Raw genomic sequence first — 54,006 nt, 5'->3', positions numbered from 1 at the left:
AGCCCACGAGTCTGGTTCAGCGCCATAAACAGGGAACATCCCCTTTTATGGAGCTATTAGATCATGCTCTCCTTGGTTTGTCGGCCATTTGCGCGTCCTGTCGACAATCGTCTTTCGATGCTCCAGATCGCATCGTCCACGGTGTCGCTGAGTCCGAGAACCCACCGGGCCGCCGACCGACCCTGATCGAACAGCGACTGCGCGACGGTGGTCAATCCGGCGTCGGCTGCGGCGGGGGAGTCGTCCCATCCGGTGACGGCCAATTGCTCCGGAACGTCGATTCCGGATGCGGCCGCGGCGTCGAGCACTCCGAGGGCAAGTTCGTCGCTCATCACGAGCAACGTGTCGATGGCATTGTCCTGCAACAACAGTCGCGCAGCTCGGTCGCCTTCTGCGCGGGCGTTGTCGGTGGTGAACAGTGTCGGAACCGTCGACCAGTCGAGTCCGAATTGCACACAGGCGTCCCGATAGCCTTCGAGACGTGCTCGGGTCACCGGCATCGAGATGTCCGACGCGTCCGCGCCACGCACGATCGTCGATTTGCGTCGGGTATCGGGCCGGAGAGCGACGATGGCAGGGCGAGATCGGCTGTTCAACGCGACGGTGGCAATGGTTTCGGCTGCCGCTCGGTCGTCGATGGTGATCCAGTTCAGGCCGGGATGGTCGGGCCCGCCCTGGATGCACGTCGGCCTGCCGGTGTCGACGAGCACGTCGAGCAGGGGGTCGTCCGTCTCGGTGGTCCACACGACGTACCCGTCGACCTGTGCGTCTCGGATGCGTGCATTGTCGGTGTCGCGGTGCAGGTTCGGCAGCATGACCAGCGCGGTGTCGGCGTCCAGACATGCTTCGGCGATACCGGACAGAAAACGTCGAGCCTGGGGATCCTCGAATGCATAGGTGAGCTTCTCGCCGAGGACGACGCCGATGCTGTTGTGCCTTCCGCTGCGCAGCGACCGGGCCGTGCGGTTGGGACCGGCGTATCCGAGGGTGGCGGCTGCCTCGTACACCCGATCGCGTGTGGCCGCCGATACCCGGCTCGGTCGGTTGTAGGTGTACGAGACGCTCATGGTGGACACGCCCGCGGACGCTGCGACGTCAGCCATGGTCACCCGAGTGTTCACCGGCCCACTGTAGCGCGCTGTAACGACTGTGTGTAACGATACACAGCATGTCGTCGCCGCTACCGAAACTGCTGGTGCTCGCCGCAGCCGCATTCATCTACGTCACTGCGGAAACACTGCCCGTGGGGTTGCTCCCCGAGATTTCCGGCGACCTCGGTGTCGGCGAATCCGCCGTGGGTCTCCTGCTGACCTTCTATGCGTACGGCGTTGCGGTGATGACGATGCCGTTGATCCGGTTCGTGCGCGAGTGGCCCCGACGGCGTCTCGTCGTCATCACTGTTGCCGCACTGGCACTCTCGCAACTCCTCTCGGCGGTATCGGTCGGATATCCGATGCTGGTGATCTCCCGAATGCTCTGCGCGGCAACGCACGGCGTCTTCTGGGCTGTCGTCGCGCCCGTCGCGGCCTCGCTTGCGCTACCGGGTAAGCAGGGCAAGGCCATCGCGACGGTGTACGCCGGTACCTCGCTGGCACTGGTTGCCGGCAACCCGCTCACTGCTGCCCTCGGCCAATGGTTCGGATGGCGCGCGGCCGCAACGATTCTCGGTGTGGTCGCCGCAGCAATCGCGGTTGCGCTGTACTTCGTCCTCCCGGCACTACCGGTCACCCGGGCGTCTTCGGAGACGAAAAAGACACCGCGGGTGCTCGACGGCACCCTGGCCGTTCTCTGTGGAGTGACGTTCCTGGCCGTCCTCGGTCATTTCGCCGCGTACACCTACTTCTCGGTGATCGTCGACCGTGCCATCGGGTCGGCCGGCACCACTCTGACTCTGATGTTGATGTTGTACGGACTGTTCGGAGTGATCGGAATCTGGGTGATCGGCAGAACCTACGACCGGTGGCCTCGGTACTCGACCATCGCCGCCCTGGGCGCAGTGACCGCTGCGGTTGCAGTTCTCTGGTGCACCGTGATCGGAGCGCCGGGCAGCTTGGCCGTGTTCGCCGTCGGCGCGATCGCCCTGTGGGGACTGGCCTTCACCACCCTCCCGGTGTGCATCCAATCGGCAGTGGTCAGAGCGGCGCCGGCCGATGCGGACAAGGCGTCGGCGATCTATGTCGTTGCCTTCCAGTTGGCGATCGCCACGGGAGCCCTGGTGGGCGGCGTGGTGATCGACCTCAGCGGCATCGTGGCCGTCACGGCTGCTGCGACGGTGCTCGTCGCCGCCGCGATGATCGTAGTCGTGTTGGCACGCACCACCTTTCCGCGCAGCTACGCCCAGGAGCCGGTGGGCGCAGCGACACGCTGACCGTCGAGGTCCCCCGCACGATAGGGTCAGCATGCGACGAACGAGGGAATCCGGTGCAATTCCGGAGCTGGCGCGCAACGGTGACGGGTGAGAGCTCGAAGTCCGAATGCTCGGACGTCGTGATTCACCTCCATCCGCGGCTCCGCGACACGAGCCCTCAGCAGGAAGCTCTTCACGATGCGCACCACTCTCGCCGTCCTAGGCGCTGTCTCGATCCTCGTTCTCGCCGGTTGTTCGTCCACTGCGACAACCGACGCGGCCACCCCGACCACCGGAAACTATCCGCTGACGATCGACAATTGCGGCCGCGACGTCGTCGTCGACGCCCCGCCTCAGCGTGCGGTGTCGTTGAACCAGGGTTCGACCGAAATTCTTCTTTCGCTCGGCCTCGCCGACCGGATGGTCGGCACCGCCACCTGGACCGACCCCGTCCGCGCAAACCTCCAATCCGAGAACGCGAAGGTGCCAAGGTTGGCGGACAACAAACCCTCGCTCGAGGTGGTGCTCGACGCCGAGCCCGACTTTGTGTCCGCGTCGTTCGGCGGCACTCTCGGGCCCGGAGGAGTAGCCGACAGGGACCAGTTCGAGCAGCTCGGTGTGCCGAGCTACCTCTCTCCCACCGACTGCAACGGCAAGACCGACGACAGTGTCAACTCCGACGGCGCGCGTACGACGCCGCTCGAGATCGAGACCGTCTACCAGGAGATTCGCGACCTCGCAGCCATCTTCGACGTGCGTGATCGCGGCGAACGCTTGGTCGGCGAGCTGCAGGATCGCTTCGCGAAAGCATCAGGAGCCGTCGACGCCTCGGGTGTGACGTTGGCGTACTGGTTCGCCGACACCGATACCCCGTACATGGCCGGATGCTGTGGGTCGTCGGGAATCATCACCGGATCCGTCGGTGCCCAGAACATCTACGCCGACACCACCGACGAATGGCCACAGGTCAATTGGGAGAGTGTCCTCGATCGCGATCCCACCGCGCTCGTTCTCGCCGACCTGAGCCGGCGGAGCATCGCCGGTGATGCTCTCGACAGCAAGATCGCCTTCCTGGAATCGAATTCCGTCACCAGTCGGCTCACCGCCGTCGAGGACAAGCGGTACATCGTCGTCAACGGTGCCGACCTCAACCCATCGATCCGCACGATCGACGGGGTCGAGAAAGTTGCAGCGGCTCTGCAGAACTGGGGCCTGACCACCCCATGAGCCGGACAGATCGCGGATTGCTGATCCCGCTTCTGCTCGGTGGCCTCGTGGTGTTGGTGCTCTCGATCGGCGTGGCCGTGACGATCGGTCCCGCCAGTGTGTCGGTATCCGATGTGTATCGAGTGATACTGGGGCACATCGGGATCGGCACGGCCGGAGTGAGCCGCATCGAGGACGGTATCGTCTGGCAGTTGAGGTTGCCCCGAACATTGCTCGCGGCCATCTGCGGCGCAGGCCTCGCGCTGTGCGGTGCCATCATGCAATCGCTGTTGCGCAACCCGTTGGCCGACCCGTTCGTATTGGGTATCTCGTCGGGCGCGTCCACCGGTGCCGTCGTCGTCGCAGTGCTCGGCGTAGGCGGCGGCGCACTGTCGCTGTCCACCGGGGCGTTCGCCGGAGCGCTGTTGTCTTTCGTCCTGGTGATGCTGCTCGCCGCAGGTGCGGGTGGAGGCAACGACCGCGTCGTACTCGCGGGAGTGGCCGGTACACAACTGTTCTCGGCTCTGACGTCGTTCATCGTCATATCCTCGGCCGATGCCGAACAAACGCGGGGAGTGCTGTTCTGGCTGCTCGGCTCGCTGAGCGGTGCCGACTGGACAGACGTGGCATTGTGCGGCGGTGTGGCACTGTTGGGAATGGTGGTGTGCCTGTTCAACACCTCTGCCCTCGATGCCTTCACTTTCGGGCACGACGCGGCCGCATCGCTCGGCGTTCCGGTGAGATATGTCCGAATTCTGTTGCTGGTCATCACCGCACTGATCACGGCCGCCCTCGTCAGTGCCGCCGGAGCCATCGGATTCGTAGGACTGGTGCTCCCGCATGCCGCCCGCTTCCTCGTCGGCGCGCGCCACCGAAGACTGCTCCCGACGACGGTGGTGATCGGCGCAATCTTCATGGTCTGGGTCGACACGATCGCCCGAACGGTGTTCGCGCCACAGGAAATTCCCGTCGGAGTGGTCACCGCACTCATCGGCGTCCCGGCCTTCGCGCTCATTCTCTTTCGGCTACGGAGGTCCCGATGACACTGCACGCCAAAGACCTTCGGTGGACCCGTGGTGGGCATCCGATTCTCGACGGGATCAGCTTCGCGCCGGAACCCGGCGAGACCATCGGTCTGATCGGCCCCAACGGCTCGGGCAAATCCTCACTGCTGCGCATTCTCGCCGGCATCGTCGCCCCCGACAGCGGCGACGTGCTGCTCGACGGAGACAACCTCCGAACACTGCGTCGACGACGCATCGCCAGACGCGTGGCAATGGTCGACCAACACTCCGACACCGACGTCGACATCAGCGTCCGCGACGTCGTCCGCTTAGGCCGCATCCCACATCACGGCATCCTCGGCGGCGACGCATCCGACGACGACGCCGCCATCGCACGAGCACTCACCGACACCGCCATGGCATCGAAAGCCACCCGACGATGGCACACCCTCTCCGGCGGCGAACGCCAACGAGTCCAGATCGCCCGCGCACTCGCCCAACAACCCACCGAACTACTGCTCGACGAGCCGACCAATCACCTCGACATCCAACACCAACTCGACATCCTCACCCTCGTCGCAGGCCTACCCCTGAGCAGCTACATCGCCCTCCACGACCTCAACCTCGCCGCCATGTTCTGCAACCGCATCATCGTCCTGAACAACGGTGCCATCGTGGCATCGGGAACCCCGAACGAAGTGATCACCGAACACCTGGTGCGCACGGTATACAACGTGCACGCCAGCGTCACGAATGCCGACAACTATCCACAAGTGACCTATCGCCGCCCCACCCCTTCCTCCCCTGGGGTCCACTCGATGTGACATTGACCCCCGAAAAGGCCACTGGATGTCACATCGAGTACCGGCGGAAGTGGTGCACCGAGCCGAATGCCGGGCAAATTTAGAGTTGCCGCAGTTTCTTCTCGAATTCGTCGAGGCGTGTGGTGTCCTCGAAGAAGTCTTCTTGCGAGATGATTTTTCCCCAGCTCGTGCGGACCAGCAGCACTGTGCGGTTGTTGTAGATCTGGGTGCCGTCGGCTGCGTGGGCCTGGTCGTCGAAGCGGGCGAGCAGGGTCATACGCCAGGGTGCGCCGCCGCTGTAGATTTCGGTGATCTGGCCTTTGATTCCGGCAGCGACGAAGTCCTGGAAGAATTTTTCGATGGCCGGGCGGCCGCGGTGTGTGCCCGACCAGCGGCTGTCACCATCGGCGAACTTCAGCACTGCGTCGCGATGGAAGGACGACAGCAGCGGGCGGTAGTTGCCGTTGTTCAGTGCTTCGATGTCTCGCTGCAGCTTGAGTGTCAGCGCTCGCATCAGCAGGAGCTTGAATGCGAAGGCCGTCGAGATGCCGGCCAGAAATCTCAGTTGCATGCCCATACGTTTGCCTACCGTTCACCGGCGTGTCAATCGAGATGGCGGTACGTTCGTTCGATGATTCACCACGTGCAAGTCGCTTGTCCGGCGGGCGGCGAAGACCGCGAGCGGGAGTTCTACTCGGGTGCTCTCGGCTGGCAAGAGATCGCGAAGCCGCCGCTGTTGGCGGTCCGCGGCGGCTGTTGGTTTTGCGTGCCGGGAGTGGGCGGCCCAGATGGCGAGGTACATGTCGGCATCGAGAACGACTTTCGCCCGGCGCTGAAGGCGCACCCGGCATTCGTCGTCGATGTCGATGCGACTGCTGCGGCGTTGACATCTGCCGGCTACCCAGTGAATTGGGCCGACCCTGAGGAGATCCCGGGCCGACGACGGTTCCATACCTGCGACGGCGTGGGCAATCGGATCGAATTCGTAGCCGCACAGTAATTCACAGACCTACCGAGATGGCTCCGGTCAGTATTGCGAAGCCGATATACATCAGCGACGCGGCCAGCACCCACAGGAATGCGAAGCGTTGGAAGTCGCCCAACGAGGCACGCACCAGGCCGAGCAGCACCCACAACGGTGCCGATGCGGGTCCGATCGAGTGGGCCATCTGGCCGATCACCGCAGCGCGAGCCATTTCCTCGGGTGGGATGGAATATTGCGCAGCCGATTCCGCGAGTACCGGCACGATCCCGAAGAAGTAGGCGTCGTTTGCCATGAAGAAGCTCAGCGGGATTCCGATCAGCGCGGCTGCGGCAGGGATCATGCCTTCGGAACCGTCCGGAATCAGTGAGATCAGCGCGTCGGCCATGGCGGTGGTCATACCGGTCTCGGTGAGGATGCCGGTGAATACGCCGGCACCGAGGACCAGTATGACGACGGGGACGGCGTTGGCAGCATGCGATCGGATCACGTCGCCCTGATCGGAGGGCTTGGGGTGGTTAACGATCAGCACGATGATGAAACCGAGCATGAAGAGCACCAGTAGGTCTGCCACTCCCAACACCAGCAGCACCAGCAGGGTGACCGTGAGTGCTGCATTCACCCAGGTTCGCCAGGTTGCCTTCGTCAGGAGCGTTCCATCCGAGCCCTCCTTGTGCGCGCCGGAGGACACATGCGCGGTGACTTCGGCGATGCGTTCCTGGGAAATCTTCTTGCGTGCGCTGCGGCCCAACAGATATGCAAGCCCGACGATAGCCGCTGACATCAGTAGCATTGCCGGCAACATGTGCACGAAGTAGTCGGTGGCGTCGATCTGCAATACGCTGATCGCCCGGGTCGCAGCCCCACCCCACGGGGTGGTGCCGGATATGGTCCCGAGAGCCATCGTCGCGATCGTGGCGATCACCAGCGGATTGATTCCGAGTTTTCGATAGATCGGGAGAAACGCAGAGCAAATGATCATGTACGACGTCGTGCCGTCACCGTCGAGTGCGACGAGAAGTGCGAGAACTGCTGTGCCGACGCAGATTTTGACGGGATCTCCACCGGACAATCGGATGATTCCGCGTGAAATGGGGTCGAACAGTTTGGCATCCATCATGATTCCGAAGTACAGAACCGCAAACAGTAGAAGAATTGCGGTGGGAGCGACGGTTTCGATGCCCTCCGCCACCATGTCCGGAAGTGCTGTCCCCTGTCCACTGATCAACAGGACCACGATGGGGATGGTGACGACGGCAACCAGGGCGGTCGCCCATTTCTTGATGACCACCAGCATGAAGGATGCAAGAGAGACGAATCCGAGAAGTGCCAACATGATTCAGCGCTCCCATTCGATGTGCTCGATCACCGCTTGCGTGAAACGCTGGGTGGTTGCGGACCCGTGCAAGTCCGCCGTGCGGGTCTCGGGACTGCCAACGGCGCTGTCGACGGCTCGATGAATGGATTGGCCTGCTGCGGTCAATCGTGCGTCGCCGCGGCGTTGTCCTATCCAGTTCAGAAGCATTGCGGCGGAGCCGATCAACGACGCCGGATTGGCAATGCCCTGGCCCGCAATGTCTGGAGCCGAGCCGTGTTGGGCTTGCGCGACGGCATGCGTGTCACCGACATTGAGTGATGCCGCCAGCCCCAAGCTGCCCGAGAGTTCGGTTGCCTCGTCGGACAGGATGTCCCCGAACATATTGGTGGTGGCGATGACGTCGAAGGACTCCGGTCGACGAATGAGCAGCGCGGCGACTGCATCGACCAGGAGCTCTTCGTAGTCGACGTCGGGGAAGTGCTGTCGGACGGCCCTGGCCGCCTCTAGGAACAGTCCGTCGCTCAGCCTGAGGACGTTGGCCTTGTGCACCACAGTGACTTTCGATCGACGAGTCCGTGCCAGCTCGAACGCTCGACGCACGATGCGTTCGGAACCGTGACGAGTCACCTTTCGTATGGCAAGCGCCAGGTCCGCGGTGGGCATGAACTCACCGCCACCAGCAAACATGGTGCGGTCGGCGTAGAAACCTTCGGTATTCTCCCGGGCGATCACCAGGTCGAAGCTCTTGCCGAGCGGATTCGGCAGGGCCGGGACGGTCCTGGCGGGACGAATGTTGGCGTAGAGATCCAACTTTCGCCTCAAAATTCCCGATGGGTTGACGCCACCCTCCGAAGTCGGTGGGTAGTCCAGGTGCGAGACAGGGCCGAGGATGACGCCGTCGGCTGCACGTGAGAGGTCGACGATGGCGTCGGGCATCGTTGTCCCCGATGCGTGAAGCGCGTCGAAACCGATGGTTCCGTCGGTGAAGCAGGCGGTGATCCCGTGTTGTCCGAGAGCTCTTTCGACAACCGAGGCCGTCGCCGCGCTGATTTCGGGACCGATGCCGTCGCCGGCGAGAACCACCAGTTCGACGGTGTTGTCAGGGTCGTGGGCTGGGTGTCCGGTAGTCACGATGTCTCCAGGTGTTCACGTCCGCACCGTTGCGGACTAGGCCACCGTTGTGACCTGTGGCATACCTTGCCGCTTGATCAGCGTGAAGACCAGAGATCATTTCTTACATAAGAATTAAGTAGAATTCACAGCTAAGAAGAGCGTGACGAGCACGGCTCGCATGGCATCCGATGCAGGGGACGGCGTCCGATGTCCGAGGCGGCACAGCAGGATTCGTCGCCGGGACAACTCGTTCAAGGCAATGGACTCGACGCCTTCGCGGAGGTATCGAGTGGTCATGGACGGTGCCACGGTGAGTCCCAGCCCTGCAGCAACCATTGCCTGAGATTCCATGTAGTCGTTGGACTCGACCAGTACCTTCGGCTCGAAACCAGCTTTGAGGCAGGCTGATCGGAACATCGTGGTGATGGAGTGCTGCGATGCGCGGACGATCCACTGTTCGTCTTCGAGTGATTCGAGGAGGAGCGGACCTCTGCGCGACCAACCCGCTGGAACCAGAAGGACGGTGGCGTCGTCGGCGATGACTTCGGTCTCGACATCGTCGACCACCATCGGCAATTCCGGGTAGTCCCATGCCAGGGACAGGTCGACTTCACGGCCCAGCAGCATGGCGTGCAGGTCGCGCAGCCTCGACGACCGTATTCGCAGGTCGATACCCGGGTGCGCCGAACGGAATGCGGCCATGACGTCCGGGAGGAGGGACGCAGCGAAGGAAGGGAAGACGCCGAGGGTGATGTTGCCACTGCGCGCATCGAGCAGATCGTCGAGATCGGCGCGCAGGGCCGACAATTGCGTGTCGATGGCCGCAGCTCGCCCGGCCACGAGACGACCGGCTTCGGTGAGTCGCACTCCACGCGCATGTCGCTCGAGGACGGGCGTGCCGACGACGGCCTCGAGTCGTTTGACCTGCTGGGACACCGCCGATGGGGTGTACGTGAGCCGTTCGGCCGCGGCCGTCATGGACCCGCAACGGTCGATCTCCACCAGTAGCTTGAGCAGTGACAGCTCCACATCCATCCGTCGAGACTAGGCCGGGTCTGCGACGATGGAGGGCGTGACGACAGCACCTGTTCGAGTAGGTACGGTGCACTCGACGAACGAGCTGCAGCAGCGGGACGCATCGTGGACCCGCTAGCGGCGTTCTGGCGCAACGCGGACGACTCCGATCCACTGCGGATGCGAATTCAGTTGGACCATCTGCTTGCGATCGCGTCGTACTCGGATGCTCGCGTGCTGTTCGAGCGTGCGTCGCTGGAGGACTTTCTGGGCGACGAAGAGGCGGCGGTGCCGTTGTACGAAGCGTCCCTGTCGGCCGGGCTGGATACAGACAGGGAGCACCAGGCTCGTATCCAACTTGCGAGCTCGTTGCGTAACGTCGGGCGTCCTCACGAAGCAGTGCAGGTGCTGCAGGATGCCGAGTTCTCGAACGAATACGTCGCTGCGCGTGACGCATTCATTGCCCTGGCATTCTGGGACCTGGGAGAACACGAACTCGCACTACGTAACGCGTTGCAGGCAGCGGAACCGGTGCTCGGCAAATATCGGCGAGCAGTCGGGGCTTACGCCGCCGACCTGTCCACTCGACCCGAGGAGAAGCCATGACCGCGAGCGCCTTCGACCCACACGACCTGCTCGAGCAGAGCCGCATCGGAGTGCTGGCCACCATCAAATCCAGCGGAATTCCGCAGCTGTCTCCGGTGACGCCGTTCTACGACCGGTCAGCCGGCACCATCACGATCTCGGTCACCGAAGGGCGAGCAAAGACGGCGAATCTACGTCGAGACCCCCGCGCCGCGCTCGAAGTGACCAGTGCCGACGGCACAGCATGGGCGACAGCGGAAGGAACCGTCACCCTCACCGGCCCGGGATCGACACCCGAGAGCCCCGAAGTCGATGCCCTGGTGGACTACTTCCGCGCCGCCGCCGGCGAGCACCCCGATTGGAACGAATACCGATCCGTCATGGTCGCCGACCGACGAGTACTGGTGACCATCTCGGTGACACACGTTTACGGCCAATCGATCGCCTGACACCTGATCCAGTCCACTCGATGTGACATTGACCCCCGAAAAGGCCACTGAATGTCACATCGAGTGGACATGGTGGGCCGCGACGAGAGGGGAGGAGTGAGTACGGCTATCGACTTCGTTGGACTGGAATCCAGAGTTCTCCCGCTCCCGAGGTCCAGTCGGGGGAGGTTTCCTTGACGGTCAGGATTTCCGGTCCCGGGATTGTTTCGTAGGGGTTGGAGGGGAACCATTCGCTGAAGGCGTCGGCCCAGAGTTGTTGGAGTGCGGGGGCGAGTGCGGTGTCGCTGCTCGTCTCGAATACCGCCCAGGTCGATGCGGTCACGGCGAGGGTGTCCCAGTCGGATGTTCCAGCCGAAGTGCTTGCAACGGCAAAGTAGTAGTCGAAGAGGCTGCCGTCTTCGCGTTCGGGCTCGAAGCCGTCGCTGACGAAGAGGATGTCAGGAAGTTCGGGCAGGTCTGCCAGTTCGAGTAGTTTTTCCCCGGTTCCAGGGGCGAGGCTCCGGTGGAATTCGGTCATTGCGGTGTTCTCGCCGCGGAACCGCAATGGGATTCGGGTGGATTTGCCGACGATGTGAAATGCCGGCAGTTCGGTGATGCGGTATCGCATGGTGCTTCGTCCTTCGATGGTCAGGTGAAATGTCACGGCTTGTCTGGAACGAAGGACGGCTCCGGGTCGGCGGGCCTGAGATGGCGTGATGCCGTGTAGGTCTCGGAAGGCGCGGGTGAATGCGTCTGCCGTGTAGCCGTATTTGGTCGCGACGTCGAGCACCGCTGTACCGTCGAGAATGTCTGCTGCTGCCGATGTCATGCGGCGTTGCCGGATGTAGTGCGACAGAGGCAATCCAGCCAGTGCCGAGAACACGCGTCTGAAGTGGTATTCGGATGTCAGCGTGATGCGAGCGAGCTCCCCCGCATCGATCTCGCGGTCGAGATTGTTCTCGATGTGGTCGAGTGCCGCGTTCCATCGTTCGAGCATGTGCCGGTGACCTTCCTTCGTTCTGTCCCAAACGATAGGAGCAGTGCATCACCGGAGTCTCGACTTCCCGTGCCGCGAAAGGTCGGATTCAGATGGTGCGAAGGTGCCGGTGCCGTTGACGAGAGCGCAGGCGGTCGAGTTCATCGATCGCAGACGCGTCATTCCCTGGGCACCGCTACGCGGTGGAGTGCTGACCGGCAAGTACACCGCGGCGGACCTCGCGGTGCCGGGTTCCGATGCGCCGGCGGGTACTCGACGCGATCATGCGAGGTCGAGCGGAAACGCTGACTGCGCGGGGGCTCGCGATCGCGGACACGGTTGTCGGGGTTCGCTCGCCAACTCGACGTGACTCCTGCTCAGATGGCGTTGGCGTGGACGCTTCGGCATCCGTCCGTCGTCAGCTCGTTGATCGGCGCACGTACTCCGGAACAGCTGCAGCAGAACATCTCTGCCCTCGACGTCACCTTCGACGAATACCAACTCGACACTCTGCAAGCAGCCAGCGCTGTCGACCTCGGGTTCCTGCACGAGTTCCTGATGCGACCCATGATGCGCGGCGTCACGACCGGCCGTACCACGGTGAGGCACCGTCCTATCAGGACCTGGTGACCCGAAATCACTGCCTCGGAGGAGACCGGAAGGTCATGGGATCACCGTCGTCGACCAGCTTGAACCCGGCGCGCTCGAGCACCCGACGCGAGGCGCTGTTCGCCCGGTGAACCTGCGCTGCCATCGGGAGACCATCCGTATGATCCTGCGCAAGAGCGATCAGTTCGCCTGCGTAGCCACGACCCCACTGGTCCGGATCCACCCAGTACCCGACCTCGAAGTGGTCGGACCGTCGAATCAGGCTGAGCAGACCGACGGGGTGCCGATCATCGTTGGTGCCGATGAACCATCTCTGTACGTCCGGCGTTCGGGCGTCCTTCGCGCTCAGGGCGCGCGAGAACCGCTCATCGAAATAGTCTCTATTCCAGGGGTTTCCGTCACCGACCCAACGGACGACGTCGGGGTTCGATGCCATCGAGAACAGGAAGTCGGCGTCGGATCCCACGGCGGGCCGCAACAGAATCCGCGTCACAACTCTCGGATCTGCGAGGTCAGGTCCCCGCCCGCATCGCCGGTGTTGACGGTGCCTGATCGCTCGAACAGAAGTGCAGAGACTTCTTCGACGGCTTTGGGGCAGTGTTCGACGCCCGCTGGGACCACAAAAACGTCACCGGGACCCAGAACGACATCGCGGTCGCGAAGCTGGATGGTGAGTTCTCCGCTGTGGACGAAGAACATCTCGTCGGTGTCGGGGTGTGTGTGCCAGACGAATTCGCCGAGCAGCTTCACCACCTTGACGTCGTAATCGCTGATGCTGACCAGTCGGTGAGGCTCCCAGGGCTTCTCGATCGTGTTCAGCGCTTCGGCGACGTTGCGCACCTCGTCGTCCCTGCCCATATTCATGGGTTCTGCCTTTCATCGTCAGCCGATCGACTGTCGCGATGAACTCTACCGTCGATCAGCTCGGATACAGGAACGATGTGAACAGCCCGATAGACTCTGTCGCGCAGTAGATTTGCTTCCCGGTCGGTCAGCGTCCGCATCGACAGCCGGACAGGCGAGTGCAGATGACGGGCAGTACGATGCTCATGACCTGCAGACGGTATCGGCACGAAGAATCGGCCGCCATCGAATTTCGCAAGGAGGCCCGGCCACATGAATCTCGCCGACTACGACGTGTTGAGCTTCGATTGCTACGGAACGCTGATCGATTGGGAAACCGGCATCCTCGAGGTGCTCAGGCCATGGGCACAGGAAGCCGGTTCGCCGTTGTCCGACGACGAGCTGCTTGCGGCCTACGGCATCAACGAATCTCAGGCACAGCGTGATTCACCCGCTGCTCTGTACCCCCGGATCCTTGCCGACGCCTTCATGCGGACCGGTGACATGCTGGGAATCCCTGTCTCGACCGAGTGGGCGGACAGGCTCGGGGGTTCCGTTCCGGACTGGCCGGCATTCGAGGACTCGGCCGACGCGTTGTCGTCCCTCGGCGAGAGCTACAAGCTCGTCATCCTGTCCAATGTGCATCGCGACGGCTTCGCAGGGAGCAACCGCCGCCTCGGCGTGCAGTTCGACGCCATCGTCACCGCCGAGGACGTCAAGGCCTACAAGCCGGCGGACAATCACTTCGACGCGCTCGACGGAGTTCTCGAGACGCTGGGTGTCCCACGATCACGACTGCTCCACGTCGCGCAGAGTCTGTTCCACGATCACGTGCCTGCCAAGCGCCACGGCATCCCGTCGGTGTGGATCGATCGGCGGCACGATCGCCCCGGATGGGGAGCAACGCCTGAGCCATCCGGGGAACACAGTGTCGACATGAAGTTCCCGAGTATGGCCGCTTTCGCAGCAGCGGCCCGCGAGGCTCGCTCGGATGCGTAAGGTCTCTACCTTCGTCGGCTTCTCACTAGGACTGATCGCGTCGATCGGTATCGTCCTGCGGGACGGCGCGCCGCGTCGAGTCAATTACGCATTCGTCGGCGGTGATTCGCAGTACTCGGAGTTCCTGGGTATGCCTGGGCAGTTGGCCACCCTCGTCGTCGGGTTGCCTGTTCTGGGCGCGGTACTCGGATTGGTTGTCGGCATCGTGATTTCAAGAGTGCGACGGATGCGCTGACCGGAGGATGTTGTAGGCGAACGGCATTCGTCCCTGACCGGTGTCGTCACCAATGCCAGGCGTCACCTCCGACGTTCTGGATTGTTCGCTGCAGCACTCGAATAGTGGTGACGTACTCGTCCTGTCCGATTCCCTGCATGCGTTCGTCCTGCAGCATCTGTTGAACGTCTGCGGCTCGCCGAAATTGTGCTTCACCTTTCGGGGTGAACGTCAGGCGCAAATTCGATTCGATGATCCAACCCTTGTCACGTGCAGACGCGATGGCCTCGACGATTGCTTCCGGCGTGTCGTTGTGCCCGATCTTCTCGACGGTCTCGGCGCGATCGGCCCCCGTGGGGTGCAGCGAGATCTGGTGCAGGAGCCACCATTCAGGTTGGCTGACACCGACTTCGGCCAGTGCTGCGCGGATCCGATTTCGAATGGCGTCGCCGGCGCGTGCGGTCCAGAATCCGATGGGCTGAAGTTCGGGTGGCTGCATGGGTCTCAGTGTGTTCATGAAAGCGACGATAGAACCTCGACAAAGCTTCAGGTCAAGTACTCGAATGGACCGGACAGGCCATGAGTAGAGTCCCGATCGTGGACAGGCCATCCGGTAAAGCGCTCGTCGCAGTGCTGGCCGCCGTCGGCGCGTCGATAGGCGCTGCGGCAGCGGTCGTCTGGCATGTCGCCGTAGCCGATGCGCAGGAACTCGGCGTGACCCACGCCCGCCCGAGTTGGTTTCCCGTGACGCTTTATCTCGTCGCAGCAGGAGTAGCAATCGGTCTCGTGGCTGCCTCGTTCCTCGTCGATTCGGGTCTGCGCATCGTTCAGGATCGGCAGTACAGCCGCGTACACCTGTTCGTGTTGTTGATCGTCGTGGGTGCGGCTCTGGGAGCGGGCAGTGCACTCGCCTGGACGCACTGGCCACCGCAACCAGCCGAAGCCGCGTGGGATTGGTCGTGGGAGCATCCGTGGAGTATCGAGATCAACTCGCCTCCTGCAGCTGACTTCGGCTGGACAGCGACGGACACCTACATGGCCGAAACGTATGTGACCGACGCAGTGTATGTGCCGTATCTCGGCGACGACCTTGTCACATCGACCTTCACTCCCACCATCGGCAATCCGTGGCTGGTGTTTCCGATCGGTGGAGTAGCGATTGCAGCGTTGGCGGCACTCACGCTGTCACTCAGAGATTTTCGCCTGACCGTGGTGTCGCGTTCGGATCAGGACGCTGTGTAGCGAGCCCTATTCGTCGGTGCGCAGTTCGTCGACCAAGGTGAACAGTCGTCCCAGGTAGTCGCTGTGAAAGACCTCGGTCGCACGGATCTTGGCGTCTCCGTCGAGGCCGAATTGAAGGTTGACGAGCTCGACCCCGATTGCGACGCGTCGAGCATCGAGTTGTTCGAGTTCGGCGGCGAGAGCGTCGACCTTGGCAACAGGCGACAGTTCTTCAGTCATCCCAGAATCGTAGGTCAGCCGACGGCTGCGAGGAATTCGCTGTAGAACAATCCGAGTCCCAGCGCCGACGCGATGGCCGCGAACAGCCACAGTCGGATGATGACCGTCGTCTCGGCCCAGCCGGCCAGTTCGAAGTGGTGGTGGATCGGGGCCATTCGGAACGGCCGCTTGCCGGTGCTCTTGAACGACGCGACCTGGATGACGACGGAGGCACTCTCGGCGACGAACAGCGCTCCGAAGACGAGGGCGATCAGTTCGGTCTTGCTCACGATCGACAGGCCGGCGAGGAGTCCGCCGAGGGCGAGTGAGCCGGTGTCGCCCATGAAGATCTTGGCCGGAGCCGCGTTCCACCAGAGGAATCCGATGCAGGCACCCGCGGCCGCAGCGCAGACGACGGCGAGGTCGAGCGGATCGCGTACCTCATAGCACCCAGCGACCGAATTGGTCGCGCAGGACTGCCGGTACTGCCAGAACGTCATCACCGTGTACGCGCCGAGAACGAGCGTCATCGACCCCGCCGCCAAACCGTCGAGCCCGTCGGTGAGATTGACCGCGTTGGACCACGCGACGACGAGGAAGACAACGAACAGGACGAAGACGATCGGGGCCATGGTGAAGAACGTGGATTGGCGTACCAGCGACAGCTCGACGTTGCCCGGAGTCAGCCCGTTCCCATTGCGGAACTGCAGCGCCAGTACCGCGAAGATCACCGCTGCACTGATCTGCCCGACGTACTTGCCGGTCGCCTTGAGTCCGAGGCTTCGTTTCATGCGGAGCTTGATGTAGTCGTCGAGGAATCCGACGACGCCGAGTGCCGTCGCGAGACCGAGAATCAACAGCGCCGACGCCGAGGGCCCGTCACCGCCCATTGCGACGAGGTGCGAGCCCAGGTAACCGGCCCACAAACCGACGATGATAGCGACGCCGCCCATCGTCGGCGTTCCGCGCTTGGCGTGGTGACTTGCCGGACCTTCGACGCGGATCTCCTGGCCGAAGCCCTGCCGGGTGAACAGTGCGATGAGAAATGGAATCAACAGAATCGAGACCGCCAACGCGATTCCACCGGCGACGAGAATGTTGATCATGCGTTGAAGCCCACTCTTCCTCTGTGCTGCTGTTCCCCACCACGATGCTTATCGGGCACCGCGAATACTGTGCCAAACGAATCGGCAAAAGTCGCATTGCGTGACGAAGGCGTTACTCACCGTTGGTAGGCGCTCGGCGGCATTCCGACCAATTCGGTGAACTCCCGAGTGAAGTGAGCCTGGTCGAACCACCCGTACCGTGCGGCCAAGTCTGCCAGCGGACCCGAGTAGCCGTTGTCGAGCTCGCTGAGGGCGTCGTGAATCCGATACCGCCCGAGTACCCACTTGGGCGTCGCGCCGACATAACGCTCGAACAGCCGCTGCAGTCGACGAGTGCCGACGCCACACCGCTGTTCCACCTGCGCGACGCGAATCAGCGCCCGATCTCCGAGCATGGTCGCAATGACGTCCAAGACCACCTCGTACTCCGGCTCGACGTCACGGGCGTAGGGCGTGAGAACCGCGTCGACGACGGTTCGGCAGTGGTCGGCATCGAAATGCCCATCCAGCTCGGCCAGTGCAGCGACGGTCTCGGACCGGAACGGGGTCGGTGGCGCTACCGGGACGTCGCGCAGGGTTTTCGCCACGGTTCCGGTGAAACTCGCGTAGCCGCCGGGCCGGAACTTGACGCCGAAGACCCACCCGGACTCGGCGAGGACGACGTCGAAGCGGCGCGTGAGGACCCCGGTCACGACCACCGGCTCGACAACGCCCTCGCGGGTCCAACCGTGTTCGACGCTCAACGTGCAGGCCGGGTGCGGGAGCGTCGAGCTGTGATGCGTTGTGCCGGGCGGCAGTTCCCACTGCAGCTGCCAGTAGTTCTCGACCCACGGTTCCAACGACTCCGAACACGGTAGCCGTACGAGGTCGACATGCTGCGCCAGCTGATCGGGCCGCAGGACGCCGGACTGGGTGGCTGTCGCGTTTTTCCTATCCGGCACGCGCGTCAGTGTAGGAGTCTGGTCCGACACGAGAAGGAGGAACACCATGACCGAGACACCCCTGGCCACGCTGAAGATGGTCACCCTGGACTGCACCGACCCTCGGGCCAGCGCGTCATTCTGGTCGTCGCTTCTGGGCTGGAACGTCGTGCATGCGGAGCAGGAGTACGCGATGCTGCAGGGGCCGAGCAGTGCGCTCGGATTCGGCCGCGTCGACGATTATCGACCGCCGCCGTGGCCGAATGCGAACGGCAGCAAGCAGTTTCATTTCGATCTTGCTGTCGACGATCTGGACGCCGCGGCGACGGCTGCCGTGGAATTGGGCGCGACGCTGCCCGAGAACCAGCCCGGTGAGACCTGGCGCGTACTCCTGGACCCGGCCGGGCATCCGTTCTGTCTGACGAATGCCGCGAACTGGGGCTGACGGTCTACTGTTTTCGTTGTGAAACCGCGCCTGGCAGGAATCGAAATCATCGTCGCCGACATGGCGTCGGCACTGGCGTTCTACCGCGTTCTCGGGCTGGATATTCCGGCCGAGGCCGACGGTGAGCAGCACGTGGAAGTCGACCTCGGCGGAGTTCGCCTGCTGTTCGATCTACCGTCGACCATCACCTCGTTCGATCCGTCGTGGACGCCGCCCAGCGGGGGCCATCGCGTAGCGCTCGCGTTCGATTGTGGGACGCCCGACGGGGTGGACGCGGCGTGGGCTGCGGTGACGAAAGCCGGGTACACCGGTCACCTGCAGCCGTGGGATGCGTTCTGGGGACAGCGTTATGCCGTCGTACACGATCCCGACGGCACCACCGTCGATCTGTACGCGAACGTCTGAGGCGTCAGTTCTCGGCTTCGCCGGTCGGCCCGCCGGCCAGTTCGACAGCGACGTCGAGGTGGCCGAGGTGACGGGCGTATTCCTGGAGTACATGGAAGCAGATCCAGATCAGCGTCGGCTGCTCGTCGCTGAATCGCCCACCGGGAGTAGCCAGTTCGTCCATTCGGTGTGATTTCAGTATCTCGTCGGTGAGGCGGGCGCCGTCGTCGAGCCTGCTCAGCAGTGCTTCGGCGTCCACATCTTCCGGTACGTGCCAGGAGCCGTCCTTCGCGTCTCCCCAGGGCGCGTCGACTGCGCGGCCGAGAAATCCCCAGACGAACCACCGCTGCTCCATGTGCACCAGATGGGTCAGCATCTGCAGGGGAGTCCACTCGGATGGGACGGCCGTGCTGGTCAGTGCATCGTCGCTCAGCGAAGTGATGCGCCGAACCAACTCGCCGCGATAGAAGCGCAGGTACTCGCGAAACAACTCGGCGGGATCGGAAAGGGCGGAGTTCGGCTCGGGAAACGTCGTCAGCTTCGCCATGGTCTCAGTCGTTTCTGCGCTGCTCGCGGGCGATGCGGCGCTGCTCCTCGGCCCGGGCGCGGCAACGGCGGAGGAATTCCTCGTCGCTCTCCTGCGATTGGGCAACGGCGCGTCCGGGTTTGGCGTCGTACTCGGGGTAGGCCGACGAGGTGCGTGGTGCGCCGCTGCCACCCCAGATGCCGCCGTTCTCGGGCCGGCCGACGACGAGCCACGCGATCGATCCGGCGAGCGGCAGAACGATGACGAGCAGCAGCCACACCATTTTCGGAAGGTGGCGGATGCCGGAATCGTCGGCGGTGATGACATCGATCAAGCAGAAGATGGACAGCAGCATGATCAGCAGGCCGAGGTACGGCACGGGAAATCCTCCAGGTTTGTCAGACCGCGCGGTCGGTCTTTCGCGACTATCAGATCACTCGTTGTACTGCGGATCAAGTATCCAGGTTCAGCCGAGCACCAGCAGTGCTGCGAGGGTCAGCATCATGATGCCGATGCCGAGGTCGAGTACTCGCCACGCCGACGGCCTCGCGAACAATGGACTGAGCACCCGCGATCCGTAGCCGAGCGCGGTGAACCACAGCACGCTGCCCAGCATCGCGCCGGCGGCGAACCACCATCGCAGTTCACCGGGCTGACGGTTTCCGATGGACCCCAGGAACACCACGGTGTCGAGGTAGACGTGAGGATTGAGCCAGGTCAGAGCCAGGCACGTGGCCACGGCGGCGATCAGCGAACCGCCTCCGTGCGCATCCGCGGTCATGGTGGACGGCGTCCGAGCACGGTTCAGTGCCATCAGGCCGTAGACGAGCAGAAACAGTGCACCGAGGACGGTCACGACGCGCAGAGCGACAGGAAACCGGTCGACGAGAATGCCGATTCCTGCCACCCCGGCCAGGATCAGAACCGCATCGGACAGTGCGCACACTGCCACCACCGGCAGTACATGGGCGCGCTGCAGGCCCTTACGCAGCACGAACGCGTTCTGCGCTCCGATGGCGACGATGAGGGAGAGTCCGACGCCCAATCCGGTGAGGGTCGATTGTGCGGCGGCGAGCGAGGTCATGACGGCAACGCTAGGAGCCGGTCATGATTAGGTCCAGCGAATGTATTTCAGTAATGATCAGCGTAGCTTCATATTATGGAGATCGAGCAGCTCAGAGCCTTGCGGGCCGTGGTCGACGGTGGAACGTTCGAGGCCGCTGCTCGCGCGCTGTACGTGACCCCGTCGGCGGTGAGTCAGCGCATCAAGTCGCTGGAGCAATCGCTCGGTCGGACTCTGGTTCAACGCAGCAAGCCGGTGGTGGCAACCCAGTCGGGTGTCGCGGTGCTTCGTCTGGCGCGTCAGATCGACACTCTCACCGAGCAGACTCGGGCAGAACTGAGTGACGACGGCGTCGCTGCGCCCATTTCGCTTGCCGTCAATGCGGATTCGTTGGCGACCTGGGTGCTGCCCGCGCTCGCACCACTGGCGCGCAACACCACCTTCGATCTGCATCGGCAGGACCAGGACCGGACCGCGCAGTTGCTGCACGACGGGATCGTCTCCGCTGCAATAACCTCCGTGGCCGATCCGGTTCGTGGCTGCACCGTTCGACGCCTCGGTGCGATGCGCTACCGGCCGTCGGCCACGCCGGAGTTCATCGATCGGTGGTTCGCTGCTGGAGTGACGGCGAAGGCTTTGCGCTGTGCTCCGGTGGTCGTCTTCGATGCAGACGACCGATTGCAGGACAATTACTTACAGCGCTTCGGTGTCGACCCACACGAGCCGCCGCGTCACCTGGTGCCGGCTTCTTCCGACTATGCGCGAGCTGTCGACCTCGGCTTCGGCTGGGGCATGATCCCTGATCTGCAGGCCCGTGACTCGCTGAAGTGCTTCGACGACAACGGGATCGACGACGTGCTGCTGTACTGGCAGCAGTGGTCGCTGTCGTCTGTCGCACTGCAGCGAGCGGCCGACGCCGTGGCGGCGGGTGCCGAGCGAATGCTGCTGTAATTCAGGCCGGACTGTCGTTCGGGACGACCTCGGGCAGTCCGTCGCCGACGGGATCGAGAATCGCCGCCGATCGGGTGCCCCATCGCTCGTGCGCAGATTGCCGCGACATTCCGACGGCCGTTCCGATCGTCGCCCACGTTGTGCCCTGAACTCGAAGCACCACAACGGTTTCGATGCCATCGAGGCCGGCTGCGAGTTGCACACGCAGGCTCAACAGATGCCACGCGACGCTTCGCCGTGCGGGCAGGTCGGTAGATTGCTCGGCCTCCCAGTCCGGTGTGCCCGGCAGGGGCCCTGTGCCGATGATCTCGTCGGCGATGCGACCGGCCTCGGTGGCTGCTGCCGTCACGACGGCCCGCGTCGCAGCAGTGATATCTGCCTCGGTTGCGAGGGTGATGGGATCCATGACCGACCTCCTGTGTCAGGAAAAGCCTGACAGCGGAAGGTCAGACTGTCAAGATTTACCTGACAGTGGAACGGAGAGGGCAAGGCGAAAATCGCTGTACTCGTCAAGTTGCCGTTGCTATTTTCGGCGGATGACCATTCGCTATCACGTGACCTCGGTGCTCAACCGTGACTCGATTCGGTGCCACGGACTCGACTGGCGTCGTATGGGTGCCGCTCGCGGTATTGCCGGTAGCAACCAGCCAGAGCAGGCGGGTTGTTTCCTGGCAGCCGATGCGTGGGAACGTGATTGGTTCGTGGGCATGAACAACACCGGTGGACCGGTCGATGTCTGGGAAGTCAGTGGAGTCGAAGAGGGTGACCTCGTGCAGTCGCCGGAGAACTTCTACTTTCGTCCCGGTGTCATTCCGACGTCACAGATTCGGTTGGTGCAGAGAGACATCCCTCCCGAGCGCTAGAGCATGCTCAGCACTCGGTCGATGGACTCGACTGCCTGGGTCAGTTCGGCTTCGGTGATGGTCAGTGCAGGGCGGAATCGCACTGCCGCGTCGCCGCAGCCGAGCGCCAGTACATGTTCCTCGGTACGCAACAGCTCGATCACTCGGTCGCGGGTGGAGGCGTCGGGCAGGGAGAAAGCGCACATCAGACCTCGTCCACGTACTTCGGATACCACTGTGTGTCGAGTTGCCAAGTCCTGCAACACTGTCAGCAGTACGGCTCCGAGCTCACCGGCACGAGGGATGAGCTTCTCGGATTCGACCACTTCCAGGATTCGACGCGAGCGCACCATGTCGGTGAGGTTGCCACCCCACGTCGAGTTGATGCGGGAGCTGACAGCGAAGACGTTGTCGTCGATGTCGTCGACGCGACCGCCGGCCATGACGCCGCAGACCTGAACCTTCTTGCCGAAGGCGACGACATCCGGCACGACGTCGAGCTGCTGGAATGCCCACGCGGTACCGGTCATTCCGGCTCCGGTCTGTACTTCGTCCATCACGAACAGTGCATCGAACTCGTGGCAGAGTTCCCGTAGCTTCTGCAGGAATCGGGGCCGGAAGTGGTGATCACCGCCCTCGCCCTGGATGGGTTCGATGATGGCGCAGGCGATGTCGTGCGGGTTGGCCTCGAAGGCCAACCGAGCCGCCGCCAACGATGCGTCCTCGAGTTCGTCCATGTTCGCGCCGGATCGGATGAACGGGGACGGGATTCGCGGCCAGTCGAACTTCGGGAAGCGCGCGACCTTGTTGGGGTCGGTGTTGGTGAGTGACATCGTGTAGCCCGAGCGTCCGTGGAACGCATGCTCGAAGTGCATCACCTGGGAGCCCAGTGACGGGTCCAGGCCATGACTTTCGTTCCATCGCGATTTCCAGTCGAATGCGACCTTCAACGCGTTCTCCACGGCCAGGGCACCGCCTTCGACGAAGAACAGGTGCGGCAGTCGATCGTCACCCAGGACCCGAGCGAACGTGTCGACGAATCGAGCCATGGGGACGGTGTAGATGTCGGAGTTGCTGGGCTTGTTCATCGCCGCCTGCATCAGATCGGCCCGGAAGTCCGGGTCGTCGATCAGCGCCGGATGGTTCATGCCCAGCGCGTTGGACGCGAAGAACGTGAACAGGTCCAGGTAGCGGGTGCCGTCCCTGGCGTCGACCAGCGTGGATCCGGTCGACGCATCGAGGTCGAGCACCAACTCGAAACCGTCGGCCAGCAGGTGTTCACCGATCACGTCGCGGACGTTGGCGGCATCGATGGTCACTCCAGTGCGCTGTAATACTTGCGTCATAAGGACGAAGATACGCGCTAATATTCCGTAAGCAAGTCCATATAACAGGAAAATATACGATTCGAGCCTCGATCGGTAGGCTCATCTCCGACGGTTCGGTTCTCTCCACGGAAGGTGTACGCGCATGTCTGCATCCATCACCCACGACGAGTTGAGTGTGCGCACTCGCGCGATCCTCGACCGGCTGGGTGCCACGATCGCGCTCGACGCCCCCGCGGGACCGGACTCGATCATCGCGCGCTCGCCCATCACCGGCGGAAACCTGGCGTCGCTGGCGTGTGCTTCGGCGGCCGATGTCGAGACCGTCGTCGCCGATGCGCGCACCGCGTTCGTGTCGTGGTCGCAGGTGCCTGCCCCCGTGCGTGGTCAGGTGATCCGGGAACTGGGCGAACTGCTGCGCGTACACAAGGAGGATCTGGGCGCGCTGGTGTCCATCGAGGCCGGGAAGATCGTCTCCGAGGGGCTCGGTGAGGTGCAGGAGATGATCGACATCTGCGATTTCGCCGTCGGACTCTCCCGTCAGTTGTACGGCAACACGATCGCCACCGAACGGCCCGGGCATCGCATGATGGAGCAGTGGCATCCGCTCGGCGTCGTCGGCGTCATCACCGCGTTCAATTTCCCTGTCGCGGTGTGGAGTTGGAACACCGCTCTCGCCCTCGTCGCGGGAGACACGGTCATCTGGAAGCCCTCGGAAAAGACTCCGCTGACGGCCGTCGGTGTACAGGCGCTGTTCGAGCGTGCCGCCGCCGCAGCCGGAGTGGACCCCAAGATCGCGCAACTGCTGATCGGTGACCGCGCGTCCGGCGAAGCGCTGGTGGACGATTCGCGGGTTGCGTTGGTCTCGGCAACCGGTTCGACGCGGATGGGCCGTGCTGTCGCGCCCCGTGTCGCCGAGCGATTCGGCCGAGTGTTGCTCGAACTCGGCGGAAACAATGCAGCGATCGTGACGCCGTCGGCCGATCTCGATCTGACGACGCGTGGGCTGGTGTTCTCGGCCGCCGGGACAGCAGGTCAGCGATGCACCTCGCTCCGACGCGTCATCGTGCATTCCTCGGTCGCGGACGAGTTGGTCCGCAGGCTGGCAGCGGCATACGAGACGCTGTCGATCGGATCTCCCTTGGCCACAGACACTCTGGTGGGTCCGCTGATCGATGCCACCGCATTCGCCGGTTACCAGAAGGCTCTCGAGGCGGCGGTGTCCGACGGCGGAACGGTCGTGGTCGGCGGCGAGCGAGTGAACGTGGTCGACGAGTACTCGTTCTATGTTCAGCCCGCGATCGTGACGATGCCCGCGCAGACCGACATCGTCAAGCACGAGACGTTCGCGCCCATCATGTACGTGTTGACGTACGACACCCTCGACGAGGCCATCGCATTGCACAACGATGTGCCTCAGGGCCTTTCGTCGTCGATCTTCACCACCGATCTGCGCGAGGCGGAGCGCTTCCTGTCCGCCGCGGGCTCGGACTGCGGCATCGCCAACGTCAACATCGGACCCTCCGGCGCAGAGATCGGCGGCGCCTTCGGCGGCGAGAAGGAAACCGGTGGCGGTCGCGAATCCGGTTCGGACGCATGGAAGGCCTACATGCGGCGAGCTACGAACACGGTCAACTACTCCAACGAACTGCCCCTGGCGCAGGGAGTGAAATTCGGCTGACGGCATGATCGGCAGTATGAAAGTACTGTCGATGCTCCTGGCCGGTCTTTCCGTTGGCTATTCGATCAGTGTTATGGCACTCCGAGAGCCGCTTCTGTACAACGATTTCGGCATCGGTTCGTCGGCAATTCTCGACGGTGTGGTCGTGCTCGCCATCGCAGCAGCAGTTACCGCAGTGGTGTTGGCACGCTCGGGCGGACGAGCCGCGCCCTGGATCGCGGTTGCCGCGCTGCTGGTGATCGTCTTCGAATCTCTCGGCATGGCTCCGGGTTTGCTGGGCGATTGGGCGGCGGCGCTCAGCGCTGGTGTGCTGCTCGGTACGTCGGCGATCCTTGCCGCATCTCATCGGGGTGCACAGGCCGCTCTCGCGGTCGGACTCCTCGCCGCCGCGCGGGTGGGTGCCGAGCTCGGAACGCTCCTCACCAGCTCGTCCGGCCGTCAGTTCGCCTGGGAGGTCGCCGGCCCCGAGGACGCGGTGGTGCCCCAGAGGGCAGCCATCGCGGTGATACTGGCTGTTCTCGCCGCGGTATTTCTCGTGGCCGGATATCGAACCTCGTCGGTTGCAACGTCGCAGGCGCGCACCCGAATGCTCGCGGTCGGTATCGCATTGCCTCTGGTGGCGGGCGGGTTCGGTTGGTGGGCCACCGAGTACCGCGACAGCACCCTCGTGTGGTTTCTCGCGCTCGCCGGGCTGACCGTAGCGGCGCTCGTCGCTGCTTGGCTCTTACCGAAGCGCGACGGCTCGCTGATCCTCGTGTTGTTCGCCTCGTGGGCGGCCGGAGTCTCGTCATTCGATTTTGCCGACAGGTCCTACTCCTCGGTCGGTCTGACGGTGTTCCTACTGGCCGCAGGCGGACTGATTGCCTGCCGCTTCCCGCAGATCTACCTCGGGCTTTTCGCGCTGCTGATGGTCGCGGCCGTGGATCTCGCGCAGAACATGGGCGTCGGTCTTCCCTTGTCCATCCAGCAGTGGGTGGTGCCCTTCATCGCGGCCTATGTGCTGGTGTCTGCATTGCCGACGGCACCGACCTCGTTGGCGATCGGTGTGACCGTTCCCTTCACTATGGTGTTGACGGTCACGATCTACGGGGGTAGTTACGGCCCGCTGGATTCGGCAGACGACTTCGAGTTCTTCGGTTCGTCGCAGCCGTCCGCAACCGCACTGTCGATCGGCGGTCTCGTCGTGCTCTCGGTCTGCGCGGCTGGGGTGTGGCTGCTGCGTCGCAGATAGCGGCACGCCCGAAACGCCCAACAGTTGCCGGTCACCTCATCGGCTTGACAGGTCTGAGCACCTCGGCCGTAGCGTGCATCTCATGTCCGATCACAGCCGGAACACAGATCTGCCCGACGCCGTCTCCGACGTGACTTTGGGTTTCTGCGTCGCCGTCGCGATGTTTCTGCCGTCGTATTTCGGCGCGACGCTCATCACCGACGCGTTGCTGGGCCGGGCAGGTCTGCCGCTGTCCCCGCTGCTGTGGCTGGTCGTGGCGGTACCTCTGGCGATTGTCATGGTGCGTGTGGAAGACCGGGTCCAGAGTCGTTCTGACTGGGACCGAATCGAGGGGTTCTGGTACACCGGCGGCGTCGGTGCACTGACTCTGCCGCCGCTGGGGCTGGCGCTGCTCGCACCGCTTCCGACGTTGACCGATCTCGACCGGGGCGGTCCGTCGATGGTGGTGTTCGTAGCAGTGGCGCTTCTGATCGTGGGCATCGTGGTCCGGGGGAAGCTGCGCGGCACGGCCTGAGTCACGGGCACTTCGATGTGACAGCAGACGAGCCCGCCCACCGAATGAAACAGGTGGACGGGCTCGTGAGCGTTCTGCACGCACTGAACTATGGCGCAGGTACAGCCTCGGTGGTCGTGGGAACCACGGTCTCGGTTGCTGTCTCGACAGCGGTTTCGGTCGCGGTGACGCAGACCGGCGGTGCGCCCTCGGCGGGTGTCTCGCCCTCGACTGCGACGGTGCACTCGGGGGTCGTTGCCGTCTCGGTGGCGGGGGCCGGAGCCGGTGCCGAACTTTCAGCGGCCGGTGCCGGCGCAGCCGGAGCTGCCGGGGTCACGACCGGGCTGGTGGTGACAGGTGCGGTCGTCGTGGCCTTGGGGGTTGCCGTTGCCGAGGTGGTCACCGGTGCGACGATGGTTTCCACCGCTGCTCGTCCCGCCTTCTCCTGGACCTCTTTGGTCTTCACCGGCTCGCCGCGGTTGGCTTCCTCGGCCAGTTCGGTCAGCCATGCCGCGGCGTACTGCACCGAGGTCAGCGGCTTGCCGTTGGCGGCATCGGCGTCGCGCCAGTAATCGAAGTGGTGTCCCGTCCCGGGTCCCAAGGTCAGGCCGTACGGATCGTTCATGATGACCGGAACGGTGTTCTGATTGGACGAGATGAATCCGGTGATCTCGCGGAAGATCTTCTGCGGCAGGTACACGAGGTCGATCATCTGACCGGTTTCGATCGGTTCCTGCTCGCCGTCGACCTTGGCCGAGACGGGAGTCGTGACCGTGCCGGGCTTGTAGCCGGGCTCGGACACCTTGATCAGCACGTCGAGGAATGTCTCGTCGCTCTGCATCCAGTTGGGTTGCGAGGCGATGTCGTTGAAGGCGTTGACTGCGATGCGTCCCAGGGCCAGTGCGAGATCTGCGCCGGTGGCGGGGGTGAGCTGTTCGTTCTGCAGTGCGTCGGCGTTGACCTGACGACCGACGTTGGCGGCCAGATGAATCAGTGACGTGTTCTCCGGCAGTGCGCAGGTGAGGTCGCCGTCGGAGCAGAAGGACGCCACTCGGCCGTCGAGCGCTCCGAATCCGCCGGACGTGCCGGGCAGTGCGCCCTGTCCGGGAACTGCGGTGTTGCCGTTCTGGTACTTGGTGTCGAAGCCGTCCGGGTTGCCGAACGGGTTCTCGGCACCGGGGAACGGTCCGTCTCCCGACACGCGGCCGGCGTCGGCGAAGATGACGACTCCGACGACCTGGTTGGGATCGACGATTCCGTACGTGCCGTCGGCCGATACGACCTGGTTGCCGACCTCCATCGCGGTGCGGCGGGCAACGTCTGCGCCCTCGCTGTAGCCGACGATGGCGAATCGGGTGTCGGGGCAGGACGCCGAGATCGTCCGTATGATGGTCTGTGAGTTGGTGACGCCGGTCTGCACGGCGTTCTCGTAGCTCGCCAGGTCTGCCGGGTACTCGACGTACACCGCGGCGTAGGAGTCGGGAACCACGTTGCCGTTGTTGGGGGCTCGCACGGCCTGGTCGATCCAGTCGCTGGAGTAGTCGCCGGACATCGCTGCGGGGAGCCGCTCGCCCTCGGGGGTGGTGAGCCACTTGACGCCCTCGCGCGGGGTGTCGCCGCGGCCGCCGATCGCGATGCTCACCATGTCGTAGCACGTGGCCGTCGACACCAGTTCGATGGATGCTTCGGTGGTCGTGGAGGGAGTCGACCAGGGTGCGGCCACAACTACTCCGGCACCGAGGGCTCCGATCGCGAACGCGCTCAACGCAACGCGCGCACGCTTCGACTTGCCAACATTCATGTTTTCGATCCCCATCATGTCCGCCCGAACTGATCCCGACTGCAGTTGCCAGTGGGTTACCCGGCATTTCGTCCTCGGGGTGGTTCGCGTTACAAAGTGGATGATTTACCGTCGTGCGCATGACAATTCACCCTCGAATTACATCGATGGAATTCGGCCTGTCCGACGGGTCGACGTGCGTTGTGCGTGAGGCGGTGGCGTCGGATCTGGAATCGATCGTGGCATTGCTGGTCGACGATCCGCTGGGTGTCTCGCGGGAATCCGCAGATGAGATGGATCGATATCGCGCAGCGTTCGAGGACATCTCCTCGGACCCGCGAAATCTGCAGGTCGTCGTGGTGCACGGTGACGCGGTGGTGGCAACGCTGCAACTGACCTTCATTCCCGGGCTCGCGCGCGGAGGCGCACTGCGGGCACAGATCGAAGCAGTTCGGGTAGACGCGCAGTGGCGCAGTCGCGGACTCGGCGGTGCGCTGATCAGGTGGGCGATCGACGAGGCCGAGCGCTGGGGATGCGCTCTGGTGCAGCTGACCTCCGACGCCAGTCGAACGGACGCTCATCGCTTCTACACCCGACTCGGCTTCGTCGACTCCCACGTCGGTTACAAGATGACCCTCGGAACTACCACTTAGATACCCTGGGGGGGTAGGGTAGTGCTGTGAACTCAGGACGGCAGGAACTCGACGCACCCACCAAGCTCGTCGGCTTTGTCGTCGGGATCGCGTTTCTGTTCCTGGCGGCGCTGTTCGTCGGGGACAAGATCGGACCCGACGCCCAGGCGACCGCAGCCGCGTCACACACCGGTCACGACGCGCACGACGAGCCGGCTGCCCCGGCCGCGATGCCTGCCGGGCTCCAGGCCACCCAGGACGGCTACACACTCGAGCTCGAGCGATCCGTCGTCGAGTCCGGACCGGAAGTACTGGTCACCTTCACGATCAGCGAACCGGATGGGTCTGCGCTGACCGACTACGACGTCATGCACACCGAGGAACTGCACCTCATCGTCGTTCGGCGCGATCTGACGGATTTTCAACACGTACATCCGACGCGTGACGCGTCGGGAACATGGTCGACGGCTCTCGATCTCACCCGGCCCGGGCCTTACCGTCTGTTCGCCGACTTCACCCCGGCCGGCGGCGAGAACATCACCTTGGGAGCGGAGCTGACCGTTCCCGGCGACTATCGACCGCAGCCCCTGAGTACGCAGCCCCTGAGTACGCGGCCCCCGAGTACACCGAATGTGACATCGAGGGTCGACGGTTACACCGTGACGCTCGCCGGTGCAGTGACTGCGGGCGAGGACTCGACCGTCTCTCTGACTATCGATCAGAACGGACGCGAGGTCACCGACCTGGAGCCGTACCTCGGTGCCTACGGACATCTGGTGGCTCTCCGCGCCGATGACCTCGCCTACCTGCACGTCCACCCCGAGGACGGGCCGCCGGGGCCGACGGTCGACTTCACCGTCGATGCGCCGACCGCGGGAACATATGCGCTCTATCTGGACTTCCAGCACCAGGGCGTCGTCCACACAGCCGAATTCACCATCGAGGCACAGGAGGGTGGGGCATGAGCCAGGAAACGGAACTTCTTCTCGGCGGTATGACGTGCGCGTCGTGCGCCAACCGCATCGAACGCAAGCTCAACAAACTCGACGGGGTATCGGCGACGGTCAACTACGCCACCGAGAAGGCCCGCGTCACCAGTGACGGCGTGGCCACCGAGGACCTGATCGCAGCCGTCGAAGCTGCCGGCTACACCGCATCGTTGCCGGCTGCCGAACCCGCGGACGAACCCCCGACCGATCCGCTGAAGCAGCGATTGATCGTCTCGGCAGTGCTCAGCGTGCCGGTGATCGCAATGGCGATGATTCCGGCGTTGCAGTTCACCAACTGGCAGTGGCTCTCGCTCACGCTGGCCGCCCCCGTCGTCGTATGGGGAGCCTGGCCCTTCCACCGCGCCGCCTGGACCAATCTGCGGCACGGCACCTCGACAATGGACACCCTCGTCAGCATGGGAACCCTTGCGGCCCTCGGATGGTCGCTGTACGCGCTGTTCTTCGGCACCGCAGGCACGCCCGGCATGACGCATCCGTTCGAGTTCACGATCGCTCGAACGGACGGGGCGAGCAACATCTACCTCGAGGCCGCGGCGGGCGTGACCACCTTCATCCTGGCCGGACGATGGTTCGAGAGCCGATCCAAGCGTCAGGCCGGGGCGGCATTGCGCGCCCTGATGGACCTCGGTGCCAAGACCGTTGCTGTATTGAAAGACAGTAAGGAACAGCAGATTCCGATCGAGCAGTTGGCCGTCGGCGATCTGTTCGTCGTTCGCCCGGGTGAGAAGATCGCCACCGACGGAACCGTCGAGAACGGTTCCTCGGCCGTCGATCGGTCGATGCTGACCGGTGAATCCGTGCCGGAGGAAGTCGGCGTCGGCGACGCGGTGGTCGGTGCAACGGTGAACGTCGGCGGCCGAATCACGGTGCGAGCGAGCAGAGTCGGTGCCGATACCCAGTTGGCGCAGATGGCGAAAGCAGTCGAGGACGCGCAGACCGGTAAGGCGCAGGCGCAGCGTTTGGCCGATCGTATCTCGGGCATCTTCGTGCCGATCGTCATTGCGATCTCGGTCGCGACGCTCGGATTCTGGCTCGGTGCAGGCAATTCCGCGGCGAGCGCGTTCACCGCTGCGGTCGCGGTGCTCATCATCGCGTGCCCGTGCGCGCTCGGCCTGGCCACACCCACCGCACTGATGGTCGGCACCGGACGGGCCGCGCAACTCGGAATTCTGATCAAGGGACCCGAGATCCTCGAATCCACCCGTCGCGTCGATACCGTCGTGCTGGACAAGACCGGAACCGTGACCACCGGTGAGATGACTCTGCAGTCGGTGCACGTGGCGGACGGCGAGGACGAGGACGTGGTCCGTGCCGTGGCGGCGGCGTTGGAAGCGGGTTCGGAGCACCCCATCGCCCGAGCCATCGCGAGTGCGACCCCATCGATGACCGTCGAGGAATTCACGAGCCTCGAGGGCCTCGGGGTGCAGGGTGTCGTGGACGGCCGCGCCGCAGTGATCGGCCGTCGCTCGCTGCTGGCCGACTGGTCGATGCCACTGCCGGCGGAGCTGGCCGAGGCCTTCGAGACCGCCGAGAATCAGGGACGCACCGCCGTCGCGCTCGGCTGGGACGGCAGGGCTCGCGGAGTGCTTGTGATCTCCGACTCGGTGAAGCCGACCTCGAAGCAGGCCGTCGCGGAACTACGGGCACTCGGCCTGACTCCCGTCATGCTGACCGGCGACAACGAAGCCGCCGCCCGCACGATCGCCGCCGAGGTGGGAATCGATCAGGTCATCGCCGGCGTCCTGCCGACGGGCAAGGTCGATGCCGTCCGAGAACTGCAGGCGTCGGGCAAGGTCGTGGCGATGGTCGGCGACGGTATCAACGACGCGGCCGCGCTGGCCACGGCCGATCTGGGACTTGCGATGGGTACCGGCACCGACGTGGCGATCGAGGCCAGCGACCTGACGCTCGTGCGCGGTGACCTGCGGGCCGTCGGTGATGCCATTCGGCTCTCCCGACGCACGCTGAGCACCATCAAGGGCAACCTGTTCTGGGCGTTCGCCTACAACGTCGCTGCAATTCCGCTCGCCGCTGCGGGCCTGCTCAACCCCATGCTCGCCGGTGCCGCGATGGCGTTGTCCTCGGTGTTCGTGGTGAGCAACAGTCTCCGATTGCGCAGGTTCCGCTTCGCGATGTGACTCGTTGGTAGCAGCGAACGGCGCGCTAGTACAGGATGGAGACATGTCCGACGCACACGATGTCCCCATTCGCGACGAATCGATCAGGCTGGGTCAGTTCCTCAAGCTCGCCAACCTCATCGAATCCGGTGCCGAGGCCAAGGGCGTCATCGCCGACGGTTTGGTGAGCGTCAACGGGGACGTGGATGTGCGGCGCGGACGGCAGTTGCAGCACGGTGATGTCGTATCGGTCCAGGGTGGGCCCTCGGCCCGCGTGAGCAAGGAAGAGGCACTGTGAAGGTCGGAAAGAGCGGACTGCCGCGAAACGAAGTTCCCGGGGCATTCGACGTCGGTGCAAAGGCGTACGACCGACTTGTCGGAGCGAACCCCGGTTACCACGAGCACCTGCTCAAGTCGGCCAAGCGGCTGCGGATCCCCGATCTCGGTGCCGGCCTGCGCTTGCTCGACATCGGTTGCGGTACCGGTGCATCCACTGCCGCGTTGCTCGAAGCCGCCCCGCACGCCGAGATCGTCGCCGCCGACGCATCCGCCGAAATGCTCGAGGTCGCTCGGAGCAAGGACTGGCCTTCGAACGTGACGTTCGTGCACTCACGCGTCGAGGATCTGGCGGTGAACGGGGTCGACGGTCCGTTCGACGCGATCCTGGCTGCATACCTCATCCGGAATGTCGACGAACCCGACACCGAGCTGAAATCGCTTCTGGCGCTGCTGCGTCCGGGCTCGACCATCGCGTTCCACGAGTACTCGGTACACGATTCGCTCCGCGCCAGGATCTCCTGGAACGTGGTGAGCTGGGGCATCATCATTCCGCTCGGCTGGCTCGCGACACGCGACGCCACCCTGTACCGACACCTGTGGCGCAGCGTCGTGACCTTCGACGGCGCGTCGGCCTTCATGCGGCGGATGCAGCGTGCGGGCTACACCGGCGTCGCGAGAGAAACGATGACCGGGTGGCAGAACGGTGTGGTGCACACGTTCCTCGGCTCTCGTCCCAGGGAGGAAGAGCGTTGACCGACTCCAAGAAGGTCACCCATGCTGCCGCGCAGGGATATTCGGATGCCGGTCAGCTGGCTGATGTCCCGCACGTGGTGGTGGTCGGCGGCGGTATCGCAGGCCTGAGCGCCGCGACAGCACTGGCCGAGCGTGGTGTGAAGGTGCACCTGGTCGAGCGCGAGAGCTACCTCGGTGGCCGCGTCGGCGGGTGGGACACGACGCTGGAGGACGGCTCGCCCGCGACCATGAGCCGCGGCTTCCATGCGTTCTTCCGGCAGTACTACAACCTGCGAAACCTGTTGCGCCGCACAGATCCAGGGTTGTCTCGGTTGCGTCCGGTCGACGACTACCCGCTGATCGACGGCGACGGCCGGATCGACGGCTTCAAAGGGTTGCCCGACACTCCACCACTCAACGCGTTCGCGTTCGTCAAGCGCAGTCCGACGTTCCGGTGGAAGGACCTCACCGACCTCAACGGCATCGCCGCCCTGCCGCTGATGACGGTGAGTGTGCCGAAGACCTTCGACGAGCTGGACACCACTCCGGCCGCAGAGTTCCTGCGCAACATCAACTTTCCCGAGGCAGCACGGCACCTGGCCTTCGGTGTGTTCTCCCGCAGCTTCTTCGCCGATCCCGAGAAGATGTCTGCTGCCGAGCTGGCGATGATGTTCCACATCTACTTCCTCGGCTCGTCCGAGGGCCTGATCTTCGACGTTCCCCGTGACCCGTATCCACAGGCGCTGTGGGACCCGCTGGGGGAGTACCTCACCGGACTCGGAGTCGACATCAGAACCTCCACACCGTGCGGTGAGATCACCCGCGGCGGCCTGCGAAAGTTCCGCGTCGACGCGGGCGGCATCATCGACGCCGACGCGGTGGTTCTCGCCACCGACATCGCCGGATTGCAGCGTGTGCTCGAGCAGTCATCCGAGCTCGGTACGCCCGATTGGCGCAAACAGGTTGCAGCCCTGCAGAACACACCGCCGTTCCTGGTGCACCGCGTGTGGTTGAGCAAGGCCGTCAACGCCGACCGTCCCGCCTTCATCGGCACCGGAGGCATGCCCCCGATCGACAACATCAGTGTCCTCGAACGCTTCGAGGACGAAGCGGCGCAGTGGGCTGCCCGCACCGGCGGCTCCGTCGTCGAACTGCACGCTTATGCCGCCGAGGAATCCGAGGAGGTCACCAGGCAGCAGCTGATGGATCGGATGCACCAGATCTATCCGGAAACCGCTGATGCAGAGGTGATCGCCGAGCGATCCGAGTGGCGCGACGATTGCCCCATGTTCGGCCTCGGCGCGTTCGCCGAGCGGCCGACCGTCCGCACTCCGGAACCTGCTCTGGTACTTGCGGGTGACGGCATTCGTATCGATCTGCCGGTGGCGCTGATGGAACGTGCGGCCACCACAGGGCTGCAGGCCGCGAACACACTGTTGGCGAGCTGGGGCATCACCGGACACGACATCGAAACAGTGCCGACCAGTGGACGATTCAAGATGTTCGACGCCATCGAGAGACTCATGAACAGGTGACTTCGGACATGCGGATCGAGTTCGACGATCTGTCGCGTCCGGACGTGCACGCGCTACTCACCGAGCATCTCGAGGACATGCACGCCACCTCGCCTGCCGAGAGTGTGCACGCCCTCGATCTGTCGGGCCTACGCGGGCCTGGCGTTACCGTCTGGACCGCCTGGGAGGCAGATGCACTGCTGGGAATCGTTGCTTTGAAGAAGCTTTCACCCGATCATGGTGAGCTGAAGTCGATGCGCACCTCGGCGGTAGCGCGGGGACAGGGTGTGGCATCGCGGCTGCTCGGCTTCGTATTGGACCAGGCTCGAGAACGGGGCTACGTCAGGGTGAGCCTGGAGACGGGAACTCAGGACTACTTCGCCGCCGCCCGCAGATTGTATGTGCGACACGGATTCGTCGAGTGTCCGCCGTTCGCGGACTACGTGGTGGATCCATCGAGTGCGTTCTTTTCGTTGTCCCTGTAGACGTTCCGATGAGAAGGGGCCGCCCCCCCCACCCCGTGGCCGCCCACCCCAGCCCCCCGCGGGGCGGGGGTGGGGGGGCGCCGGCGGGCCCCGCGGGGGGGGCCCCAGCGCGGGGGTGCTTGGGGGGGGCCCTGGCGCGTGGCGCTTCCCAGGGGCGGCCCCCCACCCCGGGGGGCGGCCCCTTCTCATCAGGCTGCGTGCTGTGTGTGCGGGTAGAGATCGTCGTCGAGAGGTACGGCTCGACACTGATCGAGCGCATCCGCCGTCGAGCATTCCCTCATGCTCGTCTCCACGCCCACAACCGTGCGCCACCAGCGCTCACGGTCGGTCGATTCCGTCCACACCACCGCCTCGGACTGCATAATGCATCACCCCAATGGTTTTCGTGATCTGTTCGCCGGAGTGTTTGGGATGCCCGTGTGTTCTCGGATCAGGTCGACTCGTGTGCGATGGACTTCTGTTCGGCTGCAATGTCGCCGTGTGCGATGTCGACCTTGCGCGGCTTCGCGCGTTCTGCGAGGGGAATCGTGATCGACAGAACGCCGTTGTCGTACGACGCGGAGATGCGCTCGGTGTCGACGCCGTCGCCCAGCGATACTTGGCGACGGAACGTGCCGGCGAATCGCTCCGAGGTGATCCACTGCACGCCAGTGCTTTCCGGAGCGGATCGGTGAGCGGTGAGCGTCAACGTACCGCGATCGACGTCGACATCGATCGATCCGGGGTCGATGCCGGGCAGATCGGCACTGAGCACGTAGTGGTCGTCGACTTTGTAGAGGTCCATCGGCATGAATCGCGGGGCGCGGTCCGAACCGGAAGAGGCACCCAGCATGGCCGAGGTGAGGGAATCGACATCACGGAACGGATCGAAACGAAGCACAGCAACCACCTCCTGTACCCAGATGCACTCACCCCTGTGGTGAGTCGCTCCTCAACTGTGCAGAACAGAAATTAGCACTCTCACCCGTGGAGTGCCAAGAGGGATTTCGAAGGTTCTCAGAAATTTTTCAAATCCAATAGTGCTGTGCCGCAGTGGGCGTCGCGATCGCACGAGCTCGTTCAAACACTTAGCCCTTGCGCTAAGTATTGCGGGAGCGATAGTGTGCCTTATGGCTCAGTATTCGACCGTTCTCGACGATGTATTTCAGGCACTGGCCGACCCGACCCGGCGGGCAGTGTTGAGCAGGTTGGGATCCGGACCGGCCACGGTGGGCGAGCTCGCCGAACCGTTCGACATGACTCTCCCGTCGTTCATGAAACACATTCACCTGCTCGAGCGCAGTGGCTGGATTCGCACGCGCAAGGTGGGCCGCGTACGTGCGTGCACGATCGAGCGAACCAATCTGGATGCAGCCGGTCACTGGCTGCAGGAACAACGCGCCGTCTGGGAATCCCGGACGGATCGCCTCGAAGACTTCGTCACCACGACCTCGAATGAAAGTGAACCGCAATGACATCGATCGATCCTGCTACGGACTTGACCATCTCCCGCGTCATCAGGGCTCCACGAGCAGCAGTGTGGAGTGCGTGGACGGACCCGTCGAAGTTCGAGAAGTGGTGGATTCCCGCACCAGCACTGTGTCGTGTCGATGCCTGGGATCCGAAGCCCGGGGGAGCATTCCGCACACTGATCAGTGAATCCGGCGGTGCCTACGAGCCACACATGGACGGCTGCTTTCTCGCCGTCGACGACGGTGAGCGCATCGTATTCACCAACTCGCTCGTCGAGGGTTGGCGGCCGGCACCGCAGTTGTTCATGACCGCGGTGATCACCCTCTCCGACCACCCCGACGGAACCAAGTACCACGCCCACGTGATGCACCGCAACGAAGAAGATCGAAAGATGCACGAGGAGTATGGCTTCCACGACGGCTGGGGCACCGTCATCGCACAACTCGCCGAGTTCGTCGAGGGTCAGGCGCGGCCCTGCGACCGCAACTCGTAGCGTCGCTCGGCGTAGTCGAGGTCGTCCTTCCACAGCCGTGCAGCAGTGAAGTTCATCGCCGGCCGCAACAGACCGGATGCCTTGCGTGCCATCTGGAATCCCGGACGATCCGAGCTGGCGATCGTGGCCTCGATGACGGCGGTGCGCGGTGTGCCGTCGGCTGCGGGAGCGAGCGGCGTCGCATGCGTTTCGACGACGCTGCCCGCTCCTTCGCCGTCGAGAATGCGCATGACGATGGTGCGGGGACCGGGACAGACGAACTCGGCCCGCACCGGAACTCCGACGCCCCGGCTGACACGGAAGGTCACGTCGACGAGGAAGCGGTCGTCCTCGTCGGGCACATCGATGTCGGTGGGCGCGCTGACGACCTTCAGTCTCGCGAACGAGTACGGGTGGAACCACGCACCGTGCCAGGGGTCGAGTCGATTGGCGATGATGTCGTCGGGCTCGCACTTGCCGACGAGGGTGACCACTCCGGCGATGGCAGTCGAGGCCGGCGGGCGGATCGGGACCACGGGGACAGGCGTCGGCTCCTCTCCGCCGAGCTCGTCGAGACGAACCCACACCAGAACCCCGTCGTCGAATGCGGGAACCGGACGCCAACCGGGCTTGCCCTTCGGCCCGAGTGCAAGACCGTGCCAGCGGCAGACCAACGTGTCGCATTCGATCTTCGCGGTGTCCAACGCGGCACCGAGATGCGGACATGCGCCCGGCCCGATGTGCACCTTGCCTGCCGAGTCACGCCACGCGACCAGTTCGGTGGTGCCCACGTAGCGGCCGAACGGCTTGTCGGCCTTGACGTCGCGACTGGCAGCGAACACGAACCAATTGCCCGAGGTCCGCGTCTTCGCACGCTTCAAAGCAGACTCGATGACCTGCGGATTCGCACCCTTCCAGGTGGGCTCCTGCTTGGCCCACGACTCCGACGGCAGCGGCTGCAACGGCATCGTCTTCGGCCAACGTCGTCGTACTGCATCCAGCGCGGTCATTGCTGCTCCCAAAGTCGACAATCGATTCCCGTGTTCTTTCACCATTGTTCCCGTTCGTGGGTACTCAATGTGACATCTGGTGGCCTTTTCGGGGGTCAATGTCACATCGAGTGGACTCGGGGAGCGGTTGCGGGAGGTTGTCGGCGGAGGGGAAGTGTGGATGCTCAGGTCACCAGGTTCGCGGTATCGACCACTTGCCGACGCCATTTGCCGAATGATCGGGGCGAGGACACTGCGAGTACGGCGACCGGGTGATTGTCTTGTCGGTAGAGAGCGACGAAGGGTCCGGTGGCGGGGTCGCCCTCGACGATTTCGGCGACGCAGTGGGGTTCGTGGTGTCCGGCGAATTGGATTCGTGCGGCGTATTGGTCCGACCACACGTAGGGCAGTCCGGTGAATCTCTTGGACCCACCGGTGAGGAGCGCTTCGACGGCGACGGCCGGTCGGGTGGCGGCGGAGGTCCAGTGTTCGTCGCGTCGAATCACCCCCGCGGCATCTCGCACCGCAGCGCAGTCGCCGACGGCAAGCACAGCCGGGTTCGAGGTGATGCCGCGCTGATCGGTCACCACCCCGCCGCAGATCTCCAGTTCGGACCCATCGAGCCAGCCGACGTTGGGCACCGAGCCCACTCCGAGCACGACCACGTCGGACTCTATCGTCATGCCGTCCGCCAATTCCACCGCACGCACCCGCCCCGCCTCGACGCCGAATCCGGCCACCGACACCCCGGTCAGGAGCGTCGCACCGGCGTTCCGATGCCAACCGGCGATGAGTGAGCCCAACTCACCACCGAACACGCGGGCAAGCGGGGTTTCCGACGCCTCGACAACTGTCACCGATGCGCCCAATCGAAGCGCCGTGGAGGCCACTTCGCTGCCGATGAATCCGGCACCGACCACCGTGACGCGTACTCCCGACGACAGCGAAGACCGCAGCGCACGGGCATCGTCCAAGCTGCGGAGCACATGAATTCCGTCGACGCCGATGGTCCCCGGCAGACGGATGGCGGATGCACCCGTCGCGATCACCACGGCATCCGACGTCACATCGCCGGAGACGGTGGAGACCGTCGTTCCCGATAGGCCCGTCGCCGCACATCCGAGTTGCCAGTGGACATCGAGATCGTCGACGTCCAGCGGTACGGCAGATTCGTCGCCGAGCAGAAAAGCCTTGGACAACGGGGGACGGTCGTACGGCTGGTGCAACTCGTCGCCGATCATCGTGATGCGGCCGTCGAAACCTTGATCACGCAGTGCCCGCGCCGCGGCCACTCCTGCGAGCGAGGCCCCGACCACGGTCACCGATTTCACGGGGTGACCGCGATGCGGATGACCCCGTCCTCGACGTGTACGGCGTGCGTTCGCACCGGAACCTTGGCGGGCGCTCCGAGTGCAGCACCGGTGCGGAGATCGAAACATGCTGTGTGCAAGGGGCATTCGACGGCACAGCCTTCGACCCAACCCTCGGACAGTGAGGCGTCCTGGTGGGTGCAGGTGTCGTCGATGGCGAAGAACTCACCCTCGACGTTGAAGATCGCGATCGGCGGTGCCCCGGCCGGGATGACGCGCAGGGCCTCCCCGTCGGGGAGATCCTCGGCGCGACCGACGTCGAGCAGGACGCGGGTGGAGAACGTTGCGGTCATGGTCGGGCCTCCGGGGACCTGAGGGTGTGCAGTGCTCGTGTTGTACCCAGCGTGAGATCACCCCGTTGCGGCGATGGAACGCTCGAGTTTCGATCGTGTGAATCTGTTGCGCTATACGAAGTGCAGTTCGTATTGTGCAACTAAATCAACTCGACGTACACCCCCTAGGAGCGTGTCATGTCCTCGAGCATCCCGAGGGTTGTGATCGTCGGTGCCGGAATCGTCGGCTGCAGCCTCGCCGACGAACTCACCGCGCGCGGCTGGACCGACGTCACAGTCCTGGACAAGGGCCCGCTACCGCTCACCGGCGGTTCCACCTCGCATGCGCCGGGCCTGGTGTTCGCCACCAACTCCTCTCGATCGATGTCGCGATTCGCGGCCTACACGGCGTCGAAGTTCAAGAAGCTCGGCTGCTTTCTCGACGTCGGCGGACTGGAAGTGGCCACGACGCCGGAGCGGGTCGACGAGCTGCATCGACGCCACGGCTTCGCGTCGTCCTGGGGCCTGACATCGGAAGTGGTGGACGCCGAGCGATGCCTCGAGCTCTACCCCTTGCTCGACGGCAGCCGAGTGCTCGCCGGTTTGTTCACACCGGACGACGGGTTGGCCAAGGCAGTAGAGGCCAGCAGGGTGCAGGCCGAGCGAGCCACCGCCCTCGGCGCGCGCTTCATCGGCGGCATGGAGGTCACATCGATAGACCAGAGCGACGGCCGAGTGACGGCCGTGCGTGCGGGCGAGCACACGTTCGCGGCGGACATCGTGGTCTGCTGTGCCGGGTTCTGGGGGCCGGAGCTCGGTGACCTCCTCGGCATGCAGGTACCCCTGCAGCCGCTGGCGCATCAATACGCACACACCACGGCACTGGACCTGCCCTCGCGTAGAGCCGGAACCGAGGCCACGCTGCCCATCCTCCGGCATCAGGACGAGCGGTTGTACTACCGCGAGCACGGTGACCATCTCGGTATCGGCTCGTACCACCATCGGCCGATGCCCGTCGATTCGCGCGACCTCGGATCGAGCGAGAACGTGACCGCCGAGAACATGCCGTCGTCGATGCCGTTCACCGAGAACGATTTCGCCGACGCCTGGCAGCGCAGCACCGAGCTGATTCCCACGCTCGGAGACGCGAAGATAGAACACGCGTTCAACGGCATCTTCTCCTTCACCCCGGACGGAGCACCGATCGTCGGCGAATCCCGAGAAGTCCAGGGACTGTGGGTATCCGAGGCGATCTGGGTGACGCATTCTGCCGGCGTTGCAAAGTCACTCGCAGAGCAGATGATCACCGGGCACAGTGAGATCGACATGCACGAGTGCGACCTGTACCGATTCGAGAAGACCGACCTGGTGCCGTCCAACGTCGCGCGGACGAGTGCGCAGAACTTCGTCGAGGTCTACGACATCATTCACCCGCTTCAGCCGAGAGTGGAACCACGACCACTGCGCGTGAGCCCGTTCTACGGTCGCCAGCAGGAACTCGGCGCGATGTTTCTCGACGGGGCCGGCTGGGAGCGACCGCACTGGTACGAGTCCAACAGCGCTCTGCTCGAACAACTTCCGGAGCAGTGGCAGGCACCCAAGCGCGAGCCGTGGTCGGCGCAGTTCTGGTCACCGATCAGCGCCGTCGAGGCCTGGCGCACTCGTGAAGCCGTCGCGATGTACGACATGACGCCGCTACGACGCCTCGAGGTCGGCGGACCCGGTGCACTCGCGCTGCTGCAGAAGTTGACGACCAACCAGCTCGACAAGAAGGTCGGCAGCGTCACCTATGCTCTGATGCTCGACGCGACCGGCGGCATCCGGAGCGACGTGACCGTGGCGCGGGTGGCCGTGGATCGTTTCCAGGTGGGAGTGAACGGCCCGCTCGACGAGGACTGGATGCTCCGTCATGCCGGGAACGACGTCTACGTCCGCGACATCACCGGTGCCACAGCCTGTATCGGACTCTGGGGGCCACTGGCCCGAGAGGTGCTGGCACCCCTCACCTCGGCCGACATCTCGCATACGGGTCTGAAGTATTTCAACGGCCGAGCGATTGCTGTGGGCGGAGTCGACGTCCTGGCGCTGCGACTGTCCTATGTGGGCGAGCTCGGCTGGGAGCTGTACACCGACGCCGATACCGCACTGCGCCTGTGGGACACGCTGTGGGAGGCCGGGCAGGCGCACGGCGTCGTGGCAGCGGGACGGAGTGCGTTCAACAGCCTCCGGCTCGAGAAGGGCTACCGGTCGTGGGGTACCGACATGACCACCGAACACGATCCGTATCAGGCGGGGCTCGGGTTTGCGGTGCGAAAAGCGAAGGGCGACTTCATTGGAGCCTCGGCACTGCAGGACGGAGGCAACGGACCGGTGCTGACCTGCCTGACATTGGACGACCCGTCGCACGTGGTGATGGGCAAGGAACCGGTGGTGCACGACGGGACGGTGGTCGGGTACGTGACCAGTGCCGCCTACGGATACACGATCGGCAAGACGGTGGCCTACGCCTGGCTACCGGCAGGGCTGCAACCCGGCGATCACGTTGCAGTGCAGTACTTCCGTGACCTACTACCCGCGACGGTCATGGCCGAACCGCTGGTGGATCCCGACATGAACAAGATCAGGTGTTGATATGACGTATGACGTGATTGTCCTCGGTATCGGTGGAATGGGCAGTGCCGCCGCCTGTCACCTCGCCCGACGCGGACAGCGGGTGCTGGGTATCGACCAGTTCGGTCCCGCGCATGCGCTCGGATCGAGTCACGGTGGCTCCCGCATCTACCGGCAGTCGTACTTCGAGGACCCGGCCTACGTACCGTTGCTCCTGCGCGCGTACGAACTGTGGCACGACCTCGCCTCGGACAGTGGGCGGGACGTGTTCACCGAAACCGGTGGTCTCTACGTGGGAAGGCCGGACGGGCTCACGTTCGGCGGTAGCCTGCGTGCCTCGGAGCAGTGGGGTCTGAAGCACGACGTACTCGACCCCACCGAGGCGCAGCGGCGCTTCCCGACGGTCCGACTGCAGCCCGACGAGTTCGCCCTCTTCGAGGAGAAGGCGGGAATTGCGCGACCCGAGACGACGGTTGCCGCACATCTCGATCTGGCCGAGGCGGCCGGTGCCGAACTGCGCTACGACGAGAAGGTACTCGGCTGGGAATCGTCCGACTCGTCGGTGACCGTCACGACGGTCGCCGGCACGTACACCGCTGGTGCACTGGTCATCTCACCGGGAGCGTGGGCACCGAAGCTGCTGGCCGAGATCGGCGTACCGATGGTGGTCGAACGGCAGGTGATGCACTGGATCACCCCGGAGTCGGGTGAGGCACCGTTCGACAGTTCGCACCACCCGGTCTACATCTGTGGCGACGGGCCCGATCAGATCTACGGATTTCCGGCCATCGACGGCGACGGCGGCGGCGTGAAGATCTCTTTCTTCCGCGCCGGAACGCCGTGTGATCCCGACACCATCGATCGCACCGTGCATCCTGAGGAGATCGCGCGACTGCAGCAGCGCATCGTCACCACGTTTCCGGCGCTGTCGGGACCGCATCAGGATGCGAAGACGTGCATGTACACCACGACGCCGGACGAGCACTTCGTTGTCGCCAAGCACCCGGATCACGCGAATGTGACAGTGGCGTGCGGCTTCTCGGGGCACGGCTTCAAATTCGTCCCCGTCATCGGCGAAGTCCTCGCCGATCTCGCGATCGACGGCGCGACGAAGCATCCCATCGCGCTCTTCGACCCGGCGAGATGCGCGGTGTCGGCATGACCATGGTCGATCCCGAACTGCAGCCGACTCTGCTTCCGACGCTGGGAGGTGAAACCTACGTCGATCCTTCATATTTCGTTCGCGAGCAGGATCGGATATTCGAGCAGATGTGGTTCTGTGCCATCAGGTCGGACGACATCGTCGAGCCGGGCAACTTCCGGACGGTTCAGATCGGGCGAGAGTCGGTTCTGATCAGTCGCAATCGAAAGGGCGGTGTGACCGCGTTCTTCAACATCTGCCGTCATCGCGGCGCGACACTGTGCACCGAGGCGTCGGGAACGGTGCGTCGAAACTTCCAATGTCCCTATCACGCATGGACGTACGATCTCGACGGGAAGCTGATCGCAGCTCCAAACCTGATCGATATGCCGATGATCGACCGGGTGGAGTACGGGCTGCGGAAGGTGCACGTTCGGGAATGGCTCGGCTACGTCTGGGTGTGCGTCGCCGAGGATGCGCCGTCGTTCGAGGACACGGTGCAGGGTGATGTTCGCGAACGGCTCGGCGGTGTGGGTGCCATCGACTCGTACGACATGGACTCGCTCGCCCTGGGGCGTCGGATCGTCTACGACGTCAAGGCCAACTGGAAGCTCATCGTCGAGAACTTCATGGAGTGCTATCACTGCGCAACGATTCACCCCGAGCTCACCGAGGTGCTGCCGGAGTTCGCCGACGGCATGGCAGCGCAGACGTACGTGGGCCACGGTGCCGAGTTCGGCAGCGACATAGCCGGTTTCACGGTCGACGGCTCCCACGGGTTCGACGCCCTCGACGGTGTGAGCGAGGACCGTGATCGGCGGTACTACGCGATCACGGTTCGGCCGACGGTGTTCGTCAACCTCGTCCCCGATCACGTGATCATCCATCGCATGTTCCCGATGGCCGTGGATCGCACTGTCGTCGAATGCGATTGGCTGTATGCGCCCGGGGTGGTCGCCGATCCGACCAATGCGGCAACGATGGACAAGTCGGTGGAGCTGTTCCATCGCGTCAACGAGCAGGATTTCGAGGCGTGCGAGCGGTGTCAGCCGGCGATGTCGTCACGGATGTATCGCGACGGCGGGGTCCTGGTGCCGGCCGAGCATCACATCAGGGTGTTCCACGACTGGGTCGGATCACGCGTGGCCGGACCAGCCCAATAGCGTCGAGACACGCTGTGCTGCTTCGAGAACCGAGGATCCAGCAGCGGTGAGACGGTCCTCGTCGAGGCGGTAGGCGGGACCGGAGACAGTGATGGCACCCACTGCTGTTCCGTCGTAGCTGATGATGGAGGCTGCTGTCGCGTTGAGTCCTATCTCCAACTCTTCACGGGCGTAGGCGATCCCGGTGGCACGGACCGTCTCGATCTCGTCGAGCAGATCGGCCTTGGTGGTGATGGTGTTCGCGGTGAACAGTTCGAGATGACCGTCGACGCCGGCTTTGAGGAGCGAGTCGTCGTACGCCATCAGGGCTTTCCCACTCGACGTCGCGTGCAGAGCCGACCTCTCGCCGAGCCAGTTGTGACTGATGATCGACGAGCCGCCCCGCACCTGATCGATGTTGACGGTCACGTTGCCGTCGGGCACAGCGATGTTGACGGTCTCGCCGATGGTGTCGGCGAGTTCCTGCAGGATCGGTCGGGCGATGCGGGTGATGTCGAGTTGAGCGGATACGGACGTGGCGAGGCGGATCAGGCCGATGCCCAGGCGATACTTGCCGCGTTCACCCGGTTGTTCGACGAGTCGGCGAAATTCCAGTGCGCTGAGCAGGCGAAAGGCCGTGGACTTGTGGACCTCGAGGTGCGCCGCAACGTCTTGAACCCCGGATTCGCCGTGGTCGGCCAGGTATTCGAGCACCTCGATCGCACGGTCGACGGACTGGACAGGGGACTCGGACACCAACCCAGTCTTGCAGACTCAGCTGACGCCGACCCATCGAAGTCCCGCAGTAGTGGCAGCCGCGGCGAGAACGATGACGACGAACGGCGCTCGTCGCCAGGCAAGTACGGCGGCAACGGCGACTCCTGCGGGCAACGCGAATCCGGCGAAGTCCTTGCCCACGAGGAGGGTCGATGTGGCGACCAGTGCCACGAAGATGACGGCGACGGCAGTGGTCATGACCCTGTCGATCCGGGGTGAGATGGCGACTCGGGTTCTCAGTGCCGGGCCGGCGATTCGGAGCGCGTAGGTGCCGATGACCAGTGCGAGCAGGGGAATCGTGAGGTTCATGCGGATTCCTTCTGTGCAACAGGAGCATTGGAGAGCATGACCGGTACGACGGCGACCAGTGCCAAGAGCACGGGTAGTCCGCTGGGCAGGAACATCGAGGCGACGAGCGCAATGCATGCTCCGACGAGGGCTGCGTTGCGGGTGGCCCGGTCTCGGAGCGCGGGCATGATCAGTCCCAGCAGGATCGCAGGGAATGCGGCATCGAGACCGAGTGCGGCGGTATCGGTGATCGCACCGCCGCCGAGCGTGCCGATCACGACGCCGATGTTCCAAGTGACGAACAGTCCGATCCCGCACAGCCAGAACGCTGTTCGACGGCTGCCCTCGTCCTTTTCGGCAACGCTGAAGGCCACTGCCTCGTCGGTGATGAGGTGAGTTCCGATTAGTCGCTTCAACGGAGAAACGTTGCGAAAGACCTCGCCGACGGAGAAGCCGAGCGGCACCAGTCGCGTATTGGCGAGCAACGCGCTGGCGACGGCGGCAACGGGATTGCCGCCTGCCGCCAGAATGCCGACGAAAATGAATTGGGACGACCCGGCGAAGACCACCAGTGACATCACGACCGGCAGCCACAGGGGCAGACCCGCTGCCACCGAGATGGCACCGAACGAAGCCCCGACCAGAGCGTCGGCCAGGCAGACCAACGCGATGTCGCGGATGTTGACCCCGTGCAGGGTTCGCCATGTCGAACGCATGGTCGTTATAGTGGGCGATGTTAGGCTGTTCGTCAAATCAAACGAACGTACCGATGGAGTGAACGAATGGCGGATACCGGTCCACCGATCGCGGCGATAGCTGCCGCTCTCCAGCAGGAACGACGACGCGTGGGACTGTCTCTCGCCGAAGTGTCCCGCCGAGCAGGTATTGCCAAATCGACGCTGTCGCAGCTTGAATCGGGTACCGGGAACCCGAGCCTCGAAACTCTCTGGGCGCTCAGCGTCACCCTGGACGTGCCGTTCTCCAGGTTGGTCGAGCCCGCGAAGCAGTCGGTCCGCCTGATTCGTGCGGGGGAGGGTCCGAGATTCGCGTCGGACAGGGCGGACTACACGGCGACGCTGCTGGCGTCGTCTCCACCGAACGCTCGGCGGGACATCTATCTGATCAGCGCCGACGTCGGTGAACCGAGGCGCTCGGACCCCCACTCGCCGAATGTCGTCGAGCATGTGGTGCTCAGCGCGGGACGGGCGATGGTGGGCCCGATGGGGGAGGCCGTCGAACTGGTGCCGGGCGACTACGTTGCCTACCCCGGCGACGTGCCGCACATCTTCGAGGCCCTGGAGCCGAACACCATGGCAGTGATGATCACGGAACACAGCTGACGTAGGGGGAATAGTCGGCGGGCATGCCTCGTTGGACTCTTTCGACGGCGTTCGCTTGGCAAGCCCCGGGCCTCACCCCATTTGTCGCTTCGAGCGACCACTCGCCGAGAGGCGTTTGCAGCGGACGTCGTCCCTACTTTTGTCCGCTGATCGAAAGGGACAGGATTCATGGCAGCGAAGACGTGGTTCATCACCGGCACATCCAAGGGATTCGGACGCGAGTGGGCCATCGCGGCCCTCGAACGCGGCGACCGGGTGGCAGCGACCGCTCGCAACACCGACACGCTGAAGGACCTCGTCGAGCAGTACGGCGACGCGATTCTGCCGATCGAGCTCGACGTGAACGACCGGGCGGCCGACTTCGCGGCCGTGCAGCAGGCTCACGAGACGTTCGGCTCACTCGACATCGTTATCAACAACGCCGGCTACGGCCAATTCGGCATGATCGAGGAACTGTCCGAAGAGGACGCCCGGGCGCAGATCGAGACCAACGTCTTCGGTGCGCTGTGGGTGACCCAGGCCGCACTGCCGTTCATGCGTGCGCAGGGCAGCGGCCACATTCTGCAGGTGTCGTCCATCGGCGGTATCTCCGCGTTCCCGAACGTCGGTGCTTACCACGCCTCCAAATGGGCCCTGGAAGGATTCAGCCAGGCATTGGCGCAGGAGGTCGAAGACTTCGGTATTCACGTGACGCTGATCGAGCCGGGCGGGTTCTCCACCGACTGGTCCGGCCCGTCTGCGAAGAAGTCCACCGACATCGCCGCATACGACCCGATTCGGGACAAGGCCACGAAGCTGCGCAGCGCCCGGCAGGCGACTCCTGGTGATCCGAGTGCAACGCGGTCGGCTCTGCTGAAGGTCGTCGACGCCGAGAAGCCGCCGCTGCGAGTCTTTTTCGGCGAGGCTCCGCTGGAGATCGCGACGAAGGACTACGAATCGCGACTCGCGAGCTGGCGCGAATGGCAGCCCGTGGCCGTCGAGGCACACGGAGGCTGATCAGGCCGCACCTGAGCGTTCACCATCGCATCCGATCGGCGACTTCCCGCGCATCGATGTCGATGGTGAACCGTCAGGTCCGGTTGGGGCCACCCCTTTCGCGTTGTGTTGCGGTCGATCAGTTCTCCGGAGTCAGCGCACTGATGTTCGCCGACGTCCGCTCATCGGTGTCGGACGTCTCTTGAAAGTAGCGACGGAAAAGCATCCGCATCGATTCGATGACGTCGATGTGCTGCTGAAGAATGATGTCGAGAGAGCGATCTGTGCCGGTGGCCACGCTAAGAAACTTTGCCTGCAGATCCTGAGCGGACTTGAGGTCGCCCCAGGATGTCGTCATGCTCAGCTTCGTCGCGTCAATTTTCATTTTGTCGAGGTGCGCAAGGTAGGTAGCACAGGCTGCATCGCATTTCGCGGCAACGTCGGCGGGAATGGTGACAGTGCCGTCGTCGGCTTGGGCATGGAGATCTCGCCAGTACGCAATCAGGTCCGGCTGTGAATCGGTCACGGTTTCGGCATCCTTCATTTCGATACTTCTAGCTCGGGAGCTCGGGATCGAGCCGGACTACGAGTTCATTGAGTTCTGTGCATGGGTCGTACTGCGGGGAATGGGCCAGTGCGCTCGTGTTCAGCGTCGTCATGATCAATTCGGCTCCAACCGTGAAGGCAAGGGCGCAATTCAGGGATGCATCGGCACCGACCTGCTGGTACTGGGTGGCGTCCCGCGTTCCCACTCGAGTCGGCTGGAGTCGGTCGAAGGTGGTCGCATCGCCGATGTAGTCGATACCTTTGAACCCCACGAATATCGAGAAGTAGTACTTGCTCGCCGGCGGCTGGTTCTCCCAGCCGCAGATCTTGAATCCGTTTTGATCGCGTCCGAATATCCCCGATTCCTCGGTCTCGGCGTTCAGTCCCGCTTGCTCGATGGCCTCGTCGGGGATGGTGCAGGGATTCCATGGCCCTGTGGGTGTCGAGATGATGGTGCTGGCCGCGGTCGGAGTCGCGTCATCTTCTGTAGCGCTCGCACAGCCCGTGAGCAGCAGAGGTATCGCCATTGCCGGGAGCCATCGACGTGCCCTGTGCATCGCTGTCGTCCATTCCTCGAGAACACCTATGTTCTTGGACGCAGTTCCGCCTCGTCCGGTTCCCGAGACGGTCGAATTCACGCCCCTCGTGGGGATTCGCACCGCGTCCAGGGGGTGCGGATTCCCACGAGGGGCGTAGATCGGCGGTACTCGAGCGCGATCGCCCGATGGGTTGCCATCATAGGTGCGTCACTGTGCGGCGTCGGTGAAACAGACTCGATGACTGCATGATCGAACAGACGCCACCGACGATTCGACTCCAAGATCCCTGTGTCGGGCTGTGTCACAGTCGCTTTCGCGCTTGCAGACGCTCCACGAGTCCGAGGTTGAATCTTTCGATGTCCTCGACGGTGAAGGTGTCGTCGCCGACAAGTGCGAAAGAGGGGCGTCGCAGGAAGTGCTCACCGCCCACGGGGATGCTCACCAATTCGACCAGGCGCTGGAGCCATCGAACGACCCGCAAGGACGAGGGGACGTGGTCGGCCAGCAGAAGGGTTCCGCCGGGCCGCAGCACTCGTGTCATTTCCGCGAGAGCGACGTCGGGTGAGGGGATCGCGCACAGGGAGAAGGTGCACACGACGGTGTCGAACGATGCGTCGGGAAACTGCAGTCCATGCGCATTGCCTAGCATCAGATTGGCATCGGGCATCACCGACTCTGCACGAGTTCGACCGCGCGCCAGCATGTCCGGGCTCAGTTCGATCCCGGTCAAGGCCGTCCGCTCCGGGTAGTGGTCGAGGTTGAGGCCGGTTCCCACCGCGATCTCGAGTACCTCGCCGGTGGCTCGAGAGCAGATCCAGGATCGGGTGTCTCGAAACAGAACGCGGTCGAGAAAGTTCATGTGCTTGTCGTAGTGGACCGACTGTTGGTCCCAGTATCGCTGCCACCTGTCATGCCGATCGGTCGGATGTGACGGCATAGGTCAGGCCTCCAGGTAGGCGTCGTGTCGCGCCTGTCATGTATACCCCGTGGGGTACGTAAAACTCAATCATTGATACCCCCGGGGGTACCGTGCTACCGTTCGGTCACCGCCCCCGACCTTTAAGGACACACAGTGAGTTCTACGGACGTTCGAACCGACGAGAGTTCTGCAGACAGCTCGCCGCCAGGGATCACCGGGGGGCCGTTGGCGCGCTTCGGTGCGCGCATGGCAGGCAATTTCAAGTGGGTGGTCACCGCGTGGCTCGTGGTCATCATCGGATTGGGAGCGTTTGCCCCGTCGGTGTTCGGCTCTCTCGCCGGTGCCGGTTGGCAATCCAACGGATCGGAGTCGGTCCAGGTTCGCGAACTCGCACAGGAGCACTTCGGCGGCAACTCTTCTGCCGCGATACAGGTGGTCGTGCACTCGGACACCGAGCAGGTGACGGATCCCGCTGTCGCGGCAGTCATCTCCGAGGTCACCGACATTTTGGCCGCCGACTCGCGGATTTCCGAGGTGATCCCCCCGCAACCGGGGATGTCGATCAGTCCCGACGGGCACACCGGAATCCTCATCGGTGGAGCGAACGGGACGACCGACGAGATGGTGAAGGCCGTCGACGATCTCAAGGGTGACTTGACCGCAGCCTCCACGGACTCGATCGAGGTCTACCCGACCGGAGCATCGGCGCTGTGGAGTGACTTCAACAAGGCCAACCACGACGCGATGATCAAGGCCGAAATCATCTCCTGGCCCGTCACATTGGCGATCATGGTGCTCGCGTTCGGATCGCTCGTCGCGGCAGGTCTGCCCCTACTGTTGACGCTGGCCGGTCTCGTCGCATCTGCTGGCGGGCTGGTTTTGCTGAACGAAATCACGCCGATCTCGGTGTGGGCCATGAACTTTGCGATGATGTTCGCGCTGGCGCTCGGTATCGACTACGCGCTCTTCCTAGTCGTTCGATTCCGGGATGCGCTCCGAAAGACCATCGACGCCGGACGGATCGACCCGCAGCGTGCAGTGGCAGAAACGATGGACACGGCAGGCAAAGCCGTCCTGTTGTCCGGTCTCACAGTGCTGATCAGCTTGTCTGCCGTGCTTCTGGTACCGGCACCTGCGGTACGCACGATGGCCGTGGGCATCATGCTCGCGGTGGTGTTCGTGCTCGCGGCCACCCTCACATTGCTCCCCGCAGTGCTGGGCAAGCTCGGACCCAAGGTCAATGCCGGCTCCCTCCCGTACGCGAAGCGTCAGGTGCACCGTTCGCCGAAATTCGCGTCCTGGGGTCAGTTGCTGCACAAGCATCCGTGGCCGTTCGCCATCGGCTCGCTGTTGATTCTGGTGGCGCTGTCGATTCCGGCACTGGGTCTCAAGGTCGCCATGCCATCCATTTCGGTTGTGCCCGAGGATGCTCCGGTTCGGCAGGGCTACGAATTGGTGCAGGCACAGATGGGTGAAGGTGCACCAGGAATGCTGCAGATCATCGCCCCCACATCGGAGGCGGAGCAGACCGCGCAGATCGCAGCGAGCGTCGACGGCGTATCGATGGTGACGCCGCCCATGCCCGCCATGGACGGATCCGACTTCGTCATGCTGCAGGCCATCCCGAACGTGGACCCGTCGGACCCCGTACTCGAGACCACACTCGACGCCTTGCGCGCCGAGCTGCCCGAGGGAGCGATCGTCGGCGGTGCACCCGCGGAGAACCTGGACCTGCAGACAGCGTTGAACGAGTATCTGCCGATCGTGGTGTCGGTGATCCTCGTGCTCGGATTCCTGCTGCTGCTGATCGCGCTGCAGGCGCCGCTGATCGCCCTGCTGGGGACCGTGGTCAGCCTGCTGTCCACCGGAGCGGCATTCGGTGTGGCGAAGCTGATCTTCCAGGACGGTCACGGCTCGTCGCTGCTCGGATTCACGCCGCAGGGATTCCTGAACGGTTGGGGCCCGGTGTTCTTCTTCGCGATGATCTTCGCAATCGCGATGGACTACACGGTGTTTCTGCTGTCGAGCGTCAAGGAACACTACGAGAACACCGGTGATCCGCACGGTTCTCAGATCGACGGAATGGCGCATTCGGGACGCGTGATCTTCGCGGCGGCAGCGGTGATGATCGCGGTGTTCTTCTCGTTCGCGCTCGCCGAACCACTGCCACCCAAGGAGATGGGAATCATTCTGGGTGTCGCCGTATTGCTGGACGCGATTCTCATCCGCTTGGTGCTGCTGCCGGTGTTGTTGCGCTTGACCGGCCACGCCGCATGGTGGTCACCCGCGTGGTTGCGTTCGGTACTCCCCAAGATCGGCTTCTCGCACAGCTGAGTCGTCACCGATCCAGAGCAACACAGTGGTGGCCGAGGCCGTCCGGCTTCGGCCACCACGACCACTCTTACCCCTAGGGGTAAACTGGAGTTTCATCGAACGAAGGACTGAACGACATGACCGGTGACACCGAAAGCATCGCATTGGTATTGAACCGTCTGCGGCGTGCGCAGGGTCAGCTTGCAGGGGTGATCGCCATGATCGAGAGCGGTCGTGACTGCAAGGATGTCGTCACCCAGCTGGCCGCGGTGTCGAAGGCTCTCGACCGGGCAGGCTTCAAGATCGTCGCCACCGGACTCCGTGAGTGCATCACGGGAGCGGAGACAGGCGAGAAAATGAGCGAAGCGGAACTCGAGAAGTTGTTTCTCGCCCTCGCCTGAGATTCTTCTGCCCACCCCGCAATGGAACGGGGTGGGCAGGACTATTTTCTGGAGAACATGCGGGACAGAAACCCTGGAGACGGCGGATCGGCGTCGTGACCCTTGCATCGATTCGACGAGGGAACGCCCCGCATCACCTGGTCGATGTGCTGGCCGCACCCTGCCCACGTCGTCTTTCCGCACTTCTTGCACGTGACGGCTCTACACATGATTTCTCCTCTGTCACTCGAACACCTGACTCCCACTATACCCAAGGGGGTATAGCGGTCAGGTCGAGTGGTGGTTCACACGACGGCGCTGTCGCCGCCCAACGTCATGATTGCCGCCTGCAGCAGCGCAGTGGCCTCATCGGCCACGTCGGCAAGCCCGGAGGCATCGGACAATCCGACCATGACCTGCGGATTCATCGCCTCCACGATCGTGCTGCCTCCGTCGGCTCGGACGACGACGTTGCAGGGCAGCAGCAACCCGACCTGCCGATCCGTATCGATCGCTCCCTTCGCCAATCGCGGATTGCAGGCACCGAGGATGACATAGCGTTCGATGTCGGCGTCGATCTTCGACTTCAACGTGGCCTGCATGTCGATTTCGGTGAGGATGCCGAAACCTTGTTCGGACAGCGCTTTTCGAGTGGCGTCCACAGTGTCCTCGAACGTGGTGTTCACTCGCGTGCTGATGGCCAATTCGGTCATGATGTTCCGATCCTTCGGTTGTCGAGGCTGACAATGCCGAGCATACCCGCATGGGTATCGCACAGCCGGTGAGATGTCGCGTATCCCGCTGACAGACCGGCGTCGATTTGGCATGGTGGAGGTATGCAGCGGCGCGCGGGCGAGAGTTGGTCCGCGGGACCGGTCTCAGGGGTAACCCCTGGGTACATCACGAGAAGCGAGCACTGCGTCCGAAGCAGCTCGGCACGCTTCGCGTGCTTGACTGCTCCGAGGACGAAAGATTTCGGTCGCCCCGCGCCGTTGCATGTCACAGCGTTGCATCTGATCGACAGCCGTCCATGACCGAACGCGAATTGTCCCCACGGGCCGCTGCGACACTGGCTCGGTTGGCG

General features: G+C 63.8%; 65 protein-coding genes and 1 riboswitch (1 of these 66 only partly in view). Of the genes, 36 read left to right on the top strand and 29 right to left on the bottom strand.

Annotated features, from left to right (window positions below; all coding sequences use genetic code 11):
* Positions 1-56: 56 nt before the first annotated feature.
* Positions 57-1,121 carry a LacI family DNA-binding transcriptional regulator gene (locus R3P93_RS10465; protein WP_262498573.1) on the bottom strand — a complete coding sequence of 355 codons (1,065 nt, stop codon included), beginning with the start codon at positions 1,119-1,121 and terminating at the stop codon, positions 57-59.
* Positions 1,122-1,168: 47 nt separating this feature from the next.
* Here R3P93_RS10465 and R3P93_RS10460 point away from each other — a divergent pair, with 47 nt between their 5' ends.
* From R3P93_RS10460 to R3P93_RS10445, 4 genes are all read left to right on the top strand, one after another.
* Positions 1,169-2,368, top strand: a complete 1,200-nt coding sequence (locus R3P93_RS10460; RefSeq protein WP_149407608.1) for an MFS transporter — start codon at positions 1,169-1,171, stop codon at positions 2,366-2,368.
* Between the two features lie 43 nt (positions 2,369-2,411).
* Positions 2,412-2,526: riboswitch (cobalamin riboswitch) on the top strand.
* Between the two features lie 19 nt (positions 2,527-2,545).
* Positions 2,546-3,574, top strand: a complete 1,029-nt coding sequence (locus tag R3P93_RS10455) for an ABC transporter substrate-binding protein (RefSeq protein ID WP_149407609.1) — start codon at positions 2,546-2,548, stop codon at positions 3,572-3,574.
* On the top strand, positions 3,571-4,596 hold the full coding sequence (locus R3P93_RS10450) for a FecCD family ABC transporter permease (protein WP_068045478.1): 1,026 nt from the start codon (positions 3,571-3,573) through the stop codon (positions 4,594-4,596). Before R3P93_RS10455 ends, R3P93_RS10450 begins: the two co-directional genes overlap by 4 nt.
* Positions 4,593-5,381, top strand: coding sequence for an ABC transporter ATP-binding protein (locus R3P93_RS10445; protein WP_094638435.1), 789 nt, complete (start codon positions 4,593-4,595; stop codon positions 5,379-5,381). Before R3P93_RS10450 ends, R3P93_RS10445 begins: the two co-directional genes overlap by 4 nt.
* 79 nt (positions 5,382-5,460) lie before the next feature.
* Here R3P93_RS10445 and R3P93_RS10440 read toward each other — a convergent pair whose 3' ends face one another.
* Complete coding sequence (locus tag R3P93_RS10440; protein ID WP_317532980.1) at positions 5,461-5,931, bottom strand: nuclear transport factor 2 family protein; 471 nt, start codon at positions 5,929-5,931, stop codon at positions 5,461-5,463.
* A 60-nt stretch (positions 5,932-5,991) separates the two neighbouring features.
* Here R3P93_RS10440 and R3P93_RS10435 point away from each other — a divergent pair, with 60 nt between their 5' ends.
* Positions 5,992-6,360 carry a VOC family protein gene (locus R3P93_RS10435; protein WP_068045467.1) on the top strand — a complete coding sequence of 123 codons (369 nt, stop codon included), beginning with the start codon at positions 5,992-5,994 and terminating at the stop codon, positions 6,358-6,360.
* A gap of 1 nt (position 6,361) precedes the next feature.
* Here R3P93_RS10435 and R3P93_RS10430 read toward each other — a convergent pair whose 3' ends face one another.
* The 3 genes from R3P93_RS10430 to R3P93_RS10420 all read right to left on the bottom strand — a co-directional run bounded on the left by R3P93_RS10430 (position 6,362) and on the right by R3P93_RS10420 (position 9,808).
* Complete coding sequence (locus R3P93_RS10430) at positions 6,362-7,678, bottom strand: CitMHS family transporter (RefSeq protein ID WP_317532979.1); 1,317 nt, start codon at positions 7,676-7,678, stop codon at positions 6,362-6,364.
* Positions 7,679-7,681: 3 nt separating this feature from the next.
* Positions 7,682-8,791, bottom strand: a complete 1,110-nt coding sequence (locus R3P93_RS10425; protein ID WP_317532978.1) for an isocitrate/isopropylmalate dehydrogenase family protein — start codon at positions 8,789-8,791, stop codon at positions 7,682-7,684.
* Positions 8,792-8,905: 114 nt separating this feature from the next.
* Positions 8,906-9,808, bottom strand: coding sequence for a LysR family transcriptional regulator (locus tag R3P93_RS10420; RefSeq protein ID WP_094669436.1), 903 nt, complete (start codon positions 9,806-9,808; stop codon positions 8,906-8,908).
* A gap of 105 nt (positions 9,809-9,913) precedes the next feature.
* Here R3P93_RS10420 and R3P93_RS10415 point away from each other — a divergent pair, with 105 nt between their 5' ends.
* Both R3P93_RS10415 and R3P93_RS10410 read left to right on the top strand, forming a co-directional pair.
* Positions 9,914-10,393 (top strand): tetratricopeptide repeat protein, encoded by a 480-nt coding sequence (locus tag R3P93_RS10415; RefSeq protein WP_218829022.1) that lies wholly within the window; start codon positions 9,914-9,916, stop codon positions 10,391-10,393.
* Positions 10,390-10,821 carry a PPOX class F420-dependent oxidoreductase gene (locus R3P93_RS10410; RefSeq protein WP_317532977.1) on the top strand — a complete coding sequence of 144 codons (432 nt, stop codon included), beginning with the start codon at positions 10,390-10,392 and terminating at the stop codon, positions 10,819-10,821. The genes R3P93_RS10415 and R3P93_RS10410 overlap by 4 nt, the downstream gene beginning before the upstream one ends.
* Positions 10,822-10,927: 106 nt before the next feature.
* On the opposite strand, the gene R3P93_RS10405 is transcribed toward R3P93_RS10410, so the two are convergent.
* The gene (locus R3P93_RS10405; RefSeq protein ID WP_317532976.1) at positions 10,928-11,797 is read right to left on the bottom strand and encodes an AraC family transcriptional regulator; all 870 of its coding nucleotides are present in this window, start codon (positions 11,795-11,797) and stop codon (positions 10,928-10,930) included.
* Between the two features lie 109 nt (positions 11,798-11,906).
* Here R3P93_RS10405 and R3P93_RS10400 point away from each other — a divergent pair, with 109 nt between their 5' ends.
* Both R3P93_RS10400 and R3P93_RS10395 read left to right on the top strand, forming a co-directional pair.
* Positions 11,907-12,146, top strand: coding sequence for a hypothetical protein (locus tag R3P93_RS10400; RefSeq protein ID WP_149407615.1), 240 nt, complete (start codon positions 11,907-11,909; stop codon positions 12,144-12,146).
* The gene (locus R3P93_RS10395; protein ID WP_149407616.1) at positions 12,143-12,406 is read left to right on the top strand and encodes an aldo/keto reductase; all 264 of its coding nucleotides are present in this window, start codon (positions 12,143-12,145) and stop codon (positions 12,404-12,406) included. The genes R3P93_RS10400 and R3P93_RS10395 overlap by 4 nt, the downstream gene beginning before the upstream one ends.
* A 7-nt stretch (positions 12,407-12,413) precedes the next feature.
* Here the strand turns inward: R3P93_RS10395 and R3P93_RS10390 are convergent, their stop codons facing one another.
* Both R3P93_RS10390 and R3P93_RS10385 read right to left on the bottom strand, forming a co-directional pair.
* Positions 12,414-12,878, bottom strand: coding sequence for a GNAT family N-acetyltransferase (locus R3P93_RS10390; RefSeq protein ID WP_188078818.1), 465 nt, complete (start codon positions 12,876-12,878; stop codon positions 12,414-12,416).
* Positions 12,875-13,249 (bottom strand): cupin domain-containing protein, encoded by a 375-nt coding sequence (locus tag R3P93_RS10385; protein ID WP_149407618.1) that lies wholly within the window; start codon positions 13,247-13,249, stop codon positions 12,875-12,877. The genes R3P93_RS10390 and R3P93_RS10385 overlap by 4 nt, the downstream gene beginning before the upstream one ends.
* 252 nt (positions 13,250-13,501) lie before the next feature.
* Between R3P93_RS10385 and R3P93_RS10380 the strand changes: the two genes are divergently transcribed.
* Positions 13,502-14,227, top strand: coding sequence for an HAD-IA family hydrolase (locus R3P93_RS10380; protein ID WP_149407619.1), 726 nt, complete (start codon positions 13,502-13,504; stop codon positions 14,225-14,227).
* On the top strand, positions 14,220-14,462 hold the full coding sequence (locus tag R3P93_RS10375) for a hypothetical protein (protein WP_149407620.1): 243 nt from the start codon (positions 14,220-14,222) through the stop codon (positions 14,460-14,462). Before R3P93_RS10380 ends, R3P93_RS10375 begins: the two co-directional genes overlap by 8 nt.
* A gap of 46 nt (positions 14,463-14,508) precedes the next feature.
* Here the strand turns inward: R3P93_RS10375 and R3P93_RS10370 are convergent, their stop codons facing one another.
* Positions 14,509-14,958: a MarR family winged helix-turn-helix transcriptional regulator gene (locus R3P93_RS10370; RefSeq protein WP_149407621.1), complete on the bottom strand. Its 450-nt coding sequence runs from the start codon at positions 14,956-14,958 to the stop codon at positions 14,509-14,511.
* Positions 14,959-15,038: 80 nt separating this feature from the next.
* Between R3P93_RS10370 and R3P93_RS10365 the strand changes: the two genes are divergently transcribed.
* Positions 15,039-15,683, top strand: a complete 645-nt coding sequence (locus R3P93_RS10365) for a hypothetical protein (protein WP_149407622.1) — start codon at positions 15,039-15,041, stop codon at positions 15,681-15,683.
* Positions 15,684-15,689: 6 nt separating this feature from the next.
* Here R3P93_RS10365 and R3P93_RS10360 read toward each other — a convergent pair whose 3' ends face one another.
* From R3P93_RS10360 to R3P93_RS10350, 3 genes are all read right to left on the bottom strand, one after another.
* Positions 15,690-15,902 carry an oxidoreductase gene (locus tag R3P93_RS10360; protein ID WP_068045421.1) on the bottom strand — a complete coding sequence of 71 codons (213 nt, stop codon included), beginning with the start codon at positions 15,900-15,902 and terminating at the stop codon, positions 15,690-15,692.
* Between the two features lie 14 nt (positions 15,903-15,916).
* Entirely contained in the window at positions 15,917-16,987 is a 1,071-nt protein-coding gene (mraY, locus tag R3P93_RS10355) for a phospho-N-acetylmuramoyl-pentapeptide-transferase (RefSeq protein WP_149407623.1), read from the bottom strand.
* 116 nt (positions 16,988-17,103) lie between these two features.
* A complete protein-coding gene (locus tag R3P93_RS10350; RefSeq protein ID WP_262498574.1) occupies positions 17,104-17,928 on the bottom strand; it encodes a helix-turn-helix transcriptional regulator in 825 nt (274 codons plus the stop codon).
* A 46-nt stretch (positions 17,929-17,974) separates the two neighbouring features.
* Here R3P93_RS10350 and R3P93_RS10345 point away from each other — a divergent pair, with 46 nt between their 5' ends.
* Positions 17,975-18,352 carry a VOC family protein gene (locus tag R3P93_RS10345; RefSeq protein WP_149407624.1) on the top strand — a complete coding sequence of 126 codons (378 nt, stop codon included), beginning with the start codon at positions 17,975-17,977 and terminating at the stop codon, positions 18,350-18,352.
* An 18-nt stretch (positions 18,353-18,370) separates the two neighbouring features.
* Positions 18,371-18,757, top strand: coding sequence for a VOC family protein (locus R3P93_RS10340; RefSeq protein ID WP_068045411.1), 387 nt, complete (start codon positions 18,371-18,373; stop codon positions 18,755-18,757).
* A 4-nt stretch (positions 18,758-18,761) separates the two neighbouring features.
* Here R3P93_RS10340 and R3P93_RS10335 read toward each other — a convergent pair whose 3' ends face one another.
* The 3 genes from R3P93_RS10335 to R3P93_RS10325 form a co-directional block, all read right to left on the bottom strand.
* Positions 18,762-19,283 (bottom strand): mycothiol transferase, encoded by a 522-nt coding sequence (locus R3P93_RS10335; RefSeq protein WP_149407625.1) that lies wholly within the window; start codon positions 19,281-19,283, stop codon positions 18,762-18,764.
* A gap of 4 nt (positions 19,284-19,287) precedes the next feature.
* Positions 19,288-19,641: a PLD nuclease N-terminal domain-containing protein gene (locus R3P93_RS10330; protein ID WP_149407626.1), complete on the bottom strand. Its 354-nt coding sequence runs from the start codon at positions 19,639-19,641 to the stop codon at positions 19,288-19,290.
* Positions 19,642-19,728: 87 nt separating this feature from the next.
* A complete protein-coding gene (locus R3P93_RS10325) occupies positions 19,729-20,346 on the bottom strand; it encodes a LysE/ArgO family amino acid transporter (RefSeq protein WP_149407627.1) in 618 nt (205 codons plus the stop codon).
* Positions 20,347-20,421: 75 nt separating this feature from the next.
* Here R3P93_RS10325 and R3P93_RS10320 point away from each other — a divergent pair, with 75 nt between their 5' ends.
* Positions 20,422-21,276, top strand: coding sequence for a LysR family transcriptional regulator ArgP (locus R3P93_RS10320; RefSeq protein WP_317532975.1), 855 nt, complete (start codon positions 20,422-20,424; stop codon positions 21,274-21,276).
* Between the two features lies 1 nt (position 21,277).
* Here R3P93_RS10320 and R3P93_RS10315 read toward each other — a convergent pair whose 3' ends face one another.
* Positions 21,278-21,682, bottom strand: coding sequence for a hypothetical protein (locus R3P93_RS10315; protein ID WP_317532974.1), 405 nt, complete (start codon positions 21,680-21,682; stop codon positions 21,278-21,280).
* Between the two features lie 130 nt (positions 21,683-21,812).
* Here R3P93_RS10315 and R3P93_RS10310 point away from each other — a divergent pair, with 130 nt between their 5' ends.
* Positions 21,813-22,139, top strand: a complete 327-nt coding sequence (locus R3P93_RS10310; protein ID WP_317532973.1) for a hypothetical protein — start codon at positions 21,813-21,815, stop codon at positions 22,137-22,139.
* Here R3P93_RS10310 and lat read toward each other — a convergent pair.
* Positions 22,136-23,464 carry an L-lysine 6-transaminase gene (lat, locus tag R3P93_RS10305; protein WP_149407629.1) on the bottom strand — a complete coding sequence of 443 codons (1,329 nt, stop codon included), beginning with the start codon at positions 23,462-23,464 and terminating at the stop codon, positions 22,136-22,138. The two genes, R3P93_RS10310 and lat, sit on opposite strands and share 4 nt — an antisense overlap.
* Before the next feature lie 124 nt (positions 23,465-23,588).
* Here lat and amaB point away from each other — a divergent pair, with 124 nt between their 5' ends.
* From amaB to R3P93_RS10290, 3 genes are all read left to right on the top strand, one after another.
* The gene (gene amaB, locus R3P93_RS10300) at positions 23,589-25,124 is read left to right on the top strand and encodes an L-piperidine-6-carboxylate dehydrogenase (RefSeq protein WP_317532972.1); all 1,536 of its coding nucleotides are present in this window, start codon (positions 23,589-23,591) and stop codon (positions 25,122-25,124) included.
* Between the two features lie 73 nt (positions 25,125-25,197).
* Entirely contained in the window at positions 25,198-26,355 is a 1,158-nt protein-coding gene (locus R3P93_RS10295) for a hypothetical protein (protein ID WP_317532971.1), read from the top strand.
* An 82-nt stretch (positions 26,356-26,437) separates the two neighbouring features.
* Positions 26,438-26,869, top strand: a complete 432-nt coding sequence (locus R3P93_RS10290) for a hypothetical protein (protein ID WP_149407632.1) — start codon at positions 26,438-26,440, stop codon at positions 26,867-26,869.
* Positions 26,870-26,957: 88 nt separating this feature from the next.
* Here R3P93_RS10290 and R3P93_RS10285 read toward each other — a convergent pair whose 3' ends face one another.
* Positions 26,958-28,664 (bottom strand): cutinase family protein, encoded by a 1,707-nt coding sequence (locus R3P93_RS10285; protein WP_149407737.1) that lies wholly within the window; start codon positions 28,662-28,664, stop codon positions 26,958-26,960.
* A gap of 104 nt (positions 28,665-28,768) precedes the next feature.
* On the opposite strand from R3P93_RS10285, the gene R3P93_RS10280 reads away from it, so the two are divergent.
* Genes R3P93_RS10280 through R3P93_RS10250 form a run of 7 tightly spaced genes read left to right on the top strand, consistent with a single transcriptional unit; the run spans position 28,769 to position 35,397 of the window.
* Positions 28,769-29,281: a GNAT family N-acetyltransferase gene (locus R3P93_RS10280; RefSeq protein ID WP_262498576.1), complete on the top strand. Its 513-nt coding sequence runs from the start codon at positions 28,769-28,771 to the stop codon at positions 29,279-29,281.
* Between the two features lie 26 nt (positions 29,282-29,307).
* A complete protein-coding gene (locus R3P93_RS10275) occupies positions 29,308-30,225 on the top strand; it encodes a hypothetical protein (protein WP_149407633.1) in 918 nt (305 codons plus the stop codon).
* Positions 30,222-32,408: a heavy metal translocating P-type ATPase gene (locus R3P93_RS10270; protein ID WP_149407634.1), complete on the top strand. Its 2,187-nt coding sequence runs from the start codon at positions 30,222-30,224 to the stop codon at positions 32,406-32,408. Before R3P93_RS10275 ends, R3P93_RS10270 begins: the two co-directional genes overlap by 4 nt.
* A 43-nt stretch (positions 32,409-32,451) precedes the next feature.
* A complete protein-coding gene (locus tag R3P93_RS10265; RefSeq protein ID WP_032397061.1) occupies positions 32,452-32,685 on the top strand; it encodes an RNA-binding S4 domain-containing protein in 234 nt (77 codons plus the stop codon).
* A complete protein-coding gene (locus R3P93_RS10260; RefSeq protein ID WP_094638467.1) occupies positions 32,682-33,419 on the top strand; it encodes a class I SAM-dependent methyltransferase in 738 nt (245 codons plus the stop codon). The genes R3P93_RS10265 and R3P93_RS10260 overlap by 4 nt, the downstream gene beginning before the upstream one ends.
* Entirely contained in the window at positions 33,416-34,933 is a 1,518-nt protein-coding gene (locus tag R3P93_RS10255; RefSeq protein ID WP_094638468.1) for an NAD(P)/FAD-dependent oxidoreductase, read from the top strand. The genes R3P93_RS10260 and R3P93_RS10255 overlap by 4 nt, the downstream gene beginning before the upstream one ends.
* Positions 34,934-34,941: 8 nt before the next feature.
* Positions 34,942-35,397, top strand: coding sequence for a GNAT family N-acetyltransferase (locus R3P93_RS10250; protein WP_094638559.1), 456 nt, complete (start codon positions 34,942-34,944; stop codon positions 35,395-35,397).
* Between the two features lie 430 nt (positions 35,398-35,827).
* Here the strand turns inward: R3P93_RS10250 and R3P93_RS10245 are convergent, their stop codons facing one another.
* Positions 35,828-36,277, bottom strand: a complete 450-nt coding sequence (locus R3P93_RS10245) for an Hsp20/alpha crystallin family protein (RefSeq protein ID WP_179272157.1) — start codon at positions 36,275-36,277, stop codon at positions 35,828-35,830.
* Between the two features lie 229 nt (positions 36,278-36,506).
* Between R3P93_RS10245 and R3P93_RS10240 the strand changes: the two genes are divergently transcribed.
* Entirely contained in the window at positions 36,507-36,851 is a 345-nt protein-coding gene (locus tag R3P93_RS10240; protein WP_094687388.1) for an ArsR/SmtB family transcription factor, read from the top strand.
* Positions 36,848-37,342: an SRPBCC family protein gene (locus R3P93_RS10235; protein ID WP_317532970.1), complete on the top strand. Its 495-nt coding sequence runs from the start codon at positions 36,848-36,850 to the stop codon at positions 37,340-37,342. The genes R3P93_RS10240 and R3P93_RS10235 overlap by 4 nt, the downstream gene beginning before the upstream one ends.
* Here R3P93_RS10235 and R3P93_RS10230 read toward each other — a convergent pair.
* The 3 genes from R3P93_RS10230 to R3P93_RS10220 all read right to left on the bottom strand — a co-directional run bounded on the left by R3P93_RS10230 (position 37,312) and on the right by R3P93_RS10220 (position 39,973).
* Positions 37,312-38,331, bottom strand: coding sequence for a DUF5914 domain-containing protein (locus R3P93_RS10230; RefSeq protein WP_176460232.1), 1,020 nt, complete (start codon positions 38,329-38,331; stop codon positions 37,312-37,314). The two genes, R3P93_RS10235 and R3P93_RS10230, sit on opposite strands and share 31 nt — an antisense overlap.
* Before the next feature lie 164 nt (positions 38,332-38,495).
* On the bottom strand, positions 38,496-39,641 hold the full coding sequence (locus R3P93_RS10225) for an NAD(P)/FAD-dependent oxidoreductase (RefSeq protein ID WP_317532969.1): 1,146 nt from the start codon (positions 39,639-39,641) through the stop codon (positions 38,496-38,498).
* Entirely contained in the window at positions 39,638-39,973 is a 336-nt protein-coding gene (locus tag R3P93_RS10220; RefSeq protein WP_223145664.1) for a bifunctional 3-phenylpropionate/cinnamic acid dioxygenase ferredoxin subunit, read from the bottom strand. Before R3P93_RS10220 ends, R3P93_RS10225 begins: the two co-directional genes overlap by 4 nt.
* Before the next feature lie 177 nt (positions 39,974-40,150).
* On the opposite strand from R3P93_RS10220, the gene R3P93_RS10215 reads away from it, so the two are divergent.
* The 3 genes from R3P93_RS10215 to R3P93_RS10205 are packed head-to-tail and all read left to right on the top strand — an operon-like array spanning position 40,151 to position 44,866.
* Entirely contained in the window at positions 40,151-42,583 is a 2,433-nt protein-coding gene (locus R3P93_RS10215; protein WP_317532968.1) for a GcvT family protein, read from the top strand.
* Between the two features lies 1 nt (position 42,584).
* The gene (gene solA / locus R3P93_RS10210; RefSeq protein WP_149407639.1) at positions 42,585-43,724 is read left to right on the top strand and encodes an N-methyl-L-tryptophan oxidase; all 1,140 of its coding nucleotides are present in this window, start codon (positions 42,585-42,587) and stop codon (positions 43,722-43,724) included.
* Positions 43,721-44,866, top strand: coding sequence for an aromatic ring-hydroxylating oxygenase subunit alpha (locus R3P93_RS10205; protein ID WP_300515892.1), 1,146 nt, complete (start codon positions 43,721-43,723; stop codon positions 44,864-44,866). The genes solA and R3P93_RS10205 overlap by 4 nt, the downstream gene beginning before the upstream one ends.
* On the opposite strand, the gene R3P93_RS10200 is transcribed toward R3P93_RS10205, so the two are convergent.
* From R3P93_RS10200 to R3P93_RS10190, 3 genes are read right to left on the bottom strand one after another with little or no spacing between them, the layout of a single operon-like run.
* On the bottom strand, positions 44,840-45,601 hold the full coding sequence (locus R3P93_RS10200) for an IclR family transcriptional regulator (RefSeq protein WP_317532967.1): 762 nt from the start codon (positions 45,599-45,601) through the stop codon (positions 44,840-44,842). The two genes, R3P93_RS10205 and R3P93_RS10200, sit on opposite strands and share 27 nt — an antisense overlap.
* 18 nt (positions 45,602-45,619) lie before the next feature.
* Positions 45,620-45,931, bottom strand: a complete 312-nt coding sequence (locus R3P93_RS10195; RefSeq protein ID WP_149407642.1) for an AzlD domain-containing protein — start codon at positions 45,929-45,931, stop codon at positions 45,620-45,622.
* Positions 45,928-46,626, bottom strand: a complete 699-nt coding sequence (locus R3P93_RS10190; protein ID WP_317532966.1) for an AzlC family ABC transporter permease — start codon at positions 46,624-46,626, stop codon at positions 45,928-45,930. The genes R3P93_RS10195 and R3P93_RS10190 overlap by 4 nt, the downstream gene beginning before the upstream one ends.
* Positions 46,627-46,692: 66 nt before the next feature.
* On the opposite strand from R3P93_RS10190, the gene R3P93_RS10185 reads away from it, so the two are divergent.
* Both R3P93_RS10185 and R3P93_RS10180 read left to right on the top strand, forming a co-directional pair.
* A complete protein-coding gene (locus R3P93_RS10185; RefSeq protein WP_317532965.1) occupies positions 46,693-47,250 on the top strand; it encodes a helix-turn-helix domain-containing protein in 558 nt (185 codons plus the stop codon).
* A gap of 168 nt (positions 47,251-47,418) precedes the next feature.
* Positions 47,419-48,246: an SDR family oxidoreductase gene (locus R3P93_RS10180; protein ID WP_149407644.1), complete on the top strand. Its 828-nt coding sequence runs from the start codon at positions 47,419-47,421 to the stop codon at positions 48,244-48,246.
* A gap of 118 nt (positions 48,247-48,364) precedes the next feature.
* Here R3P93_RS10180 and R3P93_RS10175 read toward each other — a convergent pair whose 3' ends face one another.
* The 3 genes from R3P93_RS10175 to R3P93_RS10165 all read right to left on the bottom strand — a co-directional run bounded on the left by R3P93_RS10175 (position 48,365) and on the right by R3P93_RS10165 (position 50,169).
* Positions 48,365-48,769 (bottom strand): hypothetical protein, encoded by a 405-nt coding sequence (locus tag R3P93_RS10175; protein ID WP_317532964.1) that lies wholly within the window; start codon positions 48,767-48,769, stop codon positions 48,365-48,367.
* 10 nt (positions 48,770-48,779) lie between these two features.
* Positions 48,780-49,409, bottom strand: coding sequence for a DUF3558 family protein (locus tag R3P93_RS10170; RefSeq protein WP_317532963.1), 630 nt, complete (start codon positions 49,407-49,409; stop codon positions 48,780-48,782).
* A 202-nt stretch (positions 49,410-49,611) separates the two neighbouring features.
* Positions 49,612-50,169 (bottom strand): class I SAM-dependent methyltransferase, encoded by a 558-nt coding sequence (locus tag R3P93_RS10165; protein ID WP_317532962.1) that lies wholly within the window; start codon positions 50,167-50,169, stop codon positions 49,612-49,614.
* Positions 50,170-50,382: 213 nt separating this feature from the next.
* On the opposite strand from R3P93_RS10165, the gene R3P93_RS10160 reads away from it, so the two are divergent.
* Together R3P93_RS10160 and R3P93_RS10155 are read left to right on the top strand one after the other, a co-directional pair.
* On the top strand, positions 50,383-52,563 hold the full coding sequence (locus tag R3P93_RS10160; RefSeq protein ID WP_149407647.1) for an MMPL family transporter: 2,181 nt from the start codon (positions 50,383-50,385) through the stop codon (positions 52,561-52,563).
* 116 nt (positions 52,564-52,679) lie between these two features.
* Positions 52,680-52,943 (top strand): metal-sensitive transcriptional regulator, encoded by a 264-nt coding sequence (locus R3P93_RS10155; RefSeq protein WP_011331580.1) that lies wholly within the window; start codon positions 52,680-52,682, stop codon positions 52,941-52,943.
* Positions 52,944-53,227: 284 nt separating this feature from the next.
* Here the strand turns inward: R3P93_RS10155 and R3P93_RS10150 are convergent, their stop codons facing one another.
* Complete coding sequence (locus tag R3P93_RS10150) at positions 53,228-53,635, bottom strand: DUF302 domain-containing protein (protein WP_068045290.1); 408 nt, start codon at positions 53,633-53,635, stop codon at positions 53,228-53,230.
* Between the two features lie 317 nt (positions 53,636-53,952).
* Here R3P93_RS10150 and R3P93_RS10145 point away from each other — a divergent pair, with 317 nt between their 5' ends.
* Positions 53,953-54,006 carry the start of a reverse transcriptase family protein gene (locus R3P93_RS10145; RefSeq protein WP_317532961.1) on the top strand. 1,206 nt of this gene lie beyond the right edge of the window, so only the first 54 of its 1,260 coding nucleotides appear in the window; its start codon is at positions 53,953-53,955; its stop codon lies off the right edge, out of view.

Source organism: Rhodococcus cerastii, from assembly GCF_033042195.1.
Classification (GTDB): Bacteria; Actinomycetota; Actinomycetes; order Mycobacteriales; family Mycobacteriaceae; genus Rhodococcoides.
Note: the sequence above shows the minus strand (reverse complement) of the source record. Positions and strands in the feature narration are given on the sequence as shown.

Excerpts from the sequence above, each read along its gene's own strand:
- amaB (WP_317532972.1), top strand. The coding sequence starts at position 23,589 with ATGTCTGCATCCATCACCCACGACGAGTTGAGTGTGCGCACTCGCGCG.
- R3P93_RS10445 (WP_094638435.1), top strand. The coding sequence starts at position 4,593 with ATGACACTGCACGCCAAAGACCTTCGGTGGACCCGTGGTGGGCATCCG.
- R3P93_RS10265 (WP_032397061.1), top strand. The coding sequence starts at position 32,452 with ATGTCCGACGCACACGATGTCCCCATTCGCGACGAATCGATCAGGCTG.
- R3P93_RS10460 (WP_149407608.1), top strand. The coding sequence starts at position 1,169 with ATGTCGTCGCCGCTACCGAAACTGCTGGTGCTCGCCGCAGCCGCATTC.
- mraY (WP_149407623.1), bottom strand. The coding sequence starts at position 16,987 with ATGATCAACATTCTCGTCGCCGGTGGAATCGCGTTGGCGGTCTCGATT.
- R3P93_RS10430 (WP_317532979.1), bottom strand. The coding sequence starts at position 7,678 with ATGTTGGCACTTCTCGGATTCGTCTCTCTTGCATCCTTCATGCTGGTG.
- R3P93_RS10345 (WP_149407624.1), top strand. The coding sequence starts at position 17,975 with ATGACCGAGACACCCCTGGCCACGCTGAAGATGGTCACCCTGGACTGC.
- R3P93_RS10295 (WP_317532971.1), top strand. The coding sequence starts at position 25,198 with ATGGCACTCCGAGAGCCGCTTCTGTACAACGATTTCGGCATCGGTTCG.
- R3P93_RS10290 (WP_149407632.1), top strand. The coding sequence starts at position 26,438 with ATGTCCGATCACAGCCGGAACACAGATCTGCCCGACGCCGTCTCCGAC.
- R3P93_RS10360 (WP_068045421.1), bottom strand. The coding sequence starts at position 15,902 with ATGACTGAAGAACTGTCGCCTGTTGCCAAGGTCGACGCTCTCGCCGCC.
- R3P93_RS10285 (WP_149407737.1), bottom strand. The coding sequence starts at position 28,664 with ATGGGGATCGAAAACATGAATGTTGGCAAGTCGAAGCGTGCGCGCGTT.
- R3P93_RS10435 (WP_068045467.1), top strand. The coding sequence starts at position 5,992 with ATGATTCACCACGTGCAAGTCGCTTGTCCGGCGGGCGGCGAAGACCGC.
- R3P93_RS10380 (WP_149407619.1), top strand. The coding sequence starts at position 13,502 with ATGAATCTCGCCGACTACGACGTGTTGAGCTTCGATTGCTACGGAACG.
- R3P93_RS10310 (WP_317532973.1), top strand. The coding sequence starts at position 21,813 with ATGACCATTCGCTATCACGTGACCTCGGTGCTCAACCGTGACTCGATT.
- R3P93_RS10230 (WP_176460232.1), bottom strand. The coding sequence starts at position 38,331 with ATGACCGCGCTGGATGCAGTACGACGACGTTGGCCGAAGACGATGCCG.
- R3P93_RS10220 (WP_223145664.1), bottom strand. The coding sequence starts at position 39,973 with ATGACCGCAACGTTCTCCACCCGCGTCCTGCTCGACGTCGGTCGCGCC.
- R3P93_RS10450 (WP_068045478.1), top strand. The coding sequence starts at position 3,571 with ATGAGCCGGACAGATCGCGGATTGCTGATCCCGCTTCTGCTCGGTGGC.
- R3P93_RS10385 (WP_149407618.1), bottom strand. The coding sequence starts at position 13,249 with ATGAATATGGGCAGGGACGACGAGGTGCGCAACGTCGCCGAAGCGCTG.
- R3P93_RS10280 (WP_262498576.1), top strand. The coding sequence starts at position 28,769 with ATGACAATTCACCCTCGAATTACATCGATGGAATTCGGCCTGTCCGAC.
- R3P93_RS10370 (WP_149407621.1), bottom strand. The coding sequence starts at position 14,958 with ATGAACACACTGAGACCCATGCAGCCACCCGAACTTCAGCCCATCGGA.
- R3P93_RS10185 (WP_317532965.1), top strand. The coding sequence starts at position 46,693 with ATGGCGGATACCGGTCCACCGATCGCGGCGATAGCTGCCGCTCTCCAG.
- R3P93_RS10195 (WP_149407642.1), bottom strand. The coding sequence starts at position 45,931 with ATGAACCTCACGATTCCCCTGCTCGCACTGGTCATCGGCACCTACGCG.
- R3P93_RS10325 (WP_149407627.1), bottom strand. The coding sequence starts at position 20,346 with ATGACCTCGCTCGCCGCCGCACAATCGACCCTCACCGGATTGGGCGTC.
- R3P93_RS10375 (WP_149407620.1), top strand. The coding sequence starts at position 14,220 with ATGCGTAAGGTCTCTACCTTCGTCGGCTTCTCACTAGGACTGATCGCG.
- R3P93_RS10270 (WP_149407634.1), top strand. The coding sequence starts at position 30,222 with ATGAGCCAGGAAACGGAACTTCTTCTCGGCGGTATGACGTGCGCGTCG.
- R3P93_RS10155 (WP_011331580.1), top strand. The coding sequence starts at position 52,680 with ATGACCGGTGACACCGAAAGCATCGCATTGGTATTGAACCGTCTGCGG.
- R3P93_RS10150 (WP_068045290.1), bottom strand. The coding sequence starts at position 53,635 with ATGACCGAATTGGCCATCAGCACGCGAGTGAACACCACGTTCGAGGAC.
- R3P93_RS10165 (WP_317532962.1), bottom strand. The coding sequence starts at position 50,169 with ATGAACTTTCTCGACCGCGTTCTGTTTCGAGACACCCGATCCTGGATC.
- R3P93_RS10420 (WP_094669436.1), bottom strand. The coding sequence starts at position 9,808 with ATGGATGTGGAGCTGTCACTGCTCAAGCTACTGGTGGAGATCGACCGT.
- R3P93_RS10175 (WP_317532964.1), bottom strand. The coding sequence starts at position 48,769 with ATGAAGGATGCCGAAACCGTGACCGATTCACAGCCGGACCTGATTGCG.
- R3P93_RS10180 (WP_149407644.1), top strand. The coding sequence starts at position 47,419 with ATGGCAGCGAAGACGTGGTTCATCACCGGCACATCCAAGGGATTCGGA.
- R3P93_RS10205 (WP_300515892.1), top strand. The coding sequence starts at position 43,721 with ATGACCATGGTCGATCCCGAACTGCAGCCGACTCTGCTTCCGACGCTG.
- R3P93_RS10215 (WP_317532968.1), top strand. The coding sequence starts at position 40,151 with ATGTCCTCGAGCATCCCGAGGGTTGTGATCGTCGGTGCCGGAATCGTC.
- solA (WP_149407639.1), top strand. The coding sequence starts at position 42,585 with ATGACGTATGACGTGATTGTCCTCGGTATCGGTGGAATGGGCAGTGCC.
- R3P93_RS10250 (WP_094638559.1), top strand. The coding sequence starts at position 34,942 with ATGCGGATCGAGTTCGACGATCTGTCGCGTCCGGACGTGCACGCGCTA.
- R3P93_RS10405 (WP_317532976.1), bottom strand. The coding sequence starts at position 11,797 with ATGCTCGAACGATGGAACGCGGCACTCGACCACATCGAGAACAATCTC.
- lat (WP_149407629.1), bottom strand. The coding sequence starts at position 23,464 with ATGACGCAAGTATTACAGCGCACTGGAGTGACCATCGATGCCGCCAAC.
- R3P93_RS10315 (WP_317532974.1), bottom strand. The coding sequence starts at position 21,682 with ATGGATCCCATCACCCTCGCAACCGAGGCAGATATCACTGCTGCGACG.
- R3P93_RS10440 (WP_317532980.1), bottom strand. The coding sequence starts at position 5,931 with ATGCAACTGAGATTTCTGGCCGGCATCTCGACGGCCTTCGCATTCAAG.
- R3P93_RS10410 (WP_317532977.1), top strand. The coding sequence starts at position 10,390 with ATGACCGCGAGCGCCTTCGACCCACACGACCTGCTCGAGCAGAGCCGC.
- R3P93_RS10190 (WP_317532966.1), bottom strand. The coding sequence starts at position 46,626 with ATGCGTTCGACATGGCGAACCCTGCACGGGGTCAACATCCGCGACATC.
- R3P93_RS10335 (WP_149407625.1), bottom strand. The coding sequence starts at position 19,283 with ATGGCGAAGCTGACGACGTTTCCCGAGCCGAACTCCGCCCTTTCCGAT.
- R3P93_RS10240 (WP_094687388.1), top strand. The coding sequence starts at position 36,507 with ATGGCTCAGTATTCGACCGTTCTCGACGATGTATTTCAGGCACTGGCC.
- R3P93_RS10455 (WP_149407609.1), top strand. The coding sequence starts at position 2,546 with ATGCGCACCACTCTCGCCGTCCTAGGCGCTGTCTCGATCCTCGTTCTC.
- R3P93_RS10320 (WP_317532975.1), top strand. The coding sequence starts at position 20,422 with ATGGAGATCGAGCAGCTCAGAGCCTTGCGGGCCGTGGTCGACGGTGGA.
- R3P93_RS10235 (WP_317532970.1), top strand. The coding sequence starts at position 36,848 with ATGACATCGATCGATCCTGCTACGGACTTGACCATCTCCCGCGTCATC.